This is a genomic window from Maridesulfovibrio salinus, from assembly GCF_055394525.1.
This window is the reverse complement of sequence record NZ_AP042461.1, coordinates 4,133,872-4,191,542: the sequence shown is the minus strand read 5'-3', so window position 1 is coordinate 4,191,542 and position 57,671 is coordinate 4,133,872. Positions and strand designations below refer to the sequence as shown.

Annotated in this window: 49 protein-coding genes (2 of these 49 only partly in view); 32 read left to right on the top strand and 17 right to left on the bottom strand. The window is 48.3% G+C overall.

Going from position 1 to position 57,671, the window contains the following annotated elements:
• Both ACZ5PW_RS19200 and ACZ5PW_RS19195 read right to left on the bottom strand, forming a co-directional pair.
• Nucleotides 1–45, bottom strand: partial view of a long-chain-fatty-acid--CoA ligase gene (locus ACZ5PW_RS19200; protein ID WP_464556627.1) — the start only. The gene continues 1,635 nt to the left of window position 1, outside the view; only the first 45 of its 1,680 coding nucleotides appear in the window; its start codon is at nt 43–45; the stop codon falls past the left edge of the window.
• Between the two features lie 121 nt (nt 46–166).
• Nucleotides 167–808 (bottom strand): hypothetical protein, encoded by a 642-nt coding sequence (locus ACZ5PW_RS19195; RefSeq protein ID WP_464556626.1) that lies wholly within the window; start codon nt 806–808, stop codon nt 167–169.
• A gap of 251 nt (nt 809–1,059) precedes the next feature.
• On the opposite strand from ACZ5PW_RS19195, the gene ACZ5PW_RS19190 reads away from it, so the two are divergent.
• On the top strand, nt 1,060–2,016 hold the full coding sequence (locus ACZ5PW_RS19190) for a chemotaxis protein (RefSeq protein ID WP_464556625.1): 957 nt from the start codon (nt 1,060–1,062) through the stop codon (nt 2,014–2,016).
• Between the two features lie 199 nt (nt 2,017–2,215).
• On the opposite strand, the gene ACZ5PW_RS19185 is transcribed toward ACZ5PW_RS19190, so the two are convergent.
• The 4 genes from ACZ5PW_RS19185 to ACZ5PW_RS19170 form a co-directional block, all read right to left on the bottom strand.
• The gene (locus tag ACZ5PW_RS19185; RefSeq protein ID WP_464556624.1) at nt 2,216–2,494 is read right to left on the bottom strand and encodes a hypothetical protein; all 279 of its coding nucleotides are present in this window, start codon (nt 2,492–2,494) and stop codon (nt 2,216–2,218) included.
• A gap of 16 nt (nt 2,495–2,510) precedes the next feature.
• Nucleotides 2,511–3,500 carry an NAD(P)H-dependent glycerol-3-phosphate dehydrogenase gene (locus tag ACZ5PW_RS19180; protein WP_464556623.1) on the bottom strand — a complete coding sequence of 330 codons (990 nt, stop codon included), beginning with the start codon at nt 3,498–3,500 and terminating at the stop codon, nt 2,511–2,513.
• A gap of 260 nt (nt 3,501–3,760) precedes the next feature.
• Nucleotides 3,761–5,113 (bottom strand): multiheme c-type cytochrome, encoded by a 1,353-nt coding sequence (locus tag ACZ5PW_RS19175; protein ID WP_464556622.1) that lies wholly within the window; start codon nt 5,111–5,113, stop codon nt 3,761–3,763.
• 18 nt (nt 5,114–5,131) lie between these two features.
• On the bottom strand, nt 5,132–5,701 hold the full coding sequence (locus ACZ5PW_RS19170) for a cytochrome c3 family protein (protein ID WP_464556621.1): 570 nt from the start codon (nt 5,699–5,701) through the stop codon (nt 5,132–5,134).
• A gap of 306 nt (nt 5,702–6,007) precedes the next feature.
• On the opposite strand from ACZ5PW_RS19170, the gene ahbB reads away from it, so the two are divergent.
• The 8 genes from ahbB to ACZ5PW_RS19130 all read left to right on the top strand — a co-directional run bounded on the left by ahbB (nt 6,008) and on the right by ACZ5PW_RS19130 (nt 14,219).
• The gene (gene ahbB, locus ACZ5PW_RS19165; protein ID WP_464556620.1) at nt 6,008–6,493 is read left to right on the top strand and encodes a siroheme decarboxylase subunit beta; all 486 of its coding nucleotides are present in this window, start codon (nt 6,008–6,010) and stop codon (nt 6,491–6,493) included.
• Nucleotides 6,494–6,674: 181 nt separating this feature from the next.
• Nucleotides 6,675–7,943: a glutamate-1-semialdehyde 2,1-aminomutase gene (hemL, locus tag ACZ5PW_RS19160; protein WP_464556619.1), complete on the top strand. Its 1,269-nt coding sequence runs from the start codon at nt 6,675–6,677 to the stop codon at nt 7,941–7,943.
• 140 nt (nt 7,944–8,083) lie between these two features.
• Complete coding sequence (locus ACZ5PW_RS19155; protein ID WP_464556618.1) at nt 8,084–9,115, top strand: cobalt-precorrin 5A hydrolase; 1,032 nt, start codon at nt 8,084–8,086, stop codon at nt 9,113–9,115.
• A complete protein-coding gene (gene cobJ, locus ACZ5PW_RS19150; protein WP_464556617.1) occupies nt 9,010–9,849 on the top strand; it encodes a precorrin-3B C(17)-methyltransferase in 840 nt (279 codons plus the stop codon). Before ACZ5PW_RS19155 ends, cobJ begins: the two co-directional genes overlap by 106 nt.
• Before the next feature lie 140 nt (nt 9,850–9,989).
• Nucleotides 9,990–10,391 (top strand): cytochrome c3 family protein, encoded by a 402-nt coding sequence (locus tag ACZ5PW_RS19145; RefSeq protein WP_464556616.1) that lies wholly within the window; start codon nt 9,990–9,992, stop codon nt 10,389–10,391.
• A 71-nt stretch (nt 10,392–10,462) separates the two neighbouring features.
• Nucleotides 10,463–13,027 carry a midas domain-containing protein gene (locus ACZ5PW_RS19140; protein WP_464556615.1) on the top strand — a complete coding sequence of 855 codons (2,565 nt, stop codon included), beginning with the start codon at nt 10,463–10,465 and terminating at the stop codon, nt 13,025–13,027.
• Nucleotides 13,028–13,303: 276 nt separating this feature from the next.
• Nucleotides 13,304–13,486: a hypothetical protein gene (locus ACZ5PW_RS19135; protein WP_464556614.1), complete on the top strand. Its 183-nt coding sequence runs from the start codon at nt 13,304–13,306 to the stop codon at nt 13,484–13,486.
• Nucleotides 13,487–13,490: 4 nt separating this feature from the next.
• Nucleotides 13,491–14,219 (top strand): ubiquinone/menaquinone biosynthesis methyltransferase, encoded by a 729-nt coding sequence (locus tag ACZ5PW_RS19130; RefSeq protein ID WP_464556613.1) that lies wholly within the window; start codon nt 13,491–13,493, stop codon nt 14,217–14,219.
• A gap of 8 nt (nt 14,220–14,227) precedes the next feature.
• On the opposite strand, the gene ACZ5PW_RS19125 is transcribed toward ACZ5PW_RS19130, so the two are convergent.
• On the bottom strand, nt 14,228–14,437 hold the full coding sequence (locus ACZ5PW_RS19125) for a DUF2065 domain-containing protein (RefSeq protein WP_464560455.1): 210 nt from the start codon (nt 14,435–14,437) through the stop codon (nt 14,228–14,230).
• Between the two features lie 139 nt (nt 14,438–14,576).
• On the opposite strand from ACZ5PW_RS19125, the gene ACZ5PW_RS19120 reads away from it, so the two are divergent.
• From ACZ5PW_RS19120 to ACZ5PW_RS19095, 6 genes are all read left to right on the top strand, one after another.
• Entirely contained in the window at nt 14,577–15,887 is a 1,311-nt protein-coding gene (locus ACZ5PW_RS19120; protein WP_464556612.1) for a nucleotide sugar dehydrogenase, read from the top strand.
• A gap of 3 nt (nt 15,888–15,890) precedes the next feature.
• Nucleotides 15,891–16,589: a futalosine hydrolase gene (gene mqnB, locus ACZ5PW_RS19115; RefSeq protein ID WP_464556611.1), complete on the top strand. Its 699-nt coding sequence runs from the start codon at nt 15,891–15,893 to the stop codon at nt 16,587–16,589.
• A 45-nt stretch (nt 16,590–16,634) separates the two neighbouring features.
• Nucleotides 16,635–17,603, top strand: coding sequence for a polyprenyl synthetase family protein (locus ACZ5PW_RS19110; protein WP_464556610.1), 969 nt, complete (start codon nt 16,635–16,637; stop codon nt 17,601–17,603).
• A gap of 28 nt (nt 17,604–17,631) precedes the next feature.
• Entirely contained in the window at nt 17,632–20,115 is a 2,484-nt protein-coding gene (locus ACZ5PW_RS19105; RefSeq protein WP_464556609.1) for a sensor domain-containing diguanylate cyclase, read from the top strand.
• Between the two features lie 41 nt (nt 20,116–20,156).
• The gene (locus ACZ5PW_RS19100; protein WP_464556608.1) at nt 20,157–23,135 is read left to right on the top strand and encodes an AIR synthase-related protein; all 2,979 of its coding nucleotides are present in this window, start codon (nt 20,157–20,159) and stop codon (nt 23,133–23,135) included.
• A 187-nt stretch (nt 23,136–23,322) separates the two neighbouring features.
• Complete coding sequence (locus ACZ5PW_RS19095; RefSeq protein ID WP_464556607.1) at nt 23,323–25,758, top strand: glycosyltransferase; 2,436 nt, start codon at nt 23,323–23,325, stop codon at nt 25,756–25,758.
• A gap of 304 nt (nt 25,759–26,062) precedes the next feature.
• On the opposite strand, the gene groL is transcribed toward ACZ5PW_RS19095, so the two are convergent.
• Together groL and ACZ5PW_RS19085 are read right to left on the bottom strand one after the other, a co-directional pair.
• A complete protein-coding gene (groL, locus tag ACZ5PW_RS19090) occupies nt 26,063–27,652 on the bottom strand; it encodes a chaperonin GroEL (RefSeq protein WP_464556606.1) in 1,590 nt (529 codons plus the stop codon).
• A gap of 42 nt (nt 27,653–27,694) precedes the next feature.
• Nucleotides 27,695–27,967: a co-chaperone GroES gene (locus ACZ5PW_RS19085; RefSeq protein ID WP_464556605.1), complete on the bottom strand. Its 273-nt coding sequence runs from the start codon at nt 27,965–27,967 to the stop codon at nt 27,695–27,697.
• A 489-nt stretch (nt 27,968–28,456) separates the two neighbouring features.
• Between ACZ5PW_RS19085 and ACZ5PW_RS19080 the strand changes: the two genes are divergently transcribed.
• Nucleotides 28,457–28,729, top strand: a complete 273-nt coding sequence (locus ACZ5PW_RS19080) for an HU family DNA-binding protein (protein ID WP_464556604.1) — start codon at nt 28,457–28,459, stop codon at nt 28,727–28,729.
• A gap of 134 nt (nt 28,730–28,863) precedes the next feature.
• Nucleotides 28,864–30,234, top strand: coding sequence for an MATE family efflux transporter (locus tag ACZ5PW_RS19075; RefSeq protein WP_464556603.1), 1,371 nt, complete (start codon nt 28,864–28,866; stop codon nt 30,232–30,234).
• A 55-nt stretch (nt 30,235–30,289) separates the two neighbouring features.
• Here the strand turns inward: ACZ5PW_RS19075 and cbiM are convergent, their stop codons facing one another.
• The gene (gene cbiM, locus ACZ5PW_RS19070; RefSeq protein ID WP_464556602.1) at nt 30,290–30,898 is read right to left on the bottom strand and encodes a cobalt transporter CbiM; all 609 of its coding nucleotides are present in this window, start codon (nt 30,896–30,898) and stop codon (nt 30,290–30,292) included.
• A gap of 283 nt (nt 30,899–31,181) precedes the next feature.
• Between cbiM and ACZ5PW_RS19065 the strand changes: the two genes are divergently transcribed.
• The 6 genes from ACZ5PW_RS19065 to ACZ5PW_RS19040 all read left to right on the top strand — a co-directional run bounded on the left by ACZ5PW_RS19065 (nt 31,182) and on the right by ACZ5PW_RS19040 (nt 38,000).
• Entirely contained in the window at nt 31,182–31,355 is a 174-nt protein-coding gene (locus ACZ5PW_RS19065; RefSeq protein WP_464556601.1) for a hypothetical protein, read from the top strand.
• A gap of 150 nt (nt 31,356–31,505) precedes the next feature.
• A complete protein-coding gene (locus ACZ5PW_RS19060; protein WP_464556600.1) occupies nt 31,506–31,682 on the top strand; it encodes a FeoB-associated Cys-rich membrane protein in 177 nt (58 codons plus the stop codon).
• Nucleotides 31,683–32,492: 810 nt separating this feature from the next.
• Complete coding sequence (locus tag ACZ5PW_RS19055; protein ID WP_464556599.1) at nt 32,493–34,319, top strand: biotin/lipoyl-containing protein; 1,827 nt, start codon at nt 32,493–32,495, stop codon at nt 34,317–34,319.
• A 34-nt stretch (nt 34,320–34,353) separates the two neighbouring features.
• Nucleotides 34,354–34,632 (top strand): OadG family protein, encoded by a 279-nt coding sequence (locus ACZ5PW_RS19050; protein WP_464556598.1) that lies wholly within the window; start codon nt 34,354–34,356, stop codon nt 34,630–34,632.
• A 9-nt stretch (nt 34,633–34,641) separates the two neighbouring features.
• Nucleotides 34,642–35,769, top strand: a complete 1,128-nt coding sequence (locus tag ACZ5PW_RS19045) for a sodium ion-translocating decarboxylase subunit beta (RefSeq protein WP_464556597.1) — start codon at nt 34,642–34,644, stop codon at nt 35,767–35,769.
• A gap of 494 nt (nt 35,770–36,263) precedes the next feature.
• Nucleotides 36,264–38,000 (top strand): phosphoenolpyruvate carboxykinase (ATP), encoded by a 1,737-nt coding sequence (locus tag ACZ5PW_RS19040; RefSeq protein WP_464556596.1) that lies wholly within the window; start codon nt 36,264–36,266, stop codon nt 37,998–38,000.
• Nucleotides 38,001–38,241: 241 nt separating this feature from the next.
• Here ACZ5PW_RS19040 and ACZ5PW_RS19035 read toward each other — a convergent pair whose 3' ends face one another.
• Entirely contained in the window at nt 38,242–39,591 is a 1,350-nt protein-coding gene (locus tag ACZ5PW_RS19035) for an L-serine ammonia-lyase (RefSeq protein WP_464556595.1), read from the bottom strand.
• 96 nt (nt 39,592–39,687) lie between these two features.
• On the opposite strand from ACZ5PW_RS19035, the gene ACZ5PW_RS19030 reads away from it, so the two are divergent.
• Nucleotides 39,688–40,092: a 2-thiouracil desulfurase family protein gene (locus ACZ5PW_RS19030; RefSeq protein ID WP_464556594.1), complete on the top strand. Its 405-nt coding sequence runs from the start codon at nt 39,688–39,690 to the stop codon at nt 40,090–40,092.
• Nucleotides 40,093–40,310: 218 nt separating this feature from the next.
• Here the strand turns inward: ACZ5PW_RS19030 and ACZ5PW_RS19025 are convergent, their stop codons facing one another.
• Nucleotides 40,311–40,580, bottom strand: a complete 270-nt coding sequence (locus ACZ5PW_RS19025; RefSeq protein WP_464556593.1) for a hypothetical protein — start codon at nt 40,578–40,580, stop codon at nt 40,311–40,313.
• Nucleotides 40,581–40,596: 16 nt separating this feature from the next.
• Nucleotides 40,597–41,256: a YkgJ family cysteine cluster protein gene (locus ACZ5PW_RS19020; protein WP_464556592.1), complete on the bottom strand. Its 660-nt coding sequence runs from the start codon at nt 41,254–41,256 to the stop codon at nt 40,597–40,599.
• Between the two features lie 375 nt (nt 41,257–41,631).
• Between ACZ5PW_RS19020 and dsrA the strand changes: the two genes are divergently transcribed.
• The 4 genes from dsrA to ACZ5PW_RS19000 all read left to right on the top strand — a co-directional run bounded on the left by dsrA (nt 41,632) and on the right by ACZ5PW_RS19000 (nt 45,980).
• On the top strand, nt 41,632–42,945 hold the full coding sequence (dsrA, locus tag ACZ5PW_RS19015; protein WP_464556591.1) for a dissimilatory-type sulfite reductase subunit alpha: 1,314 nt from the start codon (nt 41,632–41,634) through the stop codon (nt 42,943–42,945).
• A 15-nt stretch (nt 42,946–42,960) separates the two neighbouring features.
• Complete coding sequence (dsrB, locus tag ACZ5PW_RS19010) at nt 42,961–44,106, top strand: dissimilatory-type sulfite reductase subunit beta (protein WP_464556590.1); 1,146 nt, start codon at nt 42,961–42,963, stop codon at nt 44,104–44,106.
• Nucleotides 44,107–44,171: 65 nt separating this feature from the next.
• On the top strand, nt 44,172–44,420 hold the full coding sequence (locus ACZ5PW_RS19005) for a dissimilatory sulfite reductase D family protein (RefSeq protein WP_464556589.1): 249 nt from the start codon (nt 44,172–44,174) through the stop codon (nt 44,418–44,420).
• A gap of 171 nt (nt 44,421–44,591) precedes the next feature.
• Entirely contained in the window at nt 44,592–45,980 is a 1,389-nt protein-coding gene (locus ACZ5PW_RS19000; protein WP_464556588.1) for a cobyrinate a,c-diamide synthase, read from the top strand.
• Between the two features lie 179 nt (nt 45,981–46,159).
• Here the strand turns inward: ACZ5PW_RS19000 and ACZ5PW_RS18995 are convergent, their stop codons facing one another.
• On the bottom strand, nt 46,160–46,906 hold the full coding sequence (locus tag ACZ5PW_RS18995; protein ID WP_464556587.1) for a hypothetical protein: 747 nt from the start codon (nt 46,904–46,906) through the stop codon (nt 46,160–46,162).
• Nucleotides 46,907–47,015: 109 nt separating this feature from the next.
• Here ACZ5PW_RS18995 and lgt point away from each other — a divergent pair, with 109 nt between their 5' ends.
• The 4 genes from lgt to ACZ5PW_RS18975 all read left to right on the top strand — a co-directional run bounded on the left by lgt (nt 47,016) and on the right by ACZ5PW_RS18975 (nt 53,130).
• The gene (gene lgt / locus ACZ5PW_RS18990; RefSeq protein ID WP_464556586.1) at nt 47,016–47,831 is read left to right on the top strand and encodes a prolipoprotein diacylglyceryl transferase; all 816 of its coding nucleotides are present in this window, start codon (nt 47,016–47,018) and stop codon (nt 47,829–47,831) included.
• Nucleotides 47,832–48,180: 349 nt separating this feature from the next.
• Nucleotides 48,181–50,091 carry a FecR domain-containing protein gene (locus ACZ5PW_RS18985; protein WP_464556585.1) on the top strand — a complete coding sequence of 637 codons (1,911 nt, stop codon included), beginning with the start codon at nt 48,181–48,183 and terminating at the stop codon, nt 50,089–50,091.
• Between the two features lie 323 nt (nt 50,092–50,414).
• Entirely contained in the window at nt 50,415–52,376 is a 1,962-nt protein-coding gene (locus ACZ5PW_RS18980; RefSeq protein WP_464556584.1) for a FecR domain-containing protein, read from the top strand.
• A 172-nt stretch (nt 52,377–52,548) separates the two neighbouring features.
• Nucleotides 52,549–53,130 (top strand): hypothetical protein, encoded by a 582-nt coding sequence (locus ACZ5PW_RS18975; protein WP_464556583.1) that lies wholly within the window; start codon nt 52,549–52,551, stop codon nt 53,128–53,130.
• 87 nt (nt 53,131–53,217) lie between these two features.
• Here the strand turns inward: ACZ5PW_RS18975 and traT are convergent, their stop codons facing one another.
• The 3 genes from traT to ACZ5PW_RS18960 form a co-directional block, all read right to left on the bottom strand.
• Nucleotides 53,218–53,961: a complement resistance protein TraT gene (gene traT / locus ACZ5PW_RS18970; RefSeq protein WP_464556582.1), complete on the bottom strand. Its 744-nt coding sequence runs from the start codon at nt 53,959–53,961 to the stop codon at nt 53,218–53,220.
• Between the two features lie 11 nt (nt 53,962–53,972).
• Entirely contained in the window at nt 53,973–56,213 is a 2,241-nt protein-coding gene (locus tag ACZ5PW_RS18965) for a S1C family serine protease (protein WP_464556581.1), read from the bottom strand.
• A gap of 115 nt (nt 56,214–56,328) precedes the next feature.
• Nucleotides 56,329–57,671: the 3' portion of an acyl-CoA dehydratase activase gene (locus ACZ5PW_RS18960; protein WP_464556580.1), read on the bottom strand. 2,872 nt of this gene lie beyond the right edge of the window; 1,343 of the gene's 4,215 nt are visible here — the last part of the coding sequence; its start codon lies beyond the right edge, outside the window; its stop codon occupies nt 56,329–56,331.

Genomic DNA, 57,671 nt, shown 5'->3' with positions numbered 1-57,671 from the left:
TACATCCGAATCGTAGTTTTTAAGCCACGGGCGACTGATTTCCACTCCAAACCTTCCATTGCTTCATACTTTAAATTATTTCTCTTTATGACAAAGAGAAGGGCGCCTGCTCAAAAGAACCGCGAGTATATTGATCAGTTCATATTCTGGCAAGTTTGTATGTATGCTAATTTCGGATTGAATGTGAAAAGAGTTGAGTGAGGTAGTCCCTCAGTTTTTCTGCAGACTGTGCACCACATATTGAGAAGGGGCAGCCAAGGGCGTAGGGGACTTCTATGGGGCGTGGGGTTCCGTGGTAAATGACATCATCTCTTTGCTGCTTTACTTCCTTTATGAGGATCTGCATGGTTATGAAACATGAGTCGGGACCACTTTTTATCCGCTGTATTTCGGGACTCCATTCGTTGACAATAACCGGGTATTCATTGAAAGCAGGCCAGCCCGAAAATGAATCTACCGCTATTCCGACATGCTGTGAGGCCCCCTGGGCGGCCAGTTTCGGGGAAATTGACCCAATCCGTGCTTCTATGAGATAATTTACTTCTCCCGATGGAGTGTAGTGATAGCCGATGCCTTCAAGTGCTCTTATTGCGGCCTGCTCGATCGGGACCACACCGGACTCTACTTTCTGAGGAATCCCGTTTCCGTTGAGGTCAAAAAGAGTGGCCTTCACGTTAAAAGTTCTGCCGGGAGAAGGGTTGAAGACAGTCATGGGTACGGTAGGTCTGGTTGTGTGTGAAGAGCAGCCCCCGAGAATGAGGAAAAACAGGAACATCATTTTTGTGATCGGCTTCAGGTTCTTAAGCATGTCTACCTCTATTTTATGTTGCTGGGAACTACTTACATTTGTATATGAATAATGATCTTCAGGCAATGAGACTGTTTTTGAGGCGGACCTTATTGCTTGTGCCTTGTACTTGAGCTGAAAGTATGTGAATGGTGTTGAATTAAAAAAATTATATTATGACCTTGAAATAGGGGTGCCTGCGATTTACAATCTAATTTGGCGGATCATAGGCGGGCTAATTAACTGGACAGGGAGAGCCTGGAGTCACCAATATGCTTGATAACGATATATTGCTTGATGCAGGGACCAATGAGTTCGAAATTATTGAGTTCTTTATTGACGAAATTGATGGCGAAGCGACTGGACGTGACTATTTTGGCATCAACGTTGCAAAAGTTCTTGAGGTCGTAGAGGCTCCCGAAGGTCTTGAGCCGGGAGAAGGAGCACCGCATCCAAGCTTTTTGGGAACAATGGGATTAAGGGATTTGATCCTTCCCGTTATCGACCTTTCGGTGTGGCTGGGCATAAATCGCAAGCCTTCTGAATTCGAGCTTATAGTTGTCACGGAAATCAATAATGTGGTTACAGGATTTCTCGTGACCGGAGTAACTCAGATTCACCGTATCGGATGGGAGGATCTGAAGACTCCGAATAAATTTATTTCCGACATGGATTCCAACTGTATCACTGGTACTGTTGAGCTTGATGACCGCTTCATACTTATGATCGATCTGGAACGCATACTTGGTGAACTTGACCCCGAGATGGCGGAAAGGAGTGATGGCGAAAAATACACAGCACCGGAAAAGTATACTGCTGTTCTGGTAGATGACTCAGTCTCAGTGCGGACTCTGCTGAATAAGAATTTCGAGGCTGCGAATTTTGAAGTGCATCTGTTTTCAAATGGAAAGGAAGCATGGGAAGGGTTGCAGGATATGAACAGGCAGGTCAAGGAGCAGGGAGGGCGTATTACAGATGTAGTTGATATCCTTGTTTCCGATATTGAGATGCCCCAGATGGACGGATATACTCTCACTAAAAATGTAAAGGAAAATAGTGAGTTATCCGCTTTGCCTGTAATACTGTTTTCTTCACTGATAACCAAAGGTCTTTACCATAAAGGCGAAGCGGTCAAGGCTGATGACCAGATTACAAAACCGGAGTTCAATGAACTGACCGGGAGAGCTATTGCCCTTATTGAAAAATATCAGAAGAAGCGGAAAGGGTAGTGATCATCTTTGTTGCAAGCATAGAGTTAGAAAAACAGCACTTGCCCGCATCATTTTTTTAAAGATATGCTCTATTCCCTCAATTTCCTGTTTGGAGATTCAGTAAAAAGAGAATTTCAGGTCGGGTAAGAAATCAGGCTTTGAATAAAGGAAATCCCTCCGGTTAGAAACTGGAGGGATTTTTTGCTGTCATGCGATTCTATTTTTTTACCCAGCCTCTTTTTTTCATACATTCATCAAAGGTCACGGCTGAGGCGTAGTTCTCGGAAAATTCCGCTTCATAGGTAGTCGGCTCCGGGGGAGCCCCGTCAGTCTGAGCACCTACGGGCACATTCTGTTCAGTCATTCTGGTACAGAAATCTCTATCCCTGTTCAAAATTTCATCAGCCTTGGACTGATCGGCAATATTGGGATTGTGCCATGATGAACATCCGCTCAAAAGCAGTATTAAGGCCAATGCCGGTAGCATCTTTTTCATCGGGTTCTCCGCATGGTTATTCGCAGGTAAGGTCTCTCTCCATTAGATCGCACACAGCCTGAGCCGGGTCTTTGTCTTCGTAGAGAATCCGGTAAACCTGTTCGGTTATAGGAAGTTCCACTCCGAGTTTCTGGGCAAGGAAGTGTACTGACTCAGTTGTCTTAACACCTTCCGCAACCATCCGCATCTTTAAAATATCATCAAGCTTCAGCCCCTGACCTAGTTTGAGGCCGACCTGCCGGTTTCGCGAAAGATCTCCAGTGCAGGTGAGTACAAGATCGCCCATCCCGGAAAGTCCCATGAAAGTTGATGCCTGTGCTCCCATGGCAACTCCAAGCCTGCTCATTTCCGCGATTCCTCTGGTAATGAGAGCCGCACGGGCGTTATGCCCGAACTTGAGTCCGTCAGCCATTCCGGCGGCGATGGCCATGATGTTTTTTATGGCTCCCCCGAGTTCAACTCCCCGGTAGTCGGGGTTGGTGTAAATTCGCAGGTACGGGGTGTAGAATAATTCCTGAACCTCTTTGGCAAGCTTTTCATCTTCGCATCCCAGTACAATTGAGGTGGGAAGTTCGGCACTGAGTTCATAGGCAAAGGTGGGGCCCGAGAGGTGTCCGTAACGTGGATTAAGGCCTTCCAGAGAGTCTGCCACTACCTGCGACATGGGAGCCCCAGTTTTTAGCTCAATCCCTTTACTTGCGCATATAACCGCAGGTTTCTCCGGAAAGAAAGGCTTCATGGTGCTCAGGGTCTGTCTCATGAACTGGCTTGGAACGACCAGAATATAATAATCCGCATCTGTGAGCACGGTCTCAGGGTTACTGTCGCATTTAAGTTGTTCGCAGAGTTTGAAGTCGGGCAGGTATACACTGTTGTATCCGGTACTTTTCATTTCGTCGCAGAGATCCTGCTCTCTTACCCAAAGCCGGGTATCGATTCCCTTCTTAGCCAGAGTATTAGCCAGAGTGGTTCCCCAGGCTCCGGCTCCTATAACGGCTACTTTCATGTCTACTCCTTATAAATAAGTATATATCTTTTGGTATGATTCATAATGATAATAAATACACTAGCACACCAAAAGTACATGCTGTACGGATTTTTAGCAACCTGTTCAGAAATGAAAGCGATTAATCGATAATGAAAATGGTGGTTTGCGAAAAAAAACAGAGGTTATAACGGCAATTCCATAAGTCCATGGAAAAAGAAAGCCCTCCGGAACTTAGCCGGAGAGCTTTCATTTGAGGCAATTGTCTTGGTGGCTGGTTTTTAAATCGGACCAGGACTCATGACATGGGACATTTCTTCTATTTTACCGTGTTTGATCCGGTATTCGTAGATTTTCTGCATGTCTTTATAGACCTGGAAGACCTGGAAGAAGCCGTGCCAGTGTGAATAGTCCGGACCGTTCATGGCGGTTCCGTGGCGGGCGCGTCGGCCACAGTGATGCCAGAGATAGTACTCCAGCTCCTGAAAACCGTCATTCCATGGATCGTCTTTGATCAGGAGTCCCTTCTCTTCAAGTTCCGTCTTCATCTTGACCGCACCGTCCCAGTAGCTGTTGTAAAGGTCGACAGCATCATCAAGGACTTTGCGCTGGACATCAGTGTGAGTCTTGCCGTGGCAGTTGGCACATACTTTACGCATGAGCTTGTCGCCTTTCTCACCATCACCACGCACACCGCTGCGGATCACACTCTTCTTATGCATGAGGTCCCACTTGAGACGCTCGTTGACGTTATGGGTGGTGTTGAGTTCTCCTATTCCTGACATATGGCATACCGCACATGTCGGAGCTTCATAGTCACCGGGCTGCCATGTGTCGGGAGCACTGTCCCATTTCCACTCTTCGCCGTGGGCTTCATAGAACTGACCGTGTTTGGATTCTTCATAGATTTCCTTTTGCGGATGGTCAGGTCCGAGGTGGCAGGCTCCGCAGGCGGAGGGCTTACGGGCTTCTTCAATGGAGAACTGGTGTCTGGTGTGGCAGACTGTGCAGGTTCCGATGGAACCGTCTGGATAACGTGTACCTACACCACCGGGCCAGGTCTGTTTGATGGGTTTGTTGTCCGGTCCCAGTTCAACCTGTGTACCGTGACACATCTGGCATCCGGATGCACGGGCGGCCATACTAGCGCCTGAACCTTCCTTCACACCCATGAAGACTCCGCCTTCATAGTAGTACATCAGTTTTTGGAACTTTTTGTTTTCAATAACAGGCGCACCTGCCAGTTTGGCATGTCCACTCTTCTGGAACTGCTCCACTTCCTGTGGGTGGCAGCGCGAACATGTTTTGGAAGAAACCATGGGAGAAATATAGATTTCAGTACCCTTGATACCTTCACACTGGCTGGCCATTGGTGAGGTCTTTTCCACGACATGGCAGTCGTAACAGGAAACAGTGGCATGAGCCATTTTTCCCATTTTCCAGTTTTCAACAATTCCGGGTGTCTTCTTTGCGTGACACTCAATACAACTGGTAGCTTCTTCAGTGTACCCCCTTTTCACAACCAGCTCTTTGGGTGCAAGGTTGGGAAAAGGCGCGTCCGCAGCAGAACATACAGCTGCAGACAGTACGATTGCCAAAGCAATCGCCATAGTATTTCTCATCTGTCTCAACATGATTACCCCCAGTTGGAATCATAAGTCCTTTTTGAAGAACTTGTTTGCCATTTCAATCATGTCTTTGTGACCGACATGCGGGTGACAACTTGCGCATTTTTTGTCGGTCTGTCCGTAGAGATAAGCCCGGTGGGCGAGAAGAGCTCCCGGCTTTACGCCGACAGGTTCAAGTATTTTATGGCAGTGCCTGCAGGCGCTGTCATAGGTGAACTTCAACCTGTTCTTCTCTGCATTGGCGGCCCAGTCGTGTTCGGCCGGGTCGATGATGAGGTTCATGATTACGTCATGTGTTCCGGTAATAGCTTTTGTGGTCAGATATTCCACAAAGTTTCCGTGCGGCAGATGACAGTCTACGCATTGTGCTGCGAAGCCCTGCGGGTTCTGCCCCCCATGCACGGATTTCTGCCAAGATGCCCTGAACGGTTTCATGGCGTGGCAGGTCTGGCAGAAGACGTCAGTGTTGGTGACATCGACCATATACCCAGATGCGAGCACGGTAATAACAGCAATCATAAGCCCCGATACAACTCCCCAACGCCATCTGCGACTGAATCCGCCTTTCCCCTTCTTTTTAGGGTTTACCGGCATTTCCAGTTACCTCCATGCTGTTAGGAGTTATCTCTAATGTCCTCATTCAATTGGGAAAAATAAAACAGACCTCCTAGTATAAAGGTTAAATATCTCTAAGTATGCCATGGTGCTTATTTTGGGTCTATGACTTAAGTCAAAAAACAAGGTTCGATTGTGGAATTCTCAAGCGAAAATCATTTGGGGTCTTCAAAATAAATAATTGGCCCACGGGGCTTGAGGATGAATCGATATGAAGGTATCAACATGCTGATTGCATAAACGAATCCGGCCCGCGTTTTTCCGGGCCATAGTCAAGGATGGGATATGGCGAAAAAATTTACTGAACTGGAACATAATATTCTGGCATTGGCCGGGACGGATCTGTCCCGCAGTGCCACACCCTATGCAGATATTGCCGCTCAGGTCGGCTGCTCCGAACAGGACGTTCTTGATCTTCTGCAGCGTTTGAAAGGGGATAAAATTATCCGCCGATTCGGTGCTACCCTGAGGCACCAGAAAGCAGGTTATGGCGCAAACGCCATGGTTGCATGGCGTGTTACTGAGGATCAGGAGCCTGAGAAAGTCGGTGAACTCATGGCCGCACGGCCTGAAATAAGTCACTGTTACCTGCGTCTGACTTATGAAGACTGGCCCTACAATCTCTACACAATGATTCATGGTAAAGGTCCGGACGACTACAGGAATGTTGTTGCCGAACTTGAAAAACAGACTGGGATTACCGATAACTGCATCCTTCGCAGTCTTAAAGAGCTTAAAAAGACCTCAATGGTCTATTTTGAGGAAAAGTAAATATAATAAATGATCGGGATTACCGTCTGATATCCCAGCATAACGTATAGCGCCATCGGCGGGACCGGATAAAAAGTCCGGGGGTAGTGAACCTTTTAAGAGAAGGTAATTCCTCTCACAGGCCCGCCGAAGGTACCTGATAAAAAGCGCTAGGCGCATCAAATTTCATAAGGAGTTTCGAATGGCTTCATCATGCGATCTTTTCAAACGGGCGCAGGAGCTGCTGCCCGGTGGTGTGAACAGTCCGGTAAGGGCATGTAAATCCGTTGGTTGCGAGCCGCTGTTTATCGAAAAGGCTGACGGCAGCCGTATGTGGTCTGTAGACGGTCAGGAACTTATCGATTTTGTCATGAGCTGGGGCCCAATGATGCTCGGTCACAACTATGCAGATATCACTGAAGCTGCCCATAAAGCAGTTGATCTCGGCTCAAGCTTTGGGGCTCCCTGCCCGGGCGAAATCGAACTGGCCGAAGAAATTGTGAAAATGGTTCCATCGATCGAGATGGTTCGCATGGTCAACTCCGGAACAGAAGCGACCATGTCTGCTCTGCGTCTGGCGCGTGGTATTACCGGTCGTGAAAAGGTTCTCAAGTTTGAGGGCTGTTATCACGGACACAGCGATTGTTTTCTTGCCAGTGCGGGGTCGGGAGTGGCTACTTTTTCCATCCCCGGAACTCCCGGCGTGCCCGAAGGGACCGTAAAGGATACCCTGCTTGCTCCATACAATGACCTTGAAGCCGTAAAGGTCCTTTTTGAAAAGGAAGGCAAAAATATTGCTGCTATCATTGTCGAGCCTGTAGCCGGTAATATGGGGCTTGTACTTCCTGCGAAAGGTTTTCTCGAAGGCTTGCGAGCAATTTGCGATGAACACGGTGCGCTGCTCATTTTCGATGAAGTTATCACCGGATTCCGTGTCACCTCCGGTGGTGTAGGCCCCAGATTCAATGTAGAGGCTGACCTGACAACCATGGGTAAGATCATCGGCGGCGGTTTTCCCGTAGGCTGCTATGGCGGTAAAAAGGAATACATGAGCCGCATTGCCCCCTGTGGTGATGTCTATCAGGCAGGAACTCTTTCCGGTAACCCGGTTGCCATGGCTGCGGGGATTGCAACTTTGCGGGCCCTGCAGAAGCAGGATTATGATGCTCTGGAAGCCCGGACTCTCAAGCTTGCCAAGGATATGAAAGCTGCCCTCGAGGAGAGCGGTTTCAAGGTTACCCTCAATCACATTGCTTCCATCTTTACCCTGTTCTTCACCGATCAGGAAGTGACTGATTTTGAATCTGCGAAAACCGGTGATGCAGAGCTTTATTCCAAGTTTTACCGCCACATGCGCGATAACGGTGTGAACCTTGCCCCCTCAAGCTTTGAGTGTACTTTCACTTCCTTTGCACATAGCGAAGCTGATTACGAAGCTACTCTGGAAGCTGTTAAAAGTTTTAAAGGTTAGCCGGATTCTGAAAATGTCCCCTATTTTTTTAACGGGACTGGCGCATTATCCGAATAGGCCGAATGGGCCGAATGGGATTTATTTTAAAAGATGAAATACGGGGGGAGGCAGCTCCTCCCGTATTTCTTTTGGTAGTTTAAATGAAAATGCGAGTAGCCGTATATGCTTTGACTGACAGAGGTGCTGACCTGGGTCGCCGCTTGGCTTGCAAGCTTGGGGCAGATTGCTTCATTTTGCACCGCTATGCTGCTGATGGAGACACCCCGTTCAAGTCGCTTACCGATCTGGTTGCCGATACGTTTTCCGCTTACGAAGGGCATGTCTTCATTGCCGCTTCTGGAATCGTTGTGCGCATGATTGCTCCTCACCTGAAAAACAAGGCTGAGGACCCGGCTGTCGTTGTGCTTGATCAGGGCGGGAAGTTCGCGGTCAGTCTTGTTTCAGGTCATCTGGGCGGGGCCAATGAGCTTGCCCGGCTGGTTGGTGATAAAATCGGCTCCGCTCCTGTGATAACTACCGCTACGGATTGTGCCGGAGTGCCGTCAATAGACCTTCTGGCACGTAAGGCCGGGCTGGTTATCGGTGATATAGGTTTAATCAAGCATGTTAATTCCGCTCTTCTGGATGGAGAGAAGGTTCCTTTTTATGATCCTGACAGTTTTTTGAATATATCGGATCTGGGAGATTTTTTTTATCCTGTTGAGAGTGTGGATATTCTGTCGGAATCAAGGTGCGGTATTATGGTTGGCTGGCAGAATGATGAAAAAGCAGAAACGGTATTACCCCTTTACCCGCGCTGTCTTACACTTGGGATAGGCTGCAGGAGGGGAGTTCCGGCAGGAGAGATCCTTGAGTTGGTTCATACGATGCTGGACCGGAACAGAATAGCTCTTGAGTCTGTTTTTTGCATCGGATCAATTGAAGCCAAAAAAGACGAGCAGGGGCTTATTGAAGCTGCTGACATTCTGGGGCTTGAGCTGAAATTTTATACAGCGGCGGAACTTGATGAAATCGACATTGCCAATCCTTCCGGGGTGGTAATGAAACATATGGGAGTCGGCGGCGTATGCGAAGCGGCGGCAATGAAAATGGCAAATGCGAAGGAAATACTGATACCAAAAACCAAAAGCGCGAGGGTGACTGCGGCTCTGGCAAAGGTTGTATCAAAGTAGTGGGGCTTGGCCCGGGGGATGAGTGTCTTCTGGCTCCGCAGGCCCGCCAGGCTATAATTGAATCTGATGCGGTGGTTGGTTATACAGGGTATATTAAACTTATTTCGGAAGAGCTACTTGCGGGCCGGGAAGTCATGTCTACAGGGATGATGGCTGAAGTGGAAAGATGTCGTAAGGCTGTTGAAACAGCTGTATCAGGCCGGAAAGTTGTTATGGTGTGTAGTGGAGATCCCGGAATTTATGCCATGGCCGGTCTTGTTATGGAACTGCTTGAAGCGGCTGATCTTTTTGGAAGGGTCGGTTTTGAGGTAATACCCGGAATTCCGGCCTTCTCGGCTGCCGCGGCATTACTGGGGGCCCCGCTTATGCATGATTTCGCATCTGTAAGCCTGAGTGATCTTCTTACCCCTTGGGAGAAGATTGAGAAAAGGCTGGAAGGCGCGGCTTCCGCAGATTTTGTGATAGCGATATATAATCCCCGGTCAAGAAAAAGGGCCGGGCACCTCAAAGATGCGCTCGAAATTATAAGCAGGTATCGTGATTCCGAAACTCCGGTCGGCATAGTTAACAGGGCTTACAGAGACGGCCAGATGGTTCAGGTAGTGAATCTGGGCAGTGTCAACGAAGACGATGTGGATATGCAAACGGTTCTGATAATAGGCAATTCTTCAACACGGGGTGTCGGAGGAATGATGCTTACTCCACGCGGTTACGCAAACAAGTATGACATCTGATTTGGCCCTGTATAAGTATTTGATACCGCTAATTTTAATAAGTCATTTTTTGTGACCATGCTTGACATGGTTTTTTATCTAAATTAAATCCACAAGAAGACTGTAATTAGGTTAACGTTATTCTTAAGGAGGAACTGAGGATGAAAAAGACCCTGCTTATCTGCATGGTAACAGCTGCTCTGGTATGCGCATTTGCTCTTCCCAGCCTGTATGCTGTTGATGCTCCCGGTGACATGGTTCTGAAAGCACCTGCCGGAGCTAAAATGAAAAAGTCTCCCGTTGACTTTTCTCACAAAGCTCACGCTGCAGTTGACTGTACCAAGTGTCACCACAACTGGGACGGCAAGTCTGAAGTGAAAAAATGTTCTGCTGAAGGCTGCCACGCTGACACCAGTAAAAAGGGTAAAAGGAAGCCTACTTCTTTCTACTCTGCGTTCCACGCTAAAACAGACTTCAGCTGTGTTGGCTGTCATAAGACTATGAAGAAAGCCAAAAAGGCTACCGGCCCCACTAAGTGCAGCGATTGTCACCCCAAGAAATAAGTTTCTTGATGCTTTAAGGGAAGGGGGCTTCAAGCCCCCTTTTTTAAATTTTTTTTATGGAAGGGTAGCTTATGAGCCCGGATTCACCGGAAAAACAGAGTAAGGATGAGGTCATTGACCTCGGCGATGTGGCTGAGGAGCTCACCGAAACCTCGGCAGCCGATGATCTTGACGCGAGCTTTGAACAGGAGCTTGAAGACCTTTTTTCTGAAGATCTGGAATTGGAAGAACCCGAGATGGTCTCCGAGGATGACTCGGACGACGTTCTGGTTCTTGATGACGTTGCTGAGGATGGCACTGACGAAGATTTGCTTGTTCTTGATGACGTCGCGGACGAGTCCGGTGAAGACCTTATCGAGCTTGACGATATTGTGGATGACTCTGGGGATGAAGATCTCCTGGTGCTTGACGATGTTGTCGAAGCTGATGATGAAGCCTTGGTTCTGGACGATGTTGTTGAGGACAATGCAGATGATGCAATTGAACTCGACGATGTTCACGAAGAGGCTGAAGACGAAGCACTTGTTTTGGATGATGTCGTTGAGGCGGAAGATGACGAAACTGTGCGTGAACTTGATGACGTTCTTGAAGATAGTGCCGATATCAGTCCTGCCCCGGCCGGGGAGGAGGATGCAGGTGATGTCCTCGATTTAGGGGAAGTTGCCGAAGAGGCAGACAATATTTCCGATCTCTCCGAAGCGGAAGCTGCAGAGCCGGTGTCCGCTGAACCTGAGGCCGAAGTCTCAGCAGCCACTGAAGAGGACGAAATTGATTTTGATCTCGGTGAAGCTGATGTACTTGGTGAAGGTGGTAATGAAGAGGGAGAGTTTGACGCTGAAGGACTTGATGATCTCATAGATGATCTGGGCGGTGCTGCCACTGTCGCTGAAGATGATGGCGGAATTGATGATCTTTTTGACGGCGACAGCGAAGTTGAAGATCTTGATAAGCTGCTTGATGAACAGCAGGGCGATGATACGGATGAGCTTGATGATCTGCTCGGTTCTGTTGAAGACGAGGTTGAGCTTGTTGATATCGGTGAAGACGTCCTGGCTGACGAAGACATTGAAAGCCTGCTTGGCGATGAGCAGGAAGAAATTGAAATTTCCGAAGAGGGACTGGAGCCTCTTGATGAATCCCCCGCAGCAGAGGAATCAGCGCCTGTCGTTACTGAAGTGGAGTCCGAACCGGTTGTGGATGCTGTTGAAGACGATATTGTGACTGATATAGAAACCGAGCCTGTTTACGATATAGAAAATCAGCCTTCAACTGAGTCTGAGATTGATCTTGTTCCTGAAGTAGATGAATCACAGGAAGATAAAGAGGTCATAGACATCTCAGCGGAAAAAGCTCCTGACCTTGAGTCTGTGCCGGAAACAGCAGATGAATCCATTGAGGAACCTGCCTCTGTTCCTGCTGAAGATAACTCAGGGATAGATTTCGCCGGTGATCTTGAGCTGGTGAATGACGATGATCTTGGTCTCGATGATGATGACATCGATCTTGGTGAACTGCTTGAAGATGCTGATATAGACTTTTCAGATTTTGAAGATGAGAATGAAGAAGATATTGAGGAGTCTGAAGAATGCCCGGCTGACCTGCAGGATGTTGCGATCAACTCAGCCAGAATTGAGGAGTTGATTGACAGACTTGATCTGCTTGAGTCCAGAATGCCTGACATTGATGCCATAATTGAGTCTCACTCAGGAGAGGAAGGGGAAGATTCAGTCGTAGCCGAGCTTGAAGAAAAAGCTATCTCCGCTGCAAAACGTTCTGAAGGTCTGGAAATTTCACTTAATGAAGCCAATGAGCGTATTGCTGCCCTTGAAGCCGCTCTTGAGGCCGCCACAGAGAAGGTATCACAGGTTGCTGCTTTGGAATCTTCTGTCGCCTCACTCAATGAGAACATTCAGACCCTGGAGGAAAAACTCTCCCAGGGCGTGGATGTTGATTCGTCCGTAAGCCAGAAGCTCAGCGAGGCTTTAAAACCTGAATCTGCCGCTGTTCTTTCCATTGCAACAATCGCTGCTGATGACATGGAAGAACGGGTTGCGGAAAAGATTCAAGTCGGATTGCGTGAAATTCAGGCTGAAACTGAGTCTCGAATTTCTGAAATGAAAGAGAAGTTGGATGAACTGCCTGATCCTGAGTCGAGGATAGCTGCTTTGGAAGACAAAGTCTCTGCGATTCCCGATCCGGAAGAGCGGCTTGCTGAGCTTGAAGCAAAACTTGAGCAGGTACCTGACCATGAACCCCGGCTTGCAGGCTTTGAGTCTCTCATAGAAGAAAGAGGTAATGCCGTTTCTGAACTGGAGTCCAGACTTGCCTCGACGGAGGAGAAGCTGGAAGAAGCTCCGGATATTGAGGAAATGGTCGGAAAGGTTCTCGAAAAAGAACTTGATCCTGATTCCACGGCTTTCTATCGTATTAAGAGCCGTCTTACTGAAGATATAGAAGATTACCTTGCTCCGCGTCTTGTTGAAAAAATAGATGAGATGAAAGGTGAGATAGAGGAGTCCTTCAAGACTACACTTGATGAAGTCCTTTCTGAGAAGCTTGAAAGGGCAGTTCCTGCCGAAGCTGCACGCATCATCCGTGAGGAAATTGCCGCTCTGGCTCGTGAACTGGAAGATTAGCTTCAATAAATTATAATAAAGATCGAATGGATCGGTCCGCCGGACTTTTGTCTGGCGGACCGATTTGATTTATGGGCGGGTGTTATTTTCAACACCGGATAATTGTTTTTCAGCCGTTATGCGGGTCGACTATTTGGGGGTCTCATGCTAAAGAGCCTCTCAAAAGAGTGGTGCTTAAAAGGTTTCATTCTTTTTACCCGCCCGGCGCCCTACCTGTGGAGGTCGTGGCCATTTCCCACCGGGCGGGGTTTTCAGCCAACGCAAGGATATAATATTATGGATAAAATTCAGAAGCAGGCTTTGCAGGTAACTAAGGAAATAGTTGTCAAATTTATTGAGGTTGGACGTATTTCCCCCAGTAATTTTTCCGAAAATTTCAGTTCTATTTATGCTGATGTCGTAGCTGCGGTTAAAGAGCAGCAGGATGTTCTCGCCGCTGAAGATAAGGGAGAAGCATAAATAGATGGTCGATTCATCTCATCAGGAGCATGGCAGAAAAGTCGCTGCCATGTTCGGCCGCATTGCCGGCTGGTACGACTTCCTGAATCATTTTCTGAGTGCCGGGCAGGATGTCTACTGGCGCTATCGGTTGGTCAAGCTTGTACGCCCAAAGAAAAACGGTCTTATTCTGGACCTTGCAGCCGGGACACTTGATGTGTCTGTTGAATTGATGCGCCAGTATCCTGATCAGAAAGTTCTGGCCATGGACTTTGCTTATCCTATGCTGCACTGTGGGAAGAATAAAAAGCTGGAAGGCAAAAAAGAATGGCGCAGCCGGGTGATCGCTCCTGTTCAGGCTGACGGCAAGAAGCTTCCCCTGCCTGATAATTGCCTTGACGGCGCTACAATCGCTTTCGGAATAAGAAATATACTTCCCAGAGAAGAAGCATACAGCGAGGTTCTCAGGGCGCTCAAGCCCGGTGCCCGTTTCTGTATTCTGGAGTTCGGTTCCGGAAGTAAGCGGATCTGGAAAGGTGTTTACAATTTTTATCTGAACAAGGTTCTGCCGCTGCTGGGCAAAGTGGTTTCCGGTGATTCCGGGGCCTATTCCTACCTTGCAGACACCATCCGCGCCTTTCCTGATGAGAGGGCTCTGGGCGAAGAATTACGCAAGGCCGGTTTCGGTCGCGTTATGTTTGTGCCCTTGCTTTCAGGAATTGTTTATATTCACGTTGCGGAAAAAAGTGATTAGGCTGCTGCTCAGAGTTCGGACAGCGATTGGCCGAAAGAGATGAGCAGCAGGCCGAATATCATCGCTATTAGCCCAAGGATTCGGAGCTGCCGTGGACCTCTTTCAATAATAGAGATCAGTATTCTGGGCATGCGCTCAGAAAAAAGAAAATACGGTATCCCTTCGATAATGAAGGCCAGACCTAAGGCGGACAGTAGAAAGGGCCAGTCAATGTGCATAATAAATGACTTGTATATGCGCTTTAAGATTCTGTCCACCCCCTTATCCGAAGAGTTGCTTTAGTAAAAATTTTCACAATCATTATAGTAAATGAAAACCGGGCAATCCCGGAGACTAAATATATGAGGATTATGTATTATGATCAGATTTGAAGATATTAAAGATAAGAAAACAACTGTCGGTGTTGTGGGGCTCGGGTACGTTGGCCTGCCTCTTGCGGTGGCTCTTGGCCGTCAGTTCAAAGTCCTCGGGTTTGACATCTCAGAGCAGAGGGTGAAAGAACTGCGTACCGGTTTTGACCGCACCAATGAAGTGCTTGAGAACGACTTCCATAATTATGTGGAGTTCAGTTGCGATCCCGCCGACCTCAAGGATTGTGGTGTGATAGTTGTTGCTGTCCCTACTCCTATTGACGAAGCACGCAACCCTGACCTTCGCCCGGTGGTCGGTGCCTCCAAGATGGTTGGCCAGTACATGTCTGAAGGCTGCATTGTTGTATACGAATCTACTGTTTATCCGGGACTGACCGAAGATATCTGCGTGCCTCTTCTGGAAGAAAATTCCGGGCTTAAATACGGAGAGCAGTTCGGAGTGGGCTATTCTCCCGAGCGGATCAACCCCGGTGACCGGGAGCATACGCTCCAGACAATCGTGAAGGTAGTCGCAGGTAACAATGATGAAGTTGCAGAGCTTCTGGACCAGCTGTATTCCTCGATTATCACAGCCGGGACACATCGGGCTTCCTGCATCAAGGTTGCCGAGGCCGCAAAGGTTATCGAGAATACTCAGCGTGACCTTAACATTGCGCTCATGAATGAATTGTCCATGATTTTCGATAAGATGGATATTGACACTCTTGATGTTCTTGAGGCCGCCGGAACAAAATGGAATTTCCTGCCGTTTCGTCCGGGTTTGGTCGGAGGGCACTGCATCGGTGTTGATCCCTACTACCTGACCACTAAGGCCGAGGCTATCGGCTATCATCCTCAGGTAATCCTTGCCGGGCGTAAAATCAACGACTCTGTTGGTAAATATATCGCTGATACCACTGTCAAACAGATGATCAACGGCGACAGTAAGGTTAAAAATGCCCGTGTGGGAATTCTGGGATTGACCTTCAAGGAAAATGTTCCTGATCTGCGCAACACCAAAGTTGTGGATGTCGTTGCAGAACTGGAATCTTTCGGTGTCAACGTTCTGGTTCATGACGCTTACGCTGATCCCGAGGAAGCTGTTGAGGAATACGGGCTCAAAACTGTTTCATTTGACGAGTATCATGACCTTGACGCTGTGATCCTTGCGGTTTCCCATGATGAGTATCGTAAGATCAGTCTTGATGAAATCAAAGGATGGTTCAGTTCCCCTGAGAAGGCCTTGATTATTGATGTTAAAGGTTTCTTCGATCGCGAAGAACTCAGGGAAGCCGGGATCAAGCACTGGAGACTTTAAAATTTGAAGCCGATTCTTCTCGTCACAGCAACAGTTAAGGAAATGAAATCCGCCATAGGCGGGATCATGAAACTGCCGCCACTGCCCCAGGGTAAACCGCTTGCGGTTGATCTTGGCGGGCGGTCCGCACTGTTGCTTGTGACCGGAATCGGAGTTGTGAATACCGCTTTTGCTCTTGGACAGGCTTTGGCAGTAAACAATCCGGGGATTGTAGTACTTGCCGGAGTCGCGGGGACTTTTGATCCCCTGAATTTCCCAGTGGGCAGTTCCTGCATGGTCTCTACTGAGATCTGGCCGGAGTACGGTCTCAAGACCGGGGATAAGGTTGACCCGAAAGGTATCGGGTTCAGTCTGGCTGAAATCAACGGCGAGGCTGTCTGGGACAGGGTGGGGATGCTGTCCGGTGAAAGTCTCGGTAATTCAGGACTTGACCGATTGGCAAAACTGCCCGAAGCTGTATCTTTGACAGTGAGCGGGGTTACCGCCACTGCTGATGCCGCAGCCAGATTCAGGAATGAATATGGGGCGGATCTGGAAAATATGGAAGGTTTTGCCGCAGCATATGCCTGTGCCCTTGAGGGAGTGGATATCTGTGAGCTGAGGGCCGTTTCTAACATTGTGGGATCACGGGAAAGCAGGGACTGGAATCTGCGCGGAGCTCTGGCCGAATTAGGCCGGGTCTGTTCCGGGCTGTTCAGGTAATTTTGTTTTGCATGATTCTCCTCAACCGGGATAATTCATACGCGGATGACTGAGTTATTAGCCTATTTTGAAAAAGAGTTGCCTCATATTAACGGTTTTATTGATGAAGAAACCGCTAAGCTTGAAGGGTTGGTTAAAGGAGTCGCGAGACATGTTCTGCTGGCTCCGGGTAAACGCATTCGCCCGGTTCTTACCATCCTTTCTGCAAGGGGCCTTGGGTACGGAAAAAACGACATCTATCCGCTGGCCTGCTCTCTGGAACTGCTTCATGCTGCAACTTTGCTGCATGATGACATTCTGGATGACGCGGATCTGCGCAGAGGGGTTGAAGCCTCCCACCTTGTTTTTGGTACTACTGAAACCGTTCTTGCCGGGGATGTCCTTCTGGCCCTGGCCAACCGCATCGGGGCTGAATACGGTAAAACCCGTATAAGCTCTATTCTTGCTTCCGGAATCATGGCCACTGCAGAGGGCGAAATCCGCGAAATTGCACATATTTCCGAGCCCTTGATGGATCGTGAAACCTATATGGAGATCATCATAGGCAAAACCGCGAGACTTATTGAGACTTCATGTCGCATCGGCGCTGCCCTTGCCTGTGATGACCGCAGTCTGGAAGACGCAGTCGGTAATTTCGGGCTCAATATGGGAATTGCCTTTCAGCTTGTTGACGATGCTCTTGATTATGAATCCCCGTCAAATGATACTGGTAAGCCTGAAGGTGGCGACCTCAGGGAAGGTAAAGTCACTTTACCTTTGATTCTTTATCTCGAAATGTTACAAGATAATGAGGCCGAAGAATTATTGGCCGGAATCAAGAACCGCACCCTGTCAGATGCTCAGCGCGAGAAAGTTCTGGCAGAAATCAGAAAGAATGAACTTGGCGTTAGAACAAGGCAATATGCTGCTGACTATATTGAGAAAGCGAAAGAATGCCTTGAACCTCTTCCTGACACGCACGAACTCATGGTGCTGAAACAGGCCGCGGATTTTGTATTGACCCGTAGCAAGTAGGTGTACGGCAACTGTAAAGGAGCAGCAGATGAGTCTGGATGAAATACTCGAATCTCCGAGGCTGATGATGAAACTCAGCTTTCCTCCGGTCATGCTTCAGCTTATGGAGGAGGCCTCTAAATCTGAGCCGGATTTTGCCGTTCTCGGTAAAATAATAAGCATGGACCCAGCTCTCTCAACCACCATCCTAACGCTCGTCAACTCTCCTTTTTACGGACTTTCTCAGGAAATTTCAGATCTTAAAAGGGCAGCCGTGGTTCTCGGAACCCGGGAACTGCTAAATCTTGCAGTAACAGTTTCATATCAGAAGCACATCAGCAGTAAAGTCGAGGATGACGATTACAAGATTTATAGTGACTGGATGCTGACTGTCTGGGGGGCAATAGCAGCTCAACTGATAGCTTCAAGAATATGTCCCGACCAGGCGGATAAAGTCTATCTATGCTGCCTGCTTAAAGATATTTCCTTATTGTTTCTGCGTTGTGCTGCTCCCAAGGAAATCCCCAGACTTGCTGAAATGGGCTCTGTCACACGTTCTTATCCAGGGCAGATAGAGGCTGAAACTGAAAACTGGGGTATGAATCACGGCGCTTTGAGCCAGCTTCTGCTGTCCAGATGGAAAATGAGTAATCTGGATTGCCCTTCGTTGCAGCACCATCATGCCATTGACTATATAGAAAGGTTTGATCTTCCCACCCAGTCTGTGATTCTCGCTACACGGTGGGCAGAGATGGAACTGGGTAACGATTCTGCTCCGTTCAATGTCCTCCAGTTTGAAGTTCAGTTACAGAATATACTGGGTATGGAAGAGGACGTGATCGAAGATTTCAGGGCTGTCTGCCGGACCAAATTTCAATCCATGCTGAAAATTATCGGTATGGATGAGGGAGCCGGGGAAGATCATTTCTACAACCACTCCATAAAAAGCCTGCAGTCCAATTATTTCATGAGCCTGGAGCTGCTTACTGCTGAGGGCGGCGTAAAATCCATTGCCAGAATAATTGCCAGGCATCTCAAACTCAGTTGGGACATTTTAGATTGGGAACTGGCTCTTAAATCTCCGCATAATGACAGCTATACCTTGTACAGGTCTGCTGAAACAGGAGTGGAGAAGGGTGATGGAAGTCATCCGCTTGATCAACTCCCCTGGTCAAAGCGCGGGAGTGGAATCGATATACATAGCCGTTCAGCGCTTTTTGGCCGTTTCAGGTATGCAGCCAGAGGATTATCCAGCAGTGAAAAGAAAAACCTTGAACTTTACTTCCAGTTTATCGGGCAGGCATACGAGCATTATTGCGCAAAGCAGCATCTCATAGAGGATCGTGCGGAAACACTTGAAAACCTTCCTCTTGGAGTTGCAACCCTTGATAGGCAGGGTAATCTCTTTGATATGAATGACGAAATGGTCCGTTTCCTGGGGGGAGCCACCGCTTCTGGCAAAAAAGATTTTGCCGAGTTGTTCAAGGAAGGTCTCGGGGTTGAACTTGGAAGAGGGTGGAGCAGCTTTATTGAAAGTGAAGAACGTCCCTCCTTCAGTAAAATAATGTGCGTCACTCTTCGTACAGGAGGGGTTCCCAAGGATGCCTGTATATATGTTTCTGCATACAGGCAGAAACGGGGCGAGGACAAGATGATTTCCGTGGTCATGGAAAACATCAGGGAAATTTCCGAGAGCCAGGTTCAGGCTCTCAAGCAGCGTGATTTTCTTGAAGGCCTCGTGGATTCGATGCGTGATGTTGTTCTCACTGTGGATAAGCGTGGAAATATAAATTATGCATCAGCCAGATTTTCGAAGATTTTTCTCGGCAGAAATATTTTTGATATAGCCACGCCCGGTGAGACTTTTACCGGTCGTTGGGGGCCCGAGATTTTTGATCAGAAAAAAACAGTTGTGGAAGTTCTTCTTAAAAGAACAGATACAGCCGGGCGTCCTTTTGAGCTTGCTGTCAACAGATTGGCTGGCCCCGGGGAGAGACATCTTATTGTCGCACGTGATCTGACCCATATTCGCAGACTGGAAGACAAGCTCAAGCGTCAGGCTATTTTTGACGGTCTTACCGACCTTTTCAACCATACACAGTTCAATACCTTGCTAAAAAGGGAAATGACCAGAAGCAGGCGTACCGGCAGGCCCATGGGGCTGCTCTTTTTTGATCTGGATGGTTTTAAACAGGTTAACGATACGAAGGGCCACCAGGCCGGTGATGAAGTTCTCAAATCCGTTGCGGATATCCTCAAGGCTGAGCTCCGGGCGGGGATGGATTTTCCCTGTCGTTACGGGGGAGATGAGTTCGGTATAATCATAACCGAGGTACGCTCCGAAGCTTTGGAAAAAATAGGGAACAGGATAAGACTCCGTATTGAAAAGAAATTTCGTGGCAAAGTAACCATCAGCGGCGGATTGACCCTGATCAGGGAGGAGGATTCCCACGATCAGATGCTCAACCGGGCTGACAGGGCCACTTACATGGCCAAGGATTCAGGCGGAAATGCATTGGTCTGGGCGGAATAAGCCCGGACCTTGTCTTTTATAACTATATTAGGGAGATGACCATGCTCTGGCGTGTTGAGGTCGCACTTAAAGACCATGTCCGTGATGTTCACGGACATAAAGTTTCCAACAAGATCGAAGAGGAACTCGGTATCGAGGCCGGAGAAGTCCGGACCATCAAGGTATATACTGTTGAAGGTCTTGAAAAAGACGAAATAGAAAAGGTACTTGAACTTGGTGTCCTTCATGACCCGGTATTGCATACTCCTGCTCTGGAACCGGCTGCAAAAGATTTTGCCTGGAACCTTGAGGTCGGGTTTCGTCCCGGAGTTACTGATAACGAAGGCCGTACCGCACAGGAGTCCCTCACACTGGTTCTTAAACCCGAAGATCCCGAGAAAATAAAGGTATATACTTCCACTCAGTACCTTTTCTCAGAAGATCTGGGGCTGGAGAAGGTCAGCCATATCGCCAGAGATCTGCTGGCAAACGAACTGATTCAGCGCTACGAAATCCGTTCAGCTGATGAATGGGTAAAGTCTCCCGGCTTTGAAGCCAAGGCTGCACGGGTTACAGGTAAAGCAAGTGATGAAGTGGCTGTCATTGATATCGCTTCCATGAGTGATGAAGAGATGATGGCGTTCAGTCGTGCTAATACACTTGCTCTGAGCCTTGAGGAGTTTCATTGCATAAGGGATTATTACACTGACCCCGAAGTTGTGAAGCAGCGCGAGGAAATGGGGCTTACCGCAAAGCCGACCGATGCTGAGCTGGAGGCTTTGGCGCAGACCTGGTCGGAGCATTGCAAACATAAAATTTTCAGTTCCAGAATTGACTACGAGAACAAAGAGACAGGTGTTTCATCCACTGTTGACAGTCTTTACAAGACCTGCATCATGAATACCACCAAAGAAATCCGCGCCGAAAAGGGCGAAGGTGATTTCTGTCTGTCCGTTTTCAAGGACAACGCCGGCGTCATCAAATTCAATGACAAAATGAATGTCTGCGTGAAAATGGAGACTCACAACAGTCCTTCCGCTCTCGACCCTTACGGTGGTGCACTGACCGGAATTGTAGGTGTCAACCGCGATCCTATGGGAACCGGGCTGGGGGCAAACCTTCTCTGCAACACTGACGTGTTCTGTTTTGCTTCTCCGTTTCATGAAGGCGAGCTTCCGCCCCGCCTGCTGCACCCGCGCCGTGTTTTTGAAGGTGTGCGTGAGGGTGTAGAGCACGGAGGAAACAAATCCGGTATCCCGACAGTCAACGGTTCCATTGTTTTTGACGAAAGATATCTCGGCAAGCCTCTGGTGTACTGCGGTACTATCGGAACTATGCCTGTTGAAGCTGCCGGCCGTCCCAGCCATGAAAAGAAAGCCATGCCCGGTGACATTATTGTCATGACCGGCGGCCGGATAGGAAAAGACGGTATTCACGGAGCCACTTTCTCTTCCGAAGAGCTGCATGAAGGATCTCCAGCAACAGCAGTCCAGATCGGCGACCCCATTACCCAGCGCAAAATGTACGACTGCCTGATGCGCGCTCGTGATCTCGGCCTGTACAATGCCATCACAGACAACGGAGCGGGCGGACTGTCCTCATCGGTCGGTGAAATGGCTGAAGACAGTGGCGGTTGTGATCTAGACCTCGCCAAGGCTCCATTGAAATATGATGGTCTGCAGCCCTGGGAAATTCTTGTTTCAGAGGCTCAGGAGCGCATGACCCTTGCTGTTCCGCCTGAGAAACTTGATGAATTTATGGAACTCGCCCGTGAAATGGATGTGGAGGCGACTGCACTTGGAACATATACCGACAGCGGTCTGTACAACATACGCTACGGTGATAAGCCTGTAGCCTGCCTGCGCATGGACTTTCTGCATGACGGTGTTCCCCAGATGAAACTCAAGGCTGTCTGGGACCGTCCTGAAATTGATTTCACCGGTGAGCCAGAGGTGGAGGACCATACCTCGCTGCTCAAGGATATGCTCGGAAGACTCAATATCTGCAGCAAGGAATATGTCATCCGTCAGTATGACCATGAGGTTCAGGGCAAGAGTGTCGTCAAGCCGCTGGTCGGTGAGCAGGAAGACGGTCCGGCTGACGCAGGTGTGCTGAGACCTGATTTTGATTCTGACAAAGGGCTGGTTGTATCACATGGTATCTGCCCCAAATTCTCAGATTTGGACACTTACTGGATGATGGCCAACGCCATTGACGAAGCTATCCGCAACGCTGTTGCTGTCGGCGGTGACATTACTCACATGGCCGGTATCGACAACTTCTGCTGGTGCGACCCTGTTCAGTCCGAGACTACTCCGGACGGTCATTACAAGCTTGCGCAGCTTGTGCGTGCCAACCAGGCTCTGTCCCACTTCTGCCGCGCTTTCGGTGTTCCGTGTATTTCCGGTAAGGATTCCATGAAGAATGACTACAAGGGCGGAAATGTCAAGATTTCCATTCCCCCGACCGTTCTTTTCTCCGCAGTGGGAACCGTGCCTGACATCAATATGTGTGTGACATCCGACTTCAAGCAGGCCGGCGACTTTATTTATATTCTCGGTATGACCCGCGATGAAATGGGCGGTTCCGAAGTGGCTTCCCAGCTTGGTTTCAGTCACAACAAGGTCCCTCATGTTGAGGTGCTTACCGCCAAGAACCGTTACATAACCTTGAATCAGGCAATGCGTCAGGGACTGGTTAGCGCCTGTCATGACCTTTCTGATGGCGGGCTTGGAGTAGCTCTGGCAGAGATGTCCATCGGCGGACGCATCGGCTGCGAAGTAGACCTCAGATCTGTTCCTACCGAGTACGGCATGTCCACCCTGTCGGTTCTTTACAGTGAATCGGCATCCCGTTTTGCTGTAACAGTAGCACCGGAAAACGCGAACAGGTTCGAAGAGCTTTTCGCCGGGCAGATTTGTCAGCGGATAGGTATGACCACCGGTCTTAATTCCTTCGGACTTTCAGAAGGGTCCGATGGTATTGTGAGAAGCAAAATTCACGAGCTTGCACATGCCTTCAAGGAAACTCTGAACTGGTAGATTTAGATTCGTATAAGTTTGTAAAGGCCGCGTCACATAAGGGATGCGGCCTTTTTATTGTTCTCTGAAAAAACTCTAAACTGTAACTTATTCGTGGGTTAGTTACGGGCCTCTCTCCTTATTAAATAGGCAAAAAATAACGCCAGTCTCGACGCAGGCAATGCGAGAGTTTCAGGAGGATTTTTCCATGAGAGGTACTAACGTGAGGGTGGACCTGCACGTTCATTCTAAATTTTCAACAAGGCCTTCCCAGTGGATTCTGCAGAAACTGGGGTGTCCTGAAAGCTTTACCGAGCCGTTGAAGATTTATGAAAGAGCCTGTGCCCGTTCCATGAACATGGTCACCATAACGGATCACAACACGATCAACGGCAGTCTGGAAATCGCTCACCTTGATAACGCTTTTGTCAGTGAAGAGATTACAACTTACTTCCCTGAAGACGGATGCAAGCTACACGTTCTGGCTTATGATATCACTGAAGAGCATCATAGGGAGTTCCAGAAAGTCCGTGAGAATGTCTTTGAACTTGTTCCCTATCTGAGGGAGCAGGGGATTGTCCACGTGCTGGCCCACCCATTGTTTGCGGTAAACGAGCGTCTTAAACCTGAACATTTCGAGATGGCACTGCTTATGTTCAATACCCTTGAACTGAACGGTACCCGTGATGAAATGCAGAATGACGCCCTCCGCTCAATCGTAAACAGCCTGACTCCCGAAAAAATAGATCAACTCGCCAATAAGCATGATATCGAACCTTATGGTGAAACTCCCTGGGTCAAAGGGTTGACCGGTGGATCTGATGATCATTCCGGTATCAATATAGCTCGCGTCTACACTGAATTCGTAGATTGTAAAAGCCCTCAGGAAATGCTCAAGGCAGTGGCACAGGGGCGCGGAATGGTGCAGGGAAATCCCGCGACACCGCATACTATGGCTCATAATCTGTACGGTATAGCCTACCAGTTTTATAAAAGCCATTTCGACATCAATAAACTGAAACGCTCGGCAGAATGCTTTCGGTTCATGGATAATGTTCTGGATCCCGGAGACAAAGAGGACCCTACTCTTCTGGATAAATTGCAGAATTTCATCTACCGCCAGCGGTCAAAGAAATATTTTGAAACCTCGGATTCTGTTCAGGCAGCGCTGCTGCGTGAAGCTAACCGCATCGTTTTAACCGATGAGGGAGCGAGGAAAGTCAGCGGCGGCTTTAAAAACAAACCTGAAGAACTTGAGGAAGAATGGTTCCGGTTTGTGGGTAATGCAACTGACAAGGTTCTTTCCGGACTGGGAGATAAAATAATAAACAGCGCTTTAGGCGCTAATTTTTTTGACGTTTTTCATACCGTTGGCGCTGCAGGTTCTCTGTATGCCCTCCTTGCTCCGTACTTCCTCTCCTATGGGCTTTTCGCGCGTGAACGTGAACTCGCCCGCGATTGCATGCTGGCCTTCAATCTGGATGATCCTCTAGGCGCAGAGACTAAGATTGCTCATTTCACCGATACTTTCAGTGATGTGAATGGAGTTGCTCTGACCCTGCAGCATCAACTGGATGTTGCACGCAAGCATGATAAAAAGCTGACGGTCGTAACCTGCGGTGCTGATAAAGGTGGAGAGCAGGTAGTTAATTTCAATCCTGCCGGAGAATTTGATCTTCCCGAGTATCCTGAACTCTCTTTTAAATATCCTCCGTTCCTTCGGGTTCTGTCGCATTGTCTGGAAAACAACTATACCCTGCTGCATCTGGCAACTCCGGGGCCTGTCGGTCTCGCAGGTCTGGCCGTGGCCCGCCTGTTGAAACTCCCGGTTCACGGTACTTACCATACAGCTTTTCCGCAGTACGTAAGGGCATTCACCGATGACACAGGCCTTGAAGATATGGCCTGGAAGTTCATGATCTGGTTTTACAATCAGATGGATACTGTTTTTGTTCCTTCTGAGGCAACGGGTGATGAATTGGCGGCGAAGGGCGTTGATGTCGAAAAGATCAAGGTTTATCCTCGGGGAGTGGATATACACCGCTTCACACCGGAGAAGCGTAACGGTTTTTATAATGGAAGGTTCAAGGTGAAGGAACCTACCAAGCTCCTTTACGTTGGCCGGGTGTCACGGGAAAAGAACCTTGATATTCTTACCGAGGCTTTCAGGACAATTTCGCCCATGCGGCCTGATCTTCATCTGGTGGTTGTAGGTGACGGTCCTTATCATGAGGAAATGCGGAAGCGGCTTGAAGGGAGACCCGTTACATTTACCGGTTATCTGGAGGGTGAAGAACTTGCCCAGTGTTATGCAAGTTCCGATGTTTTCGTCTTTCCGTCAGCAACGGACACCTTCGGCAATGTGGTACTTGAAGCTCAGGCTTCCGGTCTGCCTGTTATAGTCACCGATTTCGGTGGTCCCTGCGAGAATATAATCGAAGACAAAACCGGACTGATTGTGGAAGCCGGAAACGCTGACGCGCTTGCCCGGGCCATTGTCCGTATCAGTGACCATCCCGAACTGTTACAGTATATGAAGCATAGTGCCAGGGCTTATACCGAAGAAAGGTCTTTCGATGCCGAATTCCTTAAGACATGGACCATGTATGAAAATCTTTCGAGGCGAGGTGTAATGCAGCAGTAGAAGGATGGAAGTTACAACTTTATTTACTGTCGATTGAAATCCTGACTGATTTTAAGAGTTTTCTTGTCATAATTTTGAACCGCAATACCTGAAATGGTGTTGCGGTTTCTTATTTGAATCTGAACTGTCTTTCATGCGCCTTGCCGAATATAAATAAAATGGGAAAAGGCCGACTATGGTGGATGTAGCATCCGGAGTGTGAAACCTGACTCATGATTGCACAGGATTGTTGTTACGCCGGGCATAAAAAAAGCCCGGAAGCTTGCGCTGCCGGGCCTTATGAACTTTTGTGTCTGAAGAAGAATTAATCTTCGTCTTCTTCCACTGCGTCAGTGATTGCGCATTCGGTGGTCAGAAGCAGACCGGAAACAGAAGCTGAGTTCTGCAGTGCGATGCGGGTAACCTTTTTAGGATCAATTACGCCAGCAGCGATGAGGTCTTCGTAAACACCTGTTCCGGCGTTAAAACCGAAACCATCGGTTCCTGCTGCTACTTTTTCCACAACAACAGAGCCTTCGAAGCCTGCGTTTTCAGCAATCATGCGCAGAGGCTGCTGGGCAGCACGGCGGATGATGTTGATGCCTGCCTGTTCGTCATCGTTGCCGGGCTTGAGGTCGTCGAGAACCTTGGCACAACGTACGAGAGCGGTACCACCACCGGCAACAATGCCTTCTTCCACAGCTGCGCGGGTTGCGTTGAGAGCATCTTCCACACGGGCTTTCTTTTCTTTCATTTCAACTTCAGTAGCAGCACCGACTTTGATTACTGCAACACCGCCGACCAGCTTGGCGAGGCGTTCCTGAAGTTTTTCACGGTCGTAGTCAGAGGAAGAATCAGCGATCTGAGATTCGATCTGCTTTACGCGGCCCTTGATTTCATCAACGGAACCAGCGCCGTCTACGATAACGGTGTTCTCTTTGTCCACACGTACCCGCTTTGCGGAACCGAGACCTTCGACAGTCATGGCTTCGAGGGAAAGGCCGATATCTTCGGAAACAACAGTCGCACCGGTGAGGGTTGCGATGTCTTTGAGCATTTCCTTGCGGCGGTCACCGAAGCCGGGAGCTTTGATCGCGCAGACATTGAGGTTGGAGCGGAGTCTGTTTACAACGAGAGTTGCAAGAGCTTCGCCGTCCACGTCTTCAGCTACGATGAGCAGGGGACGGGACATTTTGAGAACCTGCTCAAGGATGGGGAGCAGTTCTTTCATGTTGGAGATTTTTTTCTCGCAGAGGAGGATCATGGGATCTTCAAATTCGCAGACCATTTTATCAGTGTCGGTTGCGAAGTAGGGGGAGAGGTAGCCGCGGTCGAACTGCATACCTTCAACAACGTCCAGTTCGGTCTTCATGGACTTGGCTTCCTCAACGGTGATGACGCCTTCCTTGCCTACTTTATCCATAGCTTCAGCGAGAATTTCACCTATGGTGGAATCGTTGTTGGCGGAGATGGTTCCGACCTGAGCGATTTCAGCTTTGTCGCGGGTAGGTTTGGCCAGTTTGCCGAGTTCTTCAACCACAGCTTCAACAGCAGAGTCGATACCGCGTTTGATGGACATTGGGTTACGGCCGGCAGCTACGAGCTTTACACCTTCAGCAAAGATGGACTGGGCGAGTACGGTAGCGGTAGTGGTTCCGTCACCAGCGATATCGTTGGTTTTGGAAGCAACTTCCTTAACCATCTGTGCGCCCATGTTCTCGAACTTGTCTTCAAGGTCGATTTCCTTTGCAACGGTAACACCGTCTTTGGTGATGGTGGGAGCGCCCCAGGATTTTTCAATCACAACATTACGACCTTTGGGGCCGAGAGTAACTTTTACAGCTTCGGCGAGAGTATCAACACCTTTTTTGAGGCGGTCACGTGCAGTGACTTCGAATTCGATAGATTTAGCCATTTATTGATTCTCCTGAATAGAAAATGTGTTGAAAGAATTGGGTTATTCTACAATTGCGAGGATTTCTTCTTCGCGCATGATGATGAACTCGTCAGCATCGATCTTGAGCTCATTGCCTGCGTACTTGGCAAAAAGGACAACATCACCGGCTTTGACGGTCATGGCATTGTTGTCTTTGCCGGGGCCAGCTGCGACTACTTCGCCTTTCATAGGTTTTTCCTTGGCGGAGTCGGGGATGATGATGCCACCGGCGGTTTTCTGCTCGGTTTCCAGACGCTTGATGAGAACACGATCCTGTAACGGCTTGAGATTCATTTGTTCCTCCAGAATAGAATAATCTTTTGTTGTGATAATAATAAGTAATCCGCGTGGATGGGCGGATCAGACTTTTAAATTTAATGTCCGCTCAATTCTGCGGTACAGAGGCTTCGCAAGGGAAGCTGCTTATAACTAAGACAGTGGGAAAAGATGTCAACACTGTAGGCAAAAAAAATGCTCAAAAAAGTATCAAATAGACTTTTTGAAAGAAATATCGTTAATTCTTGATGTTATTTTAAGATAAGGTCTGGAAAGACTTGACAAGGCTCCGTTATTCCTTGTAGTCCGCCACTTCCGACCAGATTTTGCCCCCTCCTGCTGTTTTGCGGGATTAAAGATTCGTAGATGTGTTTCTGTTAATAAAAATCTCATCCAGTTAAGATTTGGCTTAGACTATGGCTTTTTCTTTCTAACTGGTGTAGTGGCTTCTGAGGGGACGGATTGCCGCCAATGAAGCGGCCTAAAATTATTTTGAAGGAGTAAATTATGAGTAAGACTGTTCTTGTTAAGAAAATCCGGGAAAAACTCGACCTGAGCGCGAAAGACGCCGCAGCTGCACTGGACGGAGTTCTCGGTGCAATCGAAGATGGCCTCAAAGAAGAAGGTAATGTTACCCTTACAGGTTTCGGTACTTTCAAGACCGTAGAGCGTTCCGCTCGCACCGGCCGTAACCCCCAGACCGGTCAGGCCATTGAAATCCCTGCTTCTCGCGGTGTAAAATTCACCCCCGGAAAGTTCCTCAAGGACGCAGTGAAATAGTCTCTGATAATTTTGACTGTTAAAAGCCGCTTCCGGAACATTCCGGAAGCGGCTTTTTTTATTAGCTGAAAAATGTCATGCGACTTAGCCGGAATTCCTGTAGCCGCATCTTAAAAATCATGGAGAAAACGACAATGGTATCGCTATGGGACAAACCCTTCGGTTATAAACATGTGCTTAATATAAGTATGCCTCTGGCAGTAAGTATGGCTTCTACCACTGTGATGCAGGTGACTGACCGCATTTTTCTCGGTCGGTATTCTGTTGAGGCTATTGCCGCGGCTTTGCCTGCTGGTATTCTTGCTTTTCTGTTCATCTCATTTTTTATGGGTGTGGCTAGCTATATTAATGTATTCATAGCGCAATATACAGGGGCGGCTAGACCTGAGAAGGTCGCTGTCAGCCTCTGGCAGGGCATATACTTTTCACTGATCGGGTGGGCCATTCTGGCTTTGATGGCCTACTCCATGACTCCGGTTCTGGTCAGGGGCGGGCATCCGCCTGAGGTTCTTGAGCTTGAGATCCAGTATTTCAGGATTCTTATGCTCGGAGCAGGCCTGCCGGTTCTCGATACCGCTTTATCCGGTTTCTATTCCGGGCGAGGGCTTACAAGAGCGGTTATGATTGTGAACATGGTCGGAGCGGTAGTGAACATCCCGTTGGACTATGCTTTGATCTACGGAGCAGGGCCTTTTCCTGAGCTGGGGATAAGGGGGGCGGCAATTGCCACTGTCGCAGCCTGGGCTCTTATTGTCCTGATTTATTGCTGTCTGATTTTTCGAAAACGGAATGAAGAACGGTTCCATACCAGAAGTCGATGGCATTTCGATGCTGATCTGTTCCGCAGATTCATTAAATATGGTCTTTCGAACGGGGTTCAGTTTTTTCTCGATATTTTCGCGATCACTTTTTTTGTATACATGGTAGGCAGGCTCGGAACCATAATTCTGGCAGCGAGCAATATAGCACTCTCCATAGACGGAATTTCTTTTTTTCCGGCCTATGGGATCTCTGTGGGCGTGAGTACGCTGGTCGGGCAGGCAATAGGAAAAGGCAGGCCTGATTATGCCAGAAGGGCCACCATGTGCGCTTTTCACATAACATGTCTGTGGATGCTGTTCATGGGGGCAATCTACATGATTTTTCCGGACGCCCTGATCTCACTTTTTCGTCCTGATGAGCTCAATGACCTGCAGTTTGAAGAAGTATTGGTCCATGGCCGCGTTTACCTGCTTTTCATGGCAGCATATATTTTGTTTGACGGCATGGCCCTTGTGTACTCCGGAGCCCTCAAGGGAGCCGGAGACGTAGTTTTCATCATGAAGACAATCGGATTGGTGTGTCTTTTCCTTATGGTTATCCCCTGCTATGCCGGTGTTGAGATACTTCATTGGGATGACCGCTTTCTGTGGAGTATTTTTACCGCGTATGTGATGGTACTCAGTGTGGTATTTTATTGGCGCTTCAAGGGTGGAGAATGGGAAAAAATGAAAGTCATTGAATAAGAAACGCCGGAGCTGCAAATGCGGCTCCGGCGTTTTTCGGGTATTTAAGGAGTGCTCAGGATTCCTGACTGAGCATGAGCATTTCAGGCCGGACTTTCTGGAGGAAGCCATAAGCGAAGGCGCAGATGAATCCTTCAATGATCATTACCGGAATGTGTCCGTATATAAGCATTCTGGAGGCTGAAGCAAAGCTTTCGTCAGTAAAGGACAGGGCCAGTGCTGTCAACACGGATGAGGCAGCTATAGAAAGTGCGCCGCACAGAAATGCCCCGATGCTGACACTTGCCCCAGTCCTGCTCAGCAATGGCCGGAACAGGTAGTGGCAGGCTACAGCAGGCAGTGCCATTGTCGCTGCATTAACTCCGATTACAGTCAATCCACCATATTGAAAAAGAATTGCCTGCAGCAGTAACCCCGTCAGAATTGCAGGGAATGCCGCCCACCCCAGAAGAAGTCCCATAAGTCCGCTCAAAATAAGATGCGCGCTTGAAGGTCCAATCGGCACATGAATAAGCGATGCAATGAAGAAAACCGAAGAAAGCAGAGCAACTGAAATCAGCTTTTCTGAATCCATTTTTTTCAGGCCGATGATTGTTCCTGCGACTGTGACTGCTGCTCCTGTCGCCAGCACAGGAAGAGAGAGAACTCCTTCAGAGATGTGCATTATAAATCCTTTTTTTTAGCCGTGAAATAGTTGCTCTTAATCTGATCTTGAGAGCACTTTGTGCATACTTATAAATAAAGTATAGCACGCAACTCTCAGTGTCAAGAAATCCAAGAGCTCACTATTGAACCTTGGAGGCTGAGAGTAATGGCCCCAATGTGAGTGACGGTAAAATGGCACAATGAACATTTGCGATATGTTTTTTTAATACATTGTCCCCATTAATAGAGGCTTTAGGATATGTGGTATGTAAGTTGCTTTTTATTCCCATAGGAGGAAAAAAATGCACAAAAAAAGACTTTCAGAAAAAGCTATTCCAATACTTTTTGATGTAGTCGTCTGGGGTGGGTTTGCAGCCTTTTTATTCGCCTCATTTATTGCCTGCCAAACCCTGATCGATAGATTTCCGGGACAGGTAAGTAAACTGATCGGGATTTTGCAGAATTTTATGGCATGATGTGGCGTGTAGGATGATCCCTTTGTCTATTTAGGGTGAAGGGATTGTTGATTCTATGTCTTTAAAAAAGAGCCGCCTTGACTTTATGGTTTAAAGAGCTAGACTCTTCTTATTGAAAATGAATACGCATATCAATTAAGAGGAGGAAATATGCAAGACCTGCTGGTTTTGGTTATTATAGGTGTCGCTGCCGTGTATTTAGGCTGGAAGTGGTTTGGTAAATCGGGGTCGTCTTGTGGTTGCGGTTGCGATTGTTCGGCTGCTTCAAGCTGCAACGATGATTCTTGTTCAGATAAAGCTCAAAACAAGGGCGATATACAAAAGTAGTAAAAATATTAAAAAACAAGTTGTTACAAGATTTCTATCCTTTTGAGAGCATCAGAAGGATGAGTCTGAAAAGGACATGGAGAGAGGCGTTCATTAGAATCGCTCTCTCCTTTTTTTATATGTTTTATTGCGCATAGGAGACAGCGAAGGTATGGCCATACAAAGCTTAAAAGGATTGCTTTAGTCAGCTGGAGGGGATCGGGGAAAGCATTTAAATACCTTCAGGCTGCTTAATTTATGGGGGAGTTTTTGTGCAAATATCTACAATGTCGGTGGGTATTTGTTCATAAGCGCAAGCTAAGTGAGTGTTAAAAACAAAAATGTTAATTCGTGCTTTCCTGTAAATGCATAAATGTTGTTTTGTGCTCAAAATAGCGTTCGTTTGTGAACTTTTTAACACATCAGATGGGTTGTCTTCAAAATTGAGAGTGGTGCTGAAACTGTACTCAAATTAAGCTGAAGTAAAAATACATAGACATATAAAACTTATTTATTTCAGTGTCTTAAATCAAAAAAATGCAAAAAGTATTCAAGGCATGTAAAATGGATTGATGTCTCAAAATAGTCTAATTTTTTAGTTTAGCCGTTAAAATATTTTTTAGCCACTCTTTTTTGCTGAAATTGTCAGAGTAATGTGTTACAAGACTTTACTTTCAGCTCGTCACATTGCCGCACAAAAATATCTGGCTAGACGAAAATGTTCTCGTAATATACTGGTTTCCATTAAAATTTGGGCTTAACAAGAATGACCGACTGCAGGCTTTCCGGCCTGTTGTAATACTTTTCATTCTCAAACCATAGGGAGGGGAAGTGGCCAAGAAAAAGATTAGGTTCATGTGTACCGCCTTCCGTGACGGCTTTCAGTCCGTGTACGGAGCCAGGGTCAAGACCGATGACTTTCTGCCCGCAGTAGAAGCGGCCAGAGAAGCAGGTATCAACTGGTTCGAAGCAGGCGGAGGCGCACGATTTCAGGCCCTCTATTTCTATTCCAATGAATGTGCCTTTGATATGATGGACAGGTTCAGGGAGACCGCAGGTCCTGATGCCGATCTTCAGACGCTTGCCCGCGGGGTGAACGTTGTCGGACTTGAGTCCCAGCCAAGCGACGTCATCAAGGCCCACGCCGATCTTTTTGCCAGACATGGCATAACCACAATCCGAAATTTTGACGCACTCAATGATGTCAATAACCTGATCTACAGTGGTCAGTGTATTGTTGATGCCGGACTGAAACACCAGGTAGTAGTCTCCATGATGGAGCTCCCTCCCGGATGTTCCGGTGCTCATGATGCCTCGTTTTACGAGAAAACTCTGCGCCAGATCATGGACGCGGGCATTCCTTTTGATTCTGTATGCTTCAAAGACGCTTCCGGAACATCCACTCCGGCCAAAGTCTACGAGACTATAAAGGCTGCAAAAAAGATGCTTCCCGAAGATGTCATGCTTCATTTCCACACCCACGAGACAGCCGGTATCGGCGGTCTCTGCTATCATTCGGCAATTGAAGCCGGTGCAGACGCGATTGACCTCTCCATGGCACCCGCTTCAGGCGGAACCTGTCAGACAGATATAATCACTATGTGGCATATCCTTCGCGGCACAGATTACACAATCGACATTGATATCGACAAGATTATCAAGGCCGAGGATGTTTTCCGTGACTGTATGAAGGATTATTTCCTGCCGCCTGAGGCAACACAGGTGGATGCAATGATCCCCTTCAGCCCAATGCCCGGCGGAGCGTTGACCGCTAACACCCAGATGTTGCGCGACAACGGCCTGATGGACAAATACCCCGAAATCATCCGGGCCATGAGTGAAGTGGTCCGCAAGGGTGGATTCGGTACTTCCGTAACCCCTGTTTCCCAGTTCTATTTCCAGCAGGCGTTCAACAACGTCATGTTCGGTCCCTGGGAAAAATTTGCAGATGGCTACGGTAAAATGGTGCTCGGATACTTTGGCAAGACTCCGGTTGAGCCTGACGCCGAAGTTGTAAGACTTGCTTCCGAGCAGCTGGGACTTGAGCCGACCAAAAAAACTCCCCTCGAAATCAACGATGCCGATCCTACCAAAGGACTCGAACCCGCCCGCGAAATCTGCAAGAAAGAAGGTTTCGAACTTACCGATGAAAATGTTTTCATCGTGGCGACCTGTAAAGATAAGGGTGTGAGCTACCTCAAAGGTGAAGCTCGAGTCGGCATCCGCTATAAAAAAGATGTTGAAGCTGAGCAGCTCAAGAAGCTCGGAGCTTCTGTTGGTGGTGGTTCCGGATCCGGTCCGGTTAATGTGACCGTCGACGGCCAGTCCTACACTGTTAATGTTGATGGATCCACTGCAACCATAAACGGCAAATCCTTCAATATCGGCGCGGGTGATGCTGCTGCAACCGCTGGCGGTTCTGCCGCTCCGGCAGCAGGTGCCACCGAGCCGGTAGCTGCTCCCATGCCCGGATTGATAATCCGGACTGCTGTTGAGCCCGGCAGTGCCGTTCAGGAAGGCCAGACCATTCTGGTTATGGAAGCCATGAAAATGGAAATGGAAGTAAAGGCGCACAAGGCCGGAACTGTAACCTCTTTCGCTGTTACCGCGGGAGATCAGGTGCAGCAGGGTCAGCCTCTGGCTCAGATGACCGTTTAGACCGTCAACACTTAACCGCAAAAGGAGATTCCAAATGCAACAAGTGTTGTTCAGTTGGGACAACGTGGTTGCCGGTAACGGTATCGCAATTTCCGTTACGGGAATGAGCATCGTTTTTGTGGCCCTGATTCTGGTCAGCCTTTATATAGCGTTGCTTCCGAAACTCGCCGCGTTCTTAAACAAGATAATTCCGCCTGCAGCCCACAACCACGGTCCGGTAGCCAATGCTCCGGCACCCGATGTCAAAGCAGGGCCGTCTGAAGCGGAAATTGTGGCTGCTGCTGTGGCGTATCTGCATAAAAACAAGGGCTAGACGGACGTTATGGATATACTTCTTCACTTCTTTAACACTACTGGCTTTGCCGAAATGACTCCGGGCAACTTCATCATGATTGTCATCGGGATCGTTTTTATTGCTCTGGCCATTATCAAGGATTATGAGCCGCTGCTTCTTCTGCCCATCGGGTTCGGTGCTGTTGTTGGTAACATCCCTTCCATCGCCGGGATGCCACTCAGTGTTTATGACGAAGGCAGCGTTCTTTATTATATCTACTTCGGAGTCAGCAAAGGGATATTCCCGCCCCTGATCTTTCTGGGCATCGGAGCCATGACCGATTTTTCGTGCATGCTTTCCAACCCGCGGCTCGTGTTACTCGGAGCTGCTGCCCAGATGGGTATTTTCGGTACCCTTATCGGAGCCATGTATATGGGCTTCACCCCTGCTGAAGCAGGGGCAATCGGTATCATCGGCGGGGCGGATGGGCCTACGGCCATCTTCCTGTCTTCAAAGCTGGCACCTCATCTTCTTGGTGCAATCGCCATCGCGGCTTACTCATACATGGCTCTCGTGCCTGTAATACAGCCTCCGATCATGAAGCTCATGACCAGTAAGAAAGAGCGTCTCATCCGCATGAAAGCGCCTCGTGAAGTTTCCACCCGTGAAAAAATTCTTTTTCCGGTGGGGGGCTTCATCATTACCGCTCTCATTGCTCCGGGCTCTCTTGCTCTGGTCGGTATGCTTTTCTTCGGAAACCTTCTCAAGGAATCAGGAGTAACTGAGCGTCTCGCTGAGACCGCGCGTACTGCCCTGATTGACTCCGTCACCATCCTGCTTGGTTTTTCAGTGGGAGCATCCACTCAGGCACAGACCTTCCTTACTCCGGACAGTCTGTTGATTTTTGGCCTTGGTGCAGCATCCTTCTGTGTTGCTACTGCCAGTGGTCTGGCTTTTGCCAAGCTGATGAACGTGTTCTCTAAAGAGAAGATCAATCCGTTGGTCGGGGCTGCCGGTGTTTCTGCCGTGCCTGACTCCGCCCGTGTTGTACAAATGGTCGCCCGTGATGAAGACCCGCACAACTTCCTGCTGATGCACGCCATGGCCCCCAACGTAGCCGGGGTTCTTGGTTCCGCAGTCGGTGCTGGTGTGCTCTGGTCCGTTCTGGCGATGTAAGGAAAATACTGTGATTCTTTTTGCCGCTCGAAAGATGCTTACAACACGCAAGCGTACATCTGCGCCTGCTGCTAAGATAATGATGAAAGCGGGCAAAAATAAGATGGCGGTATTTTAACGTAAAAACAAGGCGCATTCTCAAAATTGAGAATGCGCCTTTCTAATTGCAGTCTCTTTTACTAGAGGCGGTTTCTAGAGTATAAATTGTGGGAAAACATTTGCAATGGCCGACAGGGAACTGCTTTCCAGGGAATAACCTTTATTTTTAAATGGTGAATGAGCAGTGGCAATTTATTGCAAATGGAGTTACAGGCCGATAAAAACATGAACGTTGGCGTTATAATGGAATTTGAAAGCTCACAGGGAATGCCTAGGGCATGAGCAGCAGATTTCTCGCAGACGTTTTTTTAGCGGCCTGTAAATAAAACATATAACAAGTCGATCAGGGACGGCTTAAGGGAGCCGCCAGACTAACATTCTCTTTGGAGGACAATTTGGCCAGTCAGTCAACCTACGAATTCTACAAAGATGACCTTTCCAAAATTCCGCCTCTTCGCGCTATTGCGGAAACTCTTCTTGCTGATAAGAGAGTCCGAAAGGTAAGTGCGGCAGAAGCTTACGAACTTGCACGCAAACAGTGGGATGTGATGGAAACAGACCATCCTATATATCCTGAGGCGGCAAAACGTTTGGGTCTGCCTGAAGGTGCAAAGCTGCTCAATCATTGCCATGGTAAGATTGTCGGCCGCACAGCAATGGCAAGACGTTTTTACAACAAGCTCGGCGGGCCTGACCAGCGCAAGGTTCTTGGTGACCTTCGTGAAGCTATTTCAGATATGCAGGAGCGTCCTCTCATCAAGGCTGAAGCAATTGTGGGGCTTGATCAGGATCTGATGATCAAGGCGACAATTCTAGGTGGAGAAGATGATGCAGCCAATATTTTCAACTGGCTGGTGAACTTCACACCGTTTGATGAGTTGGCTGAAGAATACGCAGAAAGTGCCAAGCTGCCCATTCAGGATATCATTATCATAGGTGATAACCTCTGGCGCAATGACGACACTTTTTACCATAATCAGGGTAACCCGCAGCTCGCCCTTGTGGATGAAGAATGCAATGTCATCTACAACTTCGGCATGCGTTATTTCGGTGAGCGCAAGAAAGGTACTCTGACTCTGGCCTGGACTTCCGGGATCCGTGTCGGAATGGCGGCATGTCATGGCGGAATTAAAGAGATTGATTTCTCCGATTGCCCTGATGCCGAAATCAAGGAACTGGGGAAAAAATCCATCGCTTTCTTCGGCCTTTCGGGTACAGGTAAGTCTTCCCACACCAACTCCCATGATAACGGCGGAACCCTTCCCGAAGGATTCGCCAAGAAAGTTCTGCATGATGATGCATTTCAGATTGACACTGAAAATCGTGTCTGCCGTGTGTGGGAGCCAACTCTTTTTGATAAAACCGACTCCCGTCCTCTTGGTAACCCGGACTGGAAGTACATGGTTTCAGTAATGAACCATGCCATGCTGGAAATTGATGGCAAGGTTATGCCTCTCGGACAGGATATCCGTAACCCCAACGGGCGTGCGCTTATCGACCGGGATGTTCTTGGCGATTATGTTAACCGCTGTACCTTTCCTGATTCACTCTGCTGGCTCATGAAAGATACCTGCCTGCCCCCGATCATTCGTTTTACCGATACCTACCTTGCTGTAGCAATGGGTGCTGCGCTTATGACCAAGCGTAACCTTGCGGAGAATGTTTCTGAAGAAGAACTTAAGAAGCTAGTCTTCATCCCCTTTGCCAACCCTTTCCGTGTGTACGAACTGTGGAAAGATGTGCAGGCATTCGCCAATGTATTTGACTGCGGAGCGAGCGGTTACAGCTTCAACTCGATTGGTTTCTGGAAATCTTCGGACAGTGATCTTAACCCGATCCCCCTCCAGACTTCCCTTACCCTCCAGACCATGATTCTTACTGACAAACTGGAATGGGAAGACTGGGATCTGCTGCCCGGAGCACAGATTCCTAAACGCAACTGCATGGAAAAGATCCTGCCTGGATATTACGATACTTACAATCCGGCTAATGTTGATAATCGTGATGACTATATCCAGACCCTCAAGGACCGCTTTGCCCAGCGCAGGCATTTCCTGGAGCAGACAGATGATCTTAACTGCAAGCCTGAACTGCTAGCCAGGCTCACCAAGCTGCTGCAGATCAAAGACTGATATCATATTGTAAAAAAAGTCCCCGGAAGATTTATTTTCCGGGGACTCATAACGCTAAAAAATCAATATCTATGTTGTATCTGAATTGTTGGTGTTCTCCTCTCCTGCAGTGTCTAGCACCTGTGCTATAATTTGGCTGAGATTGAAATTTTATTTAACTAACTGCGCCTCGTTTCTAACCTCTATCAGGTACTGTAGTCCGGCACTTGCCTGGCAGGGTGTGGATCTTAAATGTATCCATCTAGCAGTTGGGAACTGAAACAGCCAATCCACCCAAAGAAGTCTCCTTGTATCTGGAGTCCATATCCTTACCTGTTTCGGCCATGGCTTTGACTACTTCATCAAAAGTAACTTTGTGAAACTGTTCGTTCTCCACACTGGCTATCAGGTATGAGTTGTATGCGCGGACAGCACCCATTGCATTTCTTTCAATGCAGGGAATCTGGACATATCCGCCTACGGGATCGCAGGTGAGTCCAAGGTGATGTTCAAGGGCGGTCTCGGCCGCGTTTTCCGTTCGCCAGAATCTGAGGCCGTTGGCATATGCTATTAACCCTGCCGCCATTGCTGATGCAACTCCCACTTCCCCCTGACAGCCGACTTCCGCTCCGGCTATACTGGCATTATGCTTGGCTATAAATCCGAGAGCTGCGCAGGTGAGCATCCCTTCACGAACTTTTTCACGGCTAATTTTCAAATCTTCTTCAAGTGCATACACTACAGCTGGAATTACTCCAGCCGAACCAGATGTCGGGGCAGTGACGACGATTTTACCTGCGGCGTTTTCTTCAGAAGCGGCAAATCCATATGCATTGAGTCTAAGGAGAAATCGGTCTGCTGCACTGGGCAGTGAACTGTTGTCATAAAGGCGCTTTGCTTTCCTGTGTAATCCTATGGGCCCGGGAAGCAGGCCTTCTATAGAAAGACCGTTTTCCACGGCTTTTTTCATGGTATCGAGTATTGAATCAAGTTTGATGAAAATTTCTTCCTCAGTTGCTCCGGTGATCGTTTTTTCATTCTCCAGCACGGCCTGATGCAGGCGCAGCTCCTGATCAATGAGAATCTGGCGCAGTTCTCCCATGTTCGAGTATTTATATTTTGGTACTCTGGGAATGTCTTCCTTTTGTCCTTTCCAGCGAATGAAGCCTCCACCTATGGAATAATATTCCTGCTCAAATAAAATATCATTTCCTTTCTTAAGTCGGATAAGGAGTGTGTTGGCGTAAGGGAAGTCGTTTTCCACTTCAGCAAAGACTACCTCCTTAACGCTGAGGGGCAGGGAAAATGAACCGCTCTCAAATTTGTGAGGAGATCCATCAGCAAGGCTGTCAAGAAAGGAGCAGTCTACAGTATCAGGCAGATAGCCAAGCAGGCCGGCTATAACAGCGCGGTCCGTTCCATGGCCTTTACCTGTGGCACTGAGGCTTCCGTAAAGACGGACCTCTATATTATCCGGAATTGAATCAAGAGAAAGTTCAGCCACTGAGCGGTTAAATTTATATCCGGCACGCATTGGGCCGATTGTATGGGAACTGGAAGGTCCCGGACCGATTTTGAAAAGCTCGAAAACAGAAGTAGTGATCGCCGTCATGTGTCCTCCTTGACCATAGGGATTGTTTATGAAAATTATCGTTAGCACAATGTGCAGAGTGTAACAACGAGCATAAATGATCTGGAGGTTACAGTAATGTATATAGTCAGTGCTTGTCTGGCAGGTCTTTGTTGCAGATATGACGGTGGAGATAACGCTGATGAGAGAGTCATTGATCTGATCAGTGAGGGGAAGGCTGTTCCGGTCTGCCCGGAGCAACTCGGAGGTTTGCCCACACCCCGCCCGCCGGCAGAAATTGTGAACGGACAGGTTTTGACCCAGAATGGTGTTGATGTGACCGGTCAGTTTGTGCGTGGTGCGGAGGAGTCTTTGAAGCTGGCCAAAATGCTTGGTATAAAAAAGGCAATTCTCAAAGCACGCTCTCCATCATGCGGTTCAGCAGGAATATATGATGGGACTTTTAGTGGAAAACTGATTGACGGTGATGGAATCTTCGCTTCGATGCTAAGGAATGAAGGCATTGAGATCGAGACAGAATAGAACGGAATTGAAAAATACCCCGAAGCTGTAATCAGGTCCGGGGTATTTTCTCGTTTGTATAATTGCTTGCAACACGGCGGTGTCAGGCTTCGGTGTCTTGGAATAAATATTCCCTGGGAAAAGATCTTCAGGTTCTTTTTCCTCCGGGCTGGCTTTGTATAGGCTACAGACCAATTGACCGAATTTGCTGACCACATTGCCGCGCAAAACAGGACAAACTAATGGGTTATTTTGTCGTCTTTAATCAACTGCTGGGCAATGTTGAGATCATACAGTGCAAGAGGGTTTCTGTCAGTGCCGCGTTTCTTGTATTCTTCCGCAGCTTCAAGGATCACGTCATAGGGCAGCCATTCGTGCTGTTCCCATATTACCGGGTTCTCATTTGACCAGAGACGGAACTCGATAGATCCTTGATTTTCACGGACATACATCCTGGTTTCACGAGACTGCAGGGACGGATAATAATAAAGTCCGCGTTCGTCTTTCATTTATCTGACTCTCCTGTTAAGATGCTTTGCGCAGTGAAAAGGAATTCCCGTTGGGAGTGGCAATAATGCCATAACCTCTGAGGATGACACTCAAGGGGCGACCGAAAAAGAAATCCATGGCTTCTTCAGGCATTCCGGACTTTTCTGTCATCAGGTCCCGAACTGATTTGTCGTAGACAAGCATTTCGAGAAGGCTGGATTTCAGGTTTTCTTTTCCGCTCCAATCCTCAAGAACCTGAGCCGCGAGGTCGGCCATCTTCTGAGGGGCGCATTTGTTGTCATGTTCCTCGATGAGTTCGAGAACGGGGTGTCCTTCAGGCAGAATGTCACGGCGTGTGATTCTGTCTTTGTCATAAATCTTGAGAAGCGGGTCAGGGTCTCCGCAGAAAAGCACCTGACATTCAAGAGGACGGTTTTTGTAAATCCGGCATACCTGAGAGGATATCGCCAGGAATTTACAGGTCCAGGAGCCACCGGCTCCCTTGATTTTTAAAATTTCTTCCTGCAGGGGGATAACAGCTGCTTCGGGCTGGTCATAGGCGAGTTCGCCTTTTCTGAGGGTGACGATGTCTGTCAGGTCAATGTCACCGGATTCCCTGAGCAGAGGAAGGTCCTGAGTGTGAAGAGCCGGGCCGCCTTTGCGGCAGCAAGTGCCGCACTGTTTACATTCGTTCATATTATAAGAGTCGCTTTTTCAAGTTTATGTTGATGGTTATCAAAAATTTCTGTAGGAAATATTTGCAATCGACGCACCTAGTGTCGGGATGAGTAAATACGCTGAATCCGGCTTGCTTGGCAAGCCCCCAGTTGGTCGAAGGTGATAATATGAATCATCTGTTGACAAAAAGCGCGTAAGTTCTTTATCTCACAGCGTAGGTTGTGTTTTTTTTCACTTAAGGGTATCTTTCCCTCCCCCTCATCAAAAGCGATAGGGGGGTCTCGCACTAAGAGAGGAAAGCAACCGGGCAACGCCGGAAATACCGGCAATAAAACCGGATGCCTAATTTGTATTGGTAGGTATATCTATTAAACTTTATGGAGGTTTAAGGGAATGGCGAAACACAAAACTCCCTTGTTGGACGAGCTTGAAAGCGGGCCATGGCCTAGCTTCGTGTCCGACGTAAAACAAGAAGCCGAAGTTAGAGCTAAAAACGAGAAGGACGTGAATTATCAGATTCCCGTCGAAGTTTGTGAAGACCTTCTCGGCGTTCTCGAGCTGTCTTACAACGACGGTGAAACTCACTGGAAACACGGCGGTATCGTTGGCGTTTTCGGTTACGGCGGCGGCGTAATCGGTCGTTACTGTGACCAGCCCGAAATGTACCCCGGTGTTGCACACTTTCACACCGTTCGTGTTGCACAGCCCACCGGTAAATACTACACCACTGATTTCCTGCGTCAGATCATTGACATCTGGGACATGCGTGGATCCGGTCTGACCAACATGCACGGTTCTACCGGTGACATCGTCTTCCTCGGAACCACCACTCCTCAGCTCGAAGAAATTTTCTACGAACTGACTCATGAAGCAAACGTTGACCTTGGTGGCTCCGGCTCCAACCTGCGTACTCCTGCAGCATGTCTCGGTATGTCTCGTTGTGAGTATGCCTGTTACGATGCTCAGGCTCTCTGCTACGACATGACCATGGAATTCCAGGACGAACTTCACCGTCCCGCATTCCCCTACAAGTTCAAGTTCAAGTTCGACGCTTGCCCCAACAGCTGTGTTTGTGCGCTCGCTCGTTCTGACTTCTCAGTTGTAGGTATCTGGAAAGATGAAATCCGCATCGACCAGGAAGCTGTTGCAGCTTACGTTGGCGGCGAATTCGCACCTAACGCTGGTGCTCACTCCGGTCGTGACTGGGGTGCATTCGACATCCAGAAAGAAGTTGTTGACCTCTGCCCCGGCAAGTGCATCAAGTACGCTGACGGCAAACTGGAAATCAACGACAAAGAGTGTATGCACTGCATGCACTGCATCAACACCATGCCTCGCGCACTGATGATCGGTAACGATCGCGGCGCATCCATCCTCTGCGGTGCTAAGGCTCCTATCCTCGACGGTCCTCAGCTCAGCTCCCTCCTCGTTCCCTTCATCAAGGTTGAAGAGCCTTTCGACGAAGTGAAAGAAGTTGTTGAAAACATTTGGGACTGGTGGATGGAAGAAGGTAAGAACCGTGAGCGTCTCGGTGAGACCATGCGCCGCATGGGCTTCCAGAAGCTTCTCGAAGTTACCGGAATCAAGGCTGATCCCAGACATGTCCAGGAACCAAGACACAACCCCTACATCTTCTGGAAAGCTGAAGATGTTGATGGTCCTTGGGAACGTGACATTAACGAATACAGAAAAAGACACCAGAGATAATACGGGAGGACAGACATGGCGTTCGTTTCTTCTGGCTACAATCCAGACAAACCGATGGAAAACCGGATCTCGGACATTGGACCTCGCGACTTCAGAGAGTTCCTGCCTCCGGTTATCAAGAATAACTTCGGCAAGTGGAAATACCACGAAATCCTCGAGCCTGGCGTACTTTGCCACGTTGCCGAGTCCGGAGACGAAGTATACACCGTCCGCGCAGGTACTGCTCGCCTCATGAGTATTACCCTCATTCGTGAGATGTGCGACATCGCAGACAAACACTGCGAAGGTTACCTCCGTTTCACCACCCGTAACAACGTCGAGTTCATGGTTGATTCCAAGGACAAGATGGTTGCACTGAAAGAAGACTTGCTTTCCCGCAAGTTCGACGGTGGTTCCTACAAGTTCCCCGTTGGTGGTACCGGTGCCGGTGTTTCCAACATCGTTCACACTCAGGGTTGGGTTCACTGCCACACCCCCGCGACCGATGCTTCCGGTACTGTTAAAGTCATCATGGATGACCTCTTTGATGAGTTCACCGGCCACAACATGCCCGCACCCGTGCGTATCGCTGTTGCTTGCTGTCTGAACATGTGTGGTGCTTGCCACTGCTCCGACATCGCTGTTGTTGGTATTCACCGTAAGCCCCCCATCATTGACCACGAATACCTCGATAACCTGTGTGAGATTCCTCTTGCAGTAGCTTCCTGCCCCACCGGTGCTGTTCGTCCTTCCAAGGTTGAACTCGACGGCAAGCAGTATAAGACTGTTGCAATTAAGGAAGAGCGCTGCATGTACTGCGGTAACTGCTACACCATGTGCCCCTCCCTGCCCCTCTCCGATAAGGAAGGTGACGGTATCGCACTGATGGTTGGTGGTAAGGTTTCCAACCGTATCTCCATGCCTAAGTTCTCCAAGGTTGTTGTTGCATTTATCCCCAACGAACCTCCCCGTTGGCCCACACTTACCAAGACTATCCGCCAGATCGTGGAAGTCTACAAAGCTGAAGCCAACAAATACGAACGTCTGGGTGACTGGGCAGAGCGTATTGGCTGGGAACGTTTCTTCGAAAAGACTGGTCTGGAGTTCACTCCTCACCTCATCGATGATTTCCGTGACCCCGCTTACTACACCTGGCGTCAGTCCACTCAGTTCAAGTTCTAATTAGAATTGAGAATTATGGGGCGCGGCATTTCGCCGCGCCTCTTTTAAAAAGAAAGGGGCTTATTATGCCGATCGATATGGATTCCGCAAAGGAAGAAATCCTTGCTTTTCTTGAAAAGAAAACAGGTGCAAAAAGCAAATTTTACTTCAATGACTTCACCAAGCTCTTTCCTGATGCAAAGGGTCGTGAAGTTAAGAAAGTTCTGACCGCTCTCGTTAAAGAAGAAAAAGTTGAATACTGGTCCTCCGGCTCTACTACCATGTACGGCCTTTCTGGTGCTGGTAAGCAGGGAGCAGCAGAGCACGAAGATTAATCTTCGTCCTACTGGACTTTCAAATGCCTTGTTCCTTGGGAGCAAGGCATTTTTTTTGTTGGTCAGTAATTGCCGGGTACTATTTAACTTGTCTTTTTTGGCTTGAAACACTAGTAAATCAGCTTGTGCAGGTGAGCTAAAGGTTGAATTCTTACAGGGCGTAATCAAGAAATGAATTTTCCTCGAATCGTACTGGCCGGCCTTTCCGGTGGAACTGGTAAGACCATTGTCACTCTCGGACTTTGCCGCGCTTTCAAGAATCAGGGTCTGGATGTGAAACCTTTCAAGAAAGGACCGGATTATATCGATGCCAGATGGCTTGGTCTTGCCTCCGGGCAGTACGCCACCAACCTCGATCCTTTTCTCATGTCCAATGATAAGCTCAAGGCTCTGTTTCTGGAAAAAGGGCAGGGGGCTGATCTTTCTGTCGTAGAGGGAAACCGGGGCTTATTCGATGGTAAGGATGTTGACGGCTCGTGTTCAACCGCTGAACTGGCTCGAATTATCAAATCTCCAGTGATTTTGACCATTGACTGCACTAAAATGACCCGAACCGTTGCCGCCATTGTAGCCGGATGTAAGGCTTTTGAAGACGGTTTCAATCTGGCGGGAGTCATCCTGAATCGCACAGCCGGAGAGCGTCATCGGAATATTCTCAGAAATTCAATTGAAGCGTATACGGATATCCCTGTTCTTGGAATGCTTCCGAAGCTGAAGGAAAATCCTATTCCTGAAAGGCATATGGGGCTGGTTTCGAATACTGAGTACGGAGCAGTGGATCAGGCTCTTGATACACTTGCTCAAATGGCTGCTGACTGCATTGATCTGGAAAAAGTCAGGGAAATAGCAACAGAAGCCGAGGCCGGCCTTTCCGCAGCTGAATCAGCCTGGTCTGAAATTGAATTTTCAAGCTCCGAAAAGCCGGTAATCGGAGTGGTTCGCGACGAGGCTCTCTGGTTTTATTATGAAGAGAATCTCGAAGCACTTGAAAGGGCGGGAGCACAGGTAAAGGAAGTATCAATTTCTTCCTCCGAACCTTGGCCCGAGATTGATGGGTTATACCTTGGCGGTGGTTTCCCGGAGACTCTTGCGGCTGAGATTTCTTCAAATACCACAATCCGTGACCATGTCCGGAATCTTGCTGGAGCGGGAATGCCGATTTTCGCTGAATGCGGGGGCTTTATGTATCTTGGGCGGGATGTTGAGTACGAAGGCAAAACATATCCCATGTCCGGTGTATTGGATTTATCTACCCGTCTATGTCCCCGTCCGCAGGGGTTGGGGTATACCTCCGGCCATATTGTTCATGAAAATTCTTTTTTCCCGGTGGGAACCAGAGTTATCGGTCATGAGTTCCATTATTCTCTTTGTGTGGATAACAAGGAGATCTCTCCGAACTATGCTTTGAATATGGATCGAGGCAAGGGAATGGCCGATGGGCATGACGGTCTCGTGCGCAATAATGTTTACGCCGGGTATAACCATATTCATGCTCTGGGATGTCCATGCTGGGCCGGAAATTTTGTCAAGGCTGCTGAAGTTTTCAAACTTGGCAGGTAGCCCGGACGGATCTTACATTCATCCCTTTCGTTGCCGAGCCCGATTTACGCTGATCTGATGGGACGGATATTTCTAACCAGTTGCGCGTATTGGGAAAAATAAACTTAAGTTGATTACTGCTCTTTCATAGTCATATTCTTGTTGTTGCATGCCGGGGAATTCCCGGCTTTTTCATTTGCTCAAGGCATGAAAGCCCTAGCGATGCGGAATATATCATCATAACTCTGCTTCTTTCTGATCCCAAGACACATTTCCGAAGCCATTGTCATCTTGGTTTGCGCATAGTCAAGCAGCTGTTCGGACTGCACGGCCAGATTGGATTTAAGAACTCTATGATCGAATCCGTCTATTACCTGTGTTATGCCGTTGGCATAAAAAGGAGTTTTGATGTAGGGAACAATCTGTTCAAGCTGCTGCTTGCCTTCTTTTCTGCTCAAAATGATGTGGAAAAGCAGTTTTACCAACAGGCGGTCAGGTTGCAGTTTATGGTCGAATTCGAATAGCAGTGTCCTGTCTGAGCTTTTATCAAGCATCCCGTCAACAAGGCCGTGGGCGAGAGTGAAAGCCTTTTTTTCGGTAATTACCGATGTTGGATATTGCGAGGCCATTCTAACGAAAGTTATGCGCGGGTTTTCCTGAGTGGACATGGCCAGCAGAGCCAGTTGCATGGCTGAAAGTTTTCGCTGATACTCTTTCACGAGTGTAGCGGTCTTTGACTGGCTGAGCATTCGCACTGTATCAGCGTCCATGCCGGAAAAAGCAGTTTCCAGAAGAAATTTGATGAATGGCTCGCGGGTATAGCGTATCTCCTCTTCGAGGACTTCCTTATTGCGCTTTACATCAATGAGTTTCTTGATAGAAAGCCAATAGGCAGCCAGACCTTCGGCAGGCATTTCCAGAATGTCAAAATCTTTTTGTTCTTCCATGGGATTTCCTTGTATTTCCTGGGTCTGAATTGTAACTGAATTTGTTTTGGAAAAATAGACCGGACGGGATTGTTTTTTCTTTTAAAAAATTAATGACAGGTGTTTTGATATGATTGTACTTCCTGAGTTTGATACTGTGGCGTTCCGCATAGGCCCATTGAAAGCCAACTGGTATGGGCTTATGTATATGATAGGCTTTGCCATTGCGTGGTTTCTTGGGCGATACAGGGCCTCAAAACCTACCAATACATGGACGGCCCAGCAGGTGGACGACCTGATCACATGGCTTGTGGTCGGTTTGGTCGTCGGAGCTCGGCTGGGTTATTGTCTGATCTATGAACCCGGTTATTTTCTTGAGAATCCCCTTGATATTTTCGCTGTCTGGAAAGGTGGTATGTCTTTTCATGGCGGTGCGGCAGGTGTCGCTTTTGTTGCCTGGCGTTTTGGTAAGGCAACCGGGCGAACCATGCTTGATGTCGGCGATTTTCTTGTGCCGCTGGCTCCGTTAGGCCTTTTGTGCGGTCGCATAGGCAACTTCATTAACGGAGAGCTCTGGGGTAGAGTTACCGATATGCCGTGGGGTATGGTGTTCCCCAGTTCAAGGGCCGGAGACCTGCCCAGACACCCTTCACAGCTTTATGAAGGAGCTCTGGAGGGTCTGGTTCTGTTTCTTATCCTTTGGTTCTGGTCATCCAGACCTCGTCCCAGAGGAACTGCAAGCGGCATCTTTCTAATGGGCTATGGTTTTTTCCGCGCTTTTGTGGAATTTTTCAGACAACCGGATCCCCAGTTGGGTTTTATAGCTTTCGGCTGGCTGACCATGGGGCAATTGCTTTGTGTGCCCATGATTCTTGCCGGACTGGCCTTGTTTCTCTGGGGCATCAAAAAAGGGCCTGTTCCTCCTGCTATGGATGAATCTGTCTAGGTTAGGGCCTTGGAGAGAATCATGTGATCATCTACTTTCGAATTTTTCTTGTTAATTTGAACTCCCTGCCAGTGTGGTAGGGAGTTTTTTTATGACTATATTTAAATTATTAGTGTTTATGGTTAATACATTTTCATTTGAATGTATAATTTGCTAGTTTAGTATGAATTCTTTGTGGTGTTTTTTTGTTTCAACGTATTTAAAGTGTATAGTTTTAGTTTTTTACAGGTTGGTTTTTGTGTGAAATTTGTCTGCTTATGCATAGTTTAATGTTTGTCTGCCTCCTTGAAAACATTTTTAAAGTGCTTACTTTATTAAGTGTAGAGTTTTTTCAACAAGGGGGTGGGCAATGTCTCCTGAAACAAACTTTAGCAATGATGCAATAGGTATTGTTATTGCGACTTCGGGTGAAGTCTTTCTCAGTTCAGATGGCGAAGTTAGGCAGGTTAAAGCCGGAGATAACGTCTATCGTGGGGAGAAGCTGGTTACGGGATCGGCAAGCTCAGCCGAGCTCAGGTTTGCTGACGACTCTCTTCTTTCTCAGGGCGCGGAATCTTCAATTTCCCTTGATGATTACTTTTATGATGCAGCAGACGAATCTGCTTCTGAGCTCCTTTTCAAAATGAGTCAGGGGACTTTTCGCCTTGTGACAGGAAAGATAGCTGAACAGAATCCTGAACGTTTTCAGGTAGGAACTCCTTTGGCTACAATAGGTATCAGAGGAACGACTACTGTTCACGAGATTCTGCCCGGTGGTGAAGAAAAACACGGGGTCGAGGAAATCCATAGCGGTAAGGCCCTGCTTGTTCAGTCAATTGACGGCTCAATAAGGGTTATCGATTCTCCGCAGGCTCTTGTTGATATTGCCGCCTCAGGGCAGTTGAGTACCGTTCGCCCGATGACTGTACAGGAGTTGAACTCGTTCAGGGATATTGCTCCACAGGCCATTCAGCAGGAGCAGGAAATTCGTGAACAGGACCAGCAAGATCAGCAGGATGAGCAGGAGCAGCAGAGCGGTGATGACCAGAATGAAGTAGAACAGGGGCAGGACGGAGAGCAGTCTGAAAATGGACAGACTGAAGGTCAGGAAATGGAAGGCCAGCAGGATTCCGGAGAGGGAGGAGAAACCGGTATTCAGCAGATAGCAGGAGAAGGTGTTCTTGAAGCCGGGGTTGCTGCAATAATAGGTGATGTTCTTGATGGCGGGCTTGAAACATCCATCCAGCAGGCGGTGAATGATCTTGCTCTGGGTTATGCCGAGGAAGCTTTTGATGCTCTGAATGAGGGAGATCTGGACACTGCACAGGAGCTTTTGGCCAGACTTGAAGATATTCCTACCGAAGATGAGATACTGGAACTGATTGAGGACATCGCCGACGGTGGAGATGTTCCCGAGGAAGCGGAGGGACAGACCGTGACCTCAGATGACGGAAGTAACTGGATACTTGGGACCTCCGGTGACGATACCTGGTCCGGTACTGAGAATACTGATTATTATAAGGGACTGGCCGGAAACGACGTGATCAACGGTCTTTGCGGAGATGATTTTCTGCAGGGTGATGAGGGGGATGACATAATCGAAGGCGGAAGCGGAAATGATTCCATAGATGGCGGAGACGGATTCGATTTCCTTTCCTTTGAGACTCAGGCGTATTCCAGTGGAGCGGATGTATATCTGGGCGGTAATTCTGCCACGGTCGCGGGGTGCAGTGGGACGGATGTTGACTCACTTATCAATATTGAAGGTGTTATTGGCAGCAGTTACGGGGATATCCTCTCAGGAAGTTCTGGCGACAATACCCTTTTAGGGGGAATGGGTAACGATTCGTTGAGCGGCATTGCAGGGAACAATCTGCTGAACGGTGAAGACGGGAATGACGAACTACATGGCGGTACGGGATCTGATACCCTTATCGGAGGTATCGGCGCAGATACTCTCTACAGTGGTACGGGAAATACTGATTTCATGTACCTGCATCCCGTTGAATTCAACTCATCTGAGCAGGTTGTCAATTTCAGCCAGGGAGATGATCAATTCAAGTTTGACTCGGAATTCTTTGGAACTGACAAGCATTATGACACATATGCCAACTACACTTTGTCAAACGGTACTGATCCTGTTTTCGTCTGGGATTCATCCTCTGATAAGCTGTACTGGGATTCAGATGGAAACGGGGGAGCCGCGCCTATTGTTCAGGTGGCCAATGTGAGCGGTGACGATGTTCTTGCCAGTGATATTGATCTTGTCGGGCTGTCTTAAACTTATCCGTTGATGGAGACCAAATGGCTTCCAGTGCCCCCGTTCAGTGAATGAGCGGGGGTTTTGTTCTGCAAGGTGAAAATATTAATCCGTATTTCAACGCTCTTTTAGATGATCTGATCAAGTTTGAAAAAAAACAATGAATATTGTTTCGAGGTGCGCCGGTGCTTTCCCGCGCTGAAATATCGTTAAGTATTTAAGTTTAACTATGGTAGGTATTTGCTCACTCTGAGGATGTTTTTTACCTAATTCTCCTATGAATTGACGGTAAATTATTATTTCTGTTATTGTTTAGCAAAAATATATTATCCAAGGAGTCGGCTATGGCACCTGAAGCTGGAAGTGCAACATCAATAGGCGTTTTGCTAGCTGTAAGCGGGGATGTTTACCTGCGCTCTGAAGCAGGAGTCAGGCAGGTTCAGTCCGGAGCAGAAGTGTATCAGGGCGATGAGCTTGTGACCGGCCCGGACAGCAGTGCGGAGGTCCGTTTTGCGGATGATACCCTTCTTTCTCAGGGAGCCGATTCGACCATCTCACTGGATGATTATGTCTTTGATTCGCAGAATGAATCCGCTTCCACTTTACTTTTCAAAATGAGTCAGGGGACTTTCCGTATGGTTACCGGAAAGATTGCCGAGCAGAACCCTGACCGTTTCCAGATCGGTTCTCCTCTAGCTACGATAGGTATTAGAGGAACCACTACTGTTCATGAAATAGGGCCCAACGGGGAAGAAAAACACGGTGTCGAGGAGATTCACAGCGGTAAAGCCCTCTTGGTCCAGTCAATAGACGGTTCCATAAGAGTAATTGATTCACCGCAGGCGCTGGTTGATATTGCCGCATCAGGGCAGATCAGTACAGTTCGCCCAATGACCGTGCAGGAGTTGAATTCGTTCAGGGATATCGCTCCACAGGCGATTCAACAGGAGCAGGAAATCCGCGAGCAAGACCAGCAGGACGAACAGGATAATGAGCAGGAACAGCAGAACAGTGAAGAGCAGAACGAAGGCGAACAGGCGCAGGGCGCTGACGGAGAGTCCCAGCAGGAAGCTGCCGCTGAGGGTGGTGAAGCACAGCCCGGGGAACAGGCTGAGGGTGGAGAACCCGGCAATATGCAGATTGGCGGGGAAGGAGTGATTGCATCAGGGGTGGCTGAAATGCTGAGCGGAAATGTGATTGAAGGTGAAGAGGGTCTTCAGGAGTTGATAAGCGAGGCTACGCAGGAATTTGCCGAGGATATTTTTGATGCTCTTGCGGAAGGAGACCTTGAAAGTGCTCAGGAGTTGCTCGACAGGATTGAAGAGCTTCCTACTGATGAAGATGAAATTCTTGAATTGATTGAAGATATAGCCGAGGGCAACACAGAAGTTCCTGAAGGTTTGGAGAATGTGACTTATACCAGCAGTGAAGGAACCAATTATATTTTAGGTGCGAATACCGGAGAGGAATGGGAAGGTACCGAGAACGTTGATTATTATGACGGGCAGGGCGGAAACGATACTATTTACGGCATGGAGGGCAATGACGGGCTGAGAGGCGGTGAAGGTGATGACACTATTTACGGTAATTGCGGTGATGATCAGATTGAAGGAGGAACAGGGGACGACACCATATACGGGGGTAAAGATTCTGATATGATTGATGGAGGATCAGGAACAGACATAGCTGTTTTCTCAGACTTGACTCCTTCAAATCCATCCAACGGTATTTTTGTGGATCTCAATTTGAGTTACAGAGACGGTTCTTACGGAATTGCCTCTCTGGACGGAACTGCAGATTACCTTAAAAATGTTGAAGGGGTGGTAGGTACCAGTGGTAATGATTCCATTACCGGAGATGGAAACGCAAACGTTTTGATAGGTAATTGCGGAAATGATGTCATCAAGGGAGAAGGAGGGACCGATACTCTCTCAGGAGGTTCCGGGGTTGATACTCTTACCGGGGGTGGGGGAGCTGATACTCTTACCGGAGGGGCCGGGTATGACTTCTTTTACTATGCAGCAAAAACAGATTTTGGAGATAAAGTAACTGATTTCGAATGCGGCAACGGTACTACCGGGGACAACTTTAAATTCGCATCTTCAGAGTTCGGTGGTGCTGGATTTCAGACCAAATCTGAATATGACAATGACGGAGGCTCTTCGAAGGTTTTTGTCTGGGATACCTCAACTGACATTCTTTATTACGATGCTGACGGCAAGGATAATTCCTCTTCATCTCTGGAAGCCGTAGCGCAGGTAACTTCTGACAGCGAAATAACCAGTGATCATATAGAGTTCATTTAGGCTGTAACCATTCTTCGCGCCCGCGTTCTGCGGGCGCGTTTTTATACTCTTTTTTGTGAATTTCCTTGCCAACGCCTTTCATTTTCTATCTAACTGTAATCACTGACACCTGAAAACCGGATATTCAACCGGATGAACTGTTGAACCTGAAGCTCCTAGGAAAAGGTGCCAAATGAACAGGATAGATGAAATTCTCGGTAAAATCGATGTACTGGAAAAAGAACTCCGTGTTGAGATGCGGGATGTGACAAATGATTTTCTTTACACGGTACAGAAAAAGAAAGTTCGTTTCAGCGAAGAGGTCCGGGCAAGGCATCGGGAACTTGCCGCCCGCTGGGGGGAGTATGTTTACGATTCAGGAGTCTGGGTGATCCTGACCATTCCTTTTATCTGGATGCCGCTGGTCCCGGCATTCCTGCTGGATGTGGCAACATGGCTCTATCAGTTGGTATGTTTTCCGGTTTACGGAATCCCCAGAGTCAAGCGCAGGGATTACGTGGTCATTGACCGTCATACTCTCAAGTACCTGAACATGATTGAAAAGGTTAACTGCTGTTACTGCGGATACTTTAACGGTCTTATCGGTTTTGTGCGTGAGGTGGCGGCAAGAACGGAACAATACTGGTGTCCCATTCGTCATGCCCGGCCTGTGAAATCCGTACACAGCCGTTACCGTCACTTTTTCCCCTACGGTGACGCTGAAGGGTACAGAAAAGGTCTCAGCGAGGTCAGAAAGGATTTTGATGACGTTTGATTGATCTTTTGTGTCTGAAAAATAAAAGCCCCGTCGCAAACCATATCGGTCTGCGGCGGGGCTTTGCTTTTTCGTAGTATTCTGTTGCTAGATAATATCTCTGAGAATGCGTTTGAATCTGAGTGTTACGCCGCGTACAATTTCGCTCTGGGGAGTGTTGTCTCCACCCGCATAAACCGCGACCTGAGTTTTTTCGCGCACTCTGTAGGATGTGAACCCGGTGTCTTCACCTTCTCTTTCTATTTGGGTATCACCGAACTCAATAATCATGGTGCGTTTTTTTGCGTTCTTGTCCACCAGAGCCAGAACGGTATCCGCCAGCAGAATGTAGGTGTCCTGGGTCATATACTGGCCCATGATAGTACCGATGGCAGCACCGGATGCGCCGCCGGCAACAACCGCGTCAGCGCTCTTGCCAATTCTTGCTCCCGCGTAAGCGCCGCCGCCCAGACCTATAAGTCCCACTTCGTCGGCCACATCCTTGGATATCTGGCCGGAGTAGCGGAGGTTGATGTCCAGGTGTACGCTGTACTTGCCATTGCGGACAATCTTGTAGCCACGATCTCTGTAGGATGCTTCAAGGGTTGAACGCAGGGCTTTCAGGTTAACTGCGGGATCACCGGAAGTATTCCTGATGGTCACTTTGAGAGTCGGACTGTCGAACTGGGAAGGGTCAATCACGAAGCTGCCGCTGGTCATTGAGCCGTAGAGAAGACCGGTCTGTTCATCACGGACCATACCCATACGCTGTTTACTTCTACATCCAGCCATCAAAGAGAGGCCAAGTATTGCGACAATGCAGGCCAGTATTATTAATTTTTTCTTGTTCATTTCAAATCTCCCTATATGCGGTACTTGATTCCGTACTGTTTGAGGAAATCAAGCACTTCAGAATAATGGACAGCGAAGCTCAGGTTGGAAACACCATGATCAACACGTTTCCAGGCGTTAACCCCCACAACTTTGTCTTTATAGAACAAAGGACCACCTGAGTTGCCCGGATTGATGGAAGCGTCTGTCTGTATGTAACGTATCTTCTTGTCCTTGGCCTTGAGGTGGTGGCTGGACAGGTTTCTGTACGCACTGAAAACACCGCGGGTAATGGTGAATTTATAACCCTTGGGGTGTCCGATGGCTTCAAGGGTCACTCCGGTCGGGATGGTATTGTCTTTGTAGAAGCGTACCGGTTTACCCCTTGTGCTGACTTTGATCAGGGCCAGATCTCGGTACATGTCGATAGCAATAACCTTACCGAAGGATTCCATCTTGTTGTGAAGCTGGATTTCAGCGTAATCTGCTCCTTCCACCACGTGGTGGTTGGTCAGGATAATATCGTCAGTGACGTAGAATCCGCTTCCCTGTCCTCCGTCATATTTGAAAACGACAACGGTGGAATCAAATCTGGGATCGTTTCCGGTGTCTGAGTCGTACTTTTTGGCGTAGAATTCCTTCAAAGCCTGGTTACGGTTGTTCATGATTATCTTCTGAATCTCGGCAACCTTTCTGTACTTTTTGTCGTTTTCCTTGTGTTTGGCATAATAGTCGAGAAGTGATGAAAGCTTGACACCTACAGGCTGTTTTTCCCAGTTTCTGATATCCTGATCAGATTCGAAATTACTCATGATCTGGACTTTTTCCGGGTCTGTGTCCCTTACACCGTAGATCGCCTTGAAATTGTGCTGCTGGGAGACATTGAATACATCGGAGAAGTAGGTTTTTGCCCTGCGGTCAACAACTATGTATTGCACTGAAGCAAGCTTGGTGGCCTGAAGCGGTACAACATTGTATTTGTACTGCTGATAGATTGGTTTCTCTATCATGCGGGGAATATTTGTGGCATTGGCCATTGCTTCTTTATATTTTTTGTCTTCCTGATCGGCTTCCTGTGCGATGGGGATCCCGAAAGCCGCCCCGAATATTCCACCGGTTACTACCAGATTGTTGGCTCTTGCGGTAAGTTCGTCTCTTTTGAGGCGGTGTTGTTCAGCGATTACTCTGATCTTGTCGAAATCAGGGTTAAATGCATCCTTGTATCCGCTTACGAATTTACTGGAGTATGAAGTGGGGCGGAATGTTTTGCGGTCCAGCTTGGATACAGTCTCATTGATCAGAATTACTATGTTGGCATCCGGAGCGGTCTTGGGACCGAAGATACTGCCGGATTTAACCTGTTCTGTTTTAACCGGCATATCCACATCAAAGCCGAGCCCGAATTCAATACCGTGTTCTTTGAGCATGCTTTTGCTTGTCGTCCGTACAAAAGCGATTTTGCAGTCGGGGATTTCTTTCAGGGGAAAACCGGTTTTCTTGGTTTCTTTGACCGCCTTGATGATTGCTCTGAATGAAGGGGTCTTGCTGCCGGACTGGCGGCGGAGCAGGTTGCGGAAGTAGCGTTGCTCCATAGTCCGCATGCTTTCTTCCGGCAGACTGTCACCGTAAGTCTTGAGCAGGTGAGGAACTCCGGTTCCGGTCGCTTTTTCTACTAATCCGCAGAGAAAGTCAGACTGTGACTTGAGGAATTCACTTTTATTGAGGGGTACTGGGTAGGACTCGAAAAAGTCTGATCCCGTGAGCAACGGGTATTCATGAAAGTATTTTTCCGCGTCATTCCGGATGATTTTTTCTTTTGCTTCTAGTTTACTTCTGAGATTTGCCAGTTCCGCCGGAAAGCTGCCGATATCCGCGAACATGGCGTTTGAGTCAAAAGCCTTGACCATTTTACGGGCATTCGTAAGTTTATGGCGGATCAAGGTCCACTGGGCCTGACTGGCGGGCCAGCTCACCGAGTCAAGGTTGGCGGACGCAGCTGTAAGTTTTGGTCCGTAAGCCGTATTAAAGGCTGTGACAGTCTGGGTCAGCTCGGTAAGAGCTTCAGGGTCAGCCAGATAGTAGTTCTGATTGTTAAGCCAGACCTTTTCCGCTTTAGAAAAATCGTTCTTACTCAAGGCAGATTCCATCTGCTGCTCAGGAGTAGCTGGTTCCTTATTCTTATTGCCTTTACCTGTCATAGAACCGGTGGTTTTACATCCACAAATGGTAATAAGCAGGATTAACAGGCTAATCCATATCAGTCTTCTATTCACATGATCCTCCTCGACACCTATAATATCTATTGTTTGTGCGTGAGAGGAGATATCACAATGCACTATGCTATATCAAGAAAAACCAAGGCATTGTTAGCGGAATATTAATGGGCACTTAGCCAATATAAATATTTCTATGAAGTCTGCGGGCCTGCAGGCAGAAAGCTTCCAGCCGGGCTTCTATGAGTTGCGGAAAGGGATTGCCGTCTGTTTCAATCGCCAGAAAGGGAAGGCGGGAATTGTTTTCGAGAACTGCTGTCGCTTTTTTTCCGGCAGCTGAAGCGGTGAACTTCTCGCTGAGAACGGCTTCGGCCACCCGTGAAGGCATGCATCCGAAAGGGCCTATGGAGATTATTCCGCACGATGGCGACATTATTTCATGAAGTGACGCCCCTACAGTGAGGATAGCTTCCCCGGTAAGTTGTTCTGATATGTGCGGTTTAGCAGTTCTGATAACTTCCTTTACATCCGGTTCGGGGAAGAAAATCAGCCCGCTTTCGGAGAGTATGGAACGGATACGTCTTTCAAAGTAGGTTTTTACCGACTGGGTAATCAGTGTTCCGATGCCGGCTTTACCTTCGATGCCGTTACGGTTCAGCCAGTCGGTGTATTTCATCCACTCCAGAACAGGGGCGACACGGACAATGAAGCCTTCAGCTGAAAGGCGTTCCGGAATGGATCTCCGGGCCAGTGGATCATGTCGCACGTATATTTCACCCAGAAGTGAAATCACCGGATATTCAGCAATGGGCTTCTCGAGTTCTATAACCGAAAGATCTTTCGCGGCTTTTCGCAGTGCTTTGGAAAGGTTTTTCCAGCTGTCCATTGCTCCAAGCAGCTCCGAGCGGACGCGCCAGAAAAGCTTCAGTGACTTTTCCCTGTCTCTGGCGGCGGTGATTATGGTCGCGTGGATATCTTCAAGGATTGAACCGGTTACAATACCCTGCCACATTCCGAGAGTAACCCCGGTAGAAAGTCCCCCGTAGCCGTCAGTAGAACTGGGGGCGAATATGGCCAGATCAGGTATTTCGAGCCGTTCGATGAGATCGTTCATAAAAACGGAGTACTGTCCGAATCGGCAGGGTCCTTTCGCTTTAGGCATCAGGAAAAGTGAAATCTCACCTTCTTCGCGCTCTTCAAGGTGTTCAAGCAAAGCCCCGGCGGTGAGTTGCAGGGGCAGGCATTCCTTGCAGGATGAGCTATTACGGCCCTTTTTGAGTGCTTTTTCCCCGGCATGCGGCAACACTTTGTATCGGATGTTGTCCCTGCGCATGGAGGCCCCGAGGAAGTCGGTGCTTATTTCACCCAGACTTGGAATGAGCAATGTTACTTTGGGATCATTGACCGCGTGCCATTTGCCGCAGGAGTCAGTTATCCCTGTGATCCCGCCGCGCATTTCGCAGCGTGCCGGGCGGAACGCTCTTTTGTTGTCATGTTCTTGCGGCATTCTCTTAAATC

Coding starts and splice junctions, on each gene's coding strand:
- dsrA (WP_464556591.1), top strand. CDS start 41,632: ATGGCGAAACACAAAACTCCCTTGTTGGACGAGCTTGAAAGCGGGCCA.
- ACZ5PW_RS19110 (WP_464556610.1), top strand. CDS start 16,635: ATGACTGAGTTATTAGCCTATTTTGAAAAAGAGTTGCCTCATATTAAC.
- ACZ5PW_RS19135 (WP_464556614.1), top strand. CDS start 13,304: ATGGATAAAATTCAGAAGCAGGCTTTGCAGGTAACTAAGGAAATAGTT.
- ACZ5PW_RS19025 (WP_464556593.1), bottom strand. CDS start 40,580: ATGAAAGACGAACGCGGACTTTATTATTATCCGTCCCTGCAGTCTCGT.
- ACZ5PW_RS19000 (WP_464556588.1), top strand. CDS start 44,592: ATGAATTTTCCTCGAATCGTACTGGCCGGCCTTTCCGGTGGAACTGGT.
- lgt (WP_464556586.1), top strand. CDS start 47,016: ATGATTGTACTTCCTGAGTTTGATACTGTGGCGTTCCGCATAGGCCCA.
- ACZ5PW_RS19140 (WP_464556615.1), top strand. CDS start 10,463: ATGAGCCCGGATTCACCGGAAAAACAGAGTAAGGATGAGGTCATTGAC.
- ACZ5PW_RS19185 (WP_464556624.1), bottom strand. CDS start 2,494: ATGAAAAAGATGCTACCGGCATTGGCCTTAATACTGCTTTTGAGCGGA.
- cbiM (WP_464556602.1), bottom strand. CDS start 30,898: ATGCACATCTCTGAAGGAGTTCTCTCTCTTCCTGTGCTGGCGACAGGA.
- ACZ5PW_RS19080 (WP_464556604.1), top strand. CDS start 28,457: ATGAGTAAGACTGTTCTTGTTAAGAAAATCCGGGAAAAACTCGACCTG.
- ACZ5PW_RS18985 (WP_464556585.1), top strand. CDS start 48,181: ATGTCTCCTGAAACAAACTTTAGCAATGATGCAATAGGTATTGTTATT.
- ACZ5PW_RS19195 (WP_464556626.1), bottom strand. CDS start 808: ATGCTTAAGAACCTGAAGCCGATCACAAAAATGATGTTCCTGTTTTTC.
- ACZ5PW_RS19175 (WP_464556622.1), bottom strand. CDS start 5,113: ATGTTGAGACAGATGAGAAATACTATGGCGATTGCTTTGGCAATCGTA.
- ACZ5PW_RS19145 (WP_464556616.1), top strand. CDS start 9,990: ATGAAAAAGACCCTGCTTATCTGCATGGTAACAGCTGCTCTGGTATGC.
- ACZ5PW_RS19120 (WP_464556612.1), top strand. CDS start 14,577: ATGATCAGATTTGAAGATATTAAAGATAAGAAAACAACTGTCGGTGTT.
- ACZ5PW_RS19155 (WP_464556618.1), top strand. CDS start 8,084: ATGAAAATGCGAGTAGCCGTATATGCTTTGACTGACAGAGGTGCTGAC.
- ACZ5PW_RS19075 (WP_464556603.1), top strand. CDS start 28,864: ATGGTATCGCTATGGGACAAACCCTTCGGTTATAAACATGTGCTTAAT.
- dsrB (WP_464556590.1), top strand. CDS start 42,961: ATGGCGTTCGTTTCTTCTGGCTACAATCCAGACAAACCGATGGAAAAC.
- ACZ5PW_RS19180 (WP_464556623.1), bottom strand. CDS start 3,500: ATGAAAGTAGCCGTTATAGGAGCCGGAGCCTGGGGAACCACTCTGGCT.
- ACZ5PW_RS19190 (WP_464556625.1), top strand. CDS start 1,060: ATGCTTGATAACGATATATTGCTTGATGCAGGGACCAATGAGTTCGAA.
- ahbB (WP_464556620.1), top strand. CDS start 6,008: ATGGCGAAAAAATTTACTGAACTGGAACATAATATTCTGGCATTGGCC.
- ACZ5PW_RS19005 (WP_464556589.1), top strand. CDS start 44,172: ATGCCGATCGATATGGATTCCGCAAAGGAAGAAATCCTTGCTTTTCTT.
- traT (WP_464556582.1), bottom strand. CDS start 53,961: ATGAACAAGAAAAAATTAATAATACTGGCCTGCATTGTCGCAATACTT.
- ACZ5PW_RS18980 (WP_464556584.1), top strand. CDS start 50,415: ATGGCACCTGAAGCTGGAAGTGCAACATCAATAGGCGTTTTGCTAGCT.
- ACZ5PW_RS19060 (WP_464556600.1), top strand. CDS start 31,506: ATGCAAGACCTGCTGGTTTTGGTTATTATAGGTGTCGCTGCCGTGTAT.
- ACZ5PW_RS19035 (WP_464556595.1), bottom strand. CDS start 39,591: ATGACGGCGATCACTACTTCTGTTTTCGAGCTTTTCAAAATCGGTCCG.
- ACZ5PW_RS19045 (WP_464556597.1), top strand. CDS start 34,642: ATGGATATACTTCTTCACTTCTTTAACACTACTGGCTTTGCCGAAATG.
- ACZ5PW_RS19050 (WP_464556598.1), top strand. CDS start 34,354: ATGCAACAAGTGTTGTTCAGTTGGGACAACGTGGTTGCCGGTAACGGT.
- ACZ5PW_RS19100 (WP_464556608.1), top strand. CDS start 20,157: ATGCTCTGGCGTGTTGAGGTCGCACTTAAAGACCATGTCCGTGATGTT.
- ACZ5PW_RS19065 (WP_464556601.1), top strand. CDS start 31,182: ATGCACAAAAAAAGACTTTCAGAAAAAGCTATTCCAATACTTTTTGAT.
- ACZ5PW_RS19085 (WP_464556605.1), bottom strand. CDS start 27,967: ATGAATCTCAAGCCGTTACAGGATCGTGTTCTCATCAAGCGTCTGGAA.
- cobJ (WP_464556617.1), top strand. CDS start 9,010: ATGCGAAGCGGCGGCAATGAAAATGGCAAATGCGAAGGAAATACTGAT.
- ACZ5PW_RS19170 (WP_464556621.1), bottom strand. CDS start 5,701: ATGCCGGTAAACCCTAAAAAGAAGGGGAAAGGCGGATTCAGTCGCAGA.
- ACZ5PW_RS19130 (WP_464556613.1), top strand. CDS start 13,491: ATGGTCGATTCATCTCATCAGGAGCATGGCAGAAAAGTCGCTGCCATG.
- ACZ5PW_RS18995 (WP_464556587.1), bottom strand. CDS start 46,906: ATGGAAGAACAAAAAGATTTTGACATTCTGGAAATGCCTGCCGAAGGT.
- ACZ5PW_RS19105 (WP_464556609.1), top strand. CDS start 17,632: ATGAGTCTGGATGAAATACTCGAATCTCCGAGGCTGATGATGAAACTC.
- ACZ5PW_RS19030 (WP_464556594.1), top strand. CDS start 39,688: ATGTATATAGTCAGTGCTTGTCTGGCAGGTCTTTGTTGCAGATATGAC.
- ACZ5PW_RS19095 (WP_464556607.1), top strand. CDS start 23,323: ATGAGAGGTACTAACGTGAGGGTGGACCTGCACGTTCATTCTAAATTT.
- hemL (WP_464556619.1), top strand. CDS start 6,675: ATGGCTTCATCATGCGATCTTTTCAAACGGGCGCAGGAGCTGCTGCCC.
- ACZ5PW_RS18975 (WP_464556583.1), top strand. CDS start 52,549: ATGAACAGGATAGATGAAATTCTCGGTAAAATCGATGTACTGGAAAAA.
- ACZ5PW_RS19020 (WP_464556592.1), bottom strand. CDS start 41,256: ATGAACGAATGTAAACAGTGCGGCACTTGCTGCCGCAAAGGCGGCCCG.
- ACZ5PW_RS19125 (WP_464560455.1), bottom strand. CDS start 14,437: ATGCACATTGACTGGCCCTTTCTACTGTCCGCCTTAGGTCTGGCCTTC.
- groL (WP_464556606.1), bottom strand. CDS start 27,652: ATGGCTAAATCTATCGAATTCGAAGTCACTGCACGTGACCGCCTCAAA.